This is a genomic window from Novosphingobium sp. AP12, from assembly GCF_000281975.1.
Lineage (GTDB): Bacteria > Pseudomonadota > Alphaproteobacteria > Sphingomonadales > Sphingomonadaceae > Novosphingobium.
Genome location: NZ_AKKE01000009.1, coordinates 115,343 through 173,013, shown reverse-complemented (window position 1 = coordinate 173,013; position 57,671 = coordinate 115,343). Strand labels below are relative to the sequence as shown.

Annotated in this window: 46 protein-coding genes (2 of these 46 running past the window's edge); 28 read left to right on the top strand and 18 right to left on the bottom strand. The window is 67.9% G+C overall.

The features are described 5' to 3' along the window. The 6 genes from PMI02_RS01735 to PMI02_RS27555 form a co-directional block, all read left to right on the top strand. Positions 1-1,459, top strand: partial view of a TonB-dependent receptor gene (locus tag PMI02_RS01735; RefSeq protein ID WP_007677812.1) — the 3' portion only. It extends 968 nt beyond the left edge of the window; only the last 1,459 of its 2,427 coding nucleotides appear in the window; its start codon lies beyond the left edge, outside the window; its stop codon occupies positions 1,457-1,459. Between the two features lie 28 nt (positions 1,460-1,487). Continuing rightward, the gene (locus PMI02_RS01730) at positions 1,488-3,155 is read left to right on the top strand and encodes an arylsulfatase (protein WP_007677809.1); all 1,668 of its coding nucleotides are present in this window, start codon (positions 1,488-1,490) and stop codon (positions 3,153-3,155) included. Positions 3,156-3,293: 138 nt separating this feature from the next. After that, entirely contained in the window at positions 3,294-4,034 is a 741-nt protein-coding gene (aqpZ, locus tag PMI02_RS01725; protein WP_007677807.1) for an aquaporin Z, read from the top strand. Positions 4,035-4,053: 19 nt separating this feature from the next. Next, a complete protein-coding gene (locus PMI02_RS01720) occupies positions 4,054-4,404 on the top strand; it encodes a hypothetical protein (RefSeq protein WP_007677802.1) in 351 nt (116 codons plus the stop codon). Between the two features lie 199 nt (positions 4,405-4,603). After that, the gene (gene rsgA, locus PMI02_RS01715) at positions 4,604-5,659 is read left to right on the top strand and encodes a ribosome small subunit-dependent GTPase A (RefSeq protein ID WP_007677799.1); all 1,056 of its coding nucleotides are present in this window, start codon (positions 4,604-4,606) and stop codon (positions 5,657-5,659) included. A gap of 3 nt (positions 5,660-5,662) precedes the next feature. Next, on the top strand, positions 5,663-5,818 hold the full coding sequence (locus PMI02_RS27555) for a hypothetical protein (RefSeq protein ID WP_007677795.1): 156 nt from the start codon (positions 5,663-5,665) through the stop codon (positions 5,816-5,818). An 89-nt stretch (positions 5,819-5,907) separates the two neighbouring features. On the opposite strand, the gene PMI02_RS01710 is transcribed toward PMI02_RS27555, so the two are convergent. From PMI02_RS01710 to PMI02_RS01690, 5 genes are all read right to left on the bottom strand, one after another. Beyond that, complete coding sequence (locus tag PMI02_RS01710) at positions 5,908-7,539, bottom strand: Na+/H+ antiporter (RefSeq protein ID WP_007677793.1); 1,632 nt, start codon at positions 7,537-7,539, stop codon at positions 5,908-5,910. A gap of 86 nt (positions 7,540-7,625) precedes the next feature. Beyond that, positions 7,626-8,777 (bottom strand): glycosyltransferase, encoded by a 1,152-nt coding sequence (locus PMI02_RS01705; RefSeq protein WP_007677790.1) that lies wholly within the window; start codon positions 8,775-8,777, stop codon positions 7,626-7,628. A gap of 7 nt (positions 8,778-8,784) precedes the next feature. Further along, on the bottom strand, positions 8,785-9,318 hold the full coding sequence (locus tag PMI02_RS01700; protein ID WP_007677787.1) for a DUF2141 domain-containing protein: 534 nt from the start codon (positions 9,316-9,318) through the stop codon (positions 8,785-8,787). Then, positions 9,315-10,253: a hypothetical protein gene (locus PMI02_RS01695; protein ID WP_007677785.1), complete on the bottom strand. Its 939-nt coding sequence runs from the start codon at positions 10,251-10,253 to the stop codon at positions 9,315-9,317. The genes PMI02_RS01700 and PMI02_RS01695 overlap by 4 nt, the downstream gene beginning before the upstream one ends. Before the next feature lie 12 nt (positions 10,254-10,265). Next, entirely contained in the window at positions 10,266-11,456 is a 1,191-nt protein-coding gene (locus PMI02_RS01690) for a glycosyltransferase (RefSeq protein WP_007677781.1), read from the bottom strand. Between the two features lie 273 nt (positions 11,457-11,729). Here PMI02_RS01690 and PMI02_RS01685 point away from each other — a divergent pair, with 273 nt between their 5' ends. The 13 genes from PMI02_RS01685 to PMI02_RS01625 all read left to right on the top strand — a co-directional run bounded on the left by PMI02_RS01685 (position 11,730) and on the right by PMI02_RS01625 (position 31,475). Continuing rightward, positions 11,730-14,063, top strand: coding sequence for a TonB-dependent receptor (locus tag PMI02_RS01685; protein WP_007677778.1), 2,334 nt, complete (start codon positions 11,730-11,732; stop codon positions 14,061-14,063). A gap of 92 nt (positions 14,064-14,155) precedes the next feature. Beyond that, positions 14,156-15,886, top strand: coding sequence for an alkaline phosphatase (locus PMI02_RS01680; protein ID WP_007677775.1), 1,731 nt, complete (start codon positions 14,156-14,158; stop codon positions 15,884-15,886). Between the two features lie 161 nt (positions 15,887-16,047). After that, positions 16,048-16,572, top strand: coding sequence for a 2Fe-2S iron-sulfur cluster-binding protein (locus PMI02_RS01675; protein ID WP_007677773.1), 525 nt, complete (start codon positions 16,048-16,050; stop codon positions 16,570-16,572). Further along, positions 16,569-17,555, top strand: coding sequence for a xanthine dehydrogenase family protein subunit M (locus tag PMI02_RS01670; protein WP_007677770.1), 987 nt, complete (start codon positions 16,569-16,571; stop codon positions 17,553-17,555). Before PMI02_RS01675 ends, PMI02_RS01670 begins: the two co-directional genes overlap by 4 nt. Further along, positions 17,552-19,885 carry a xanthine dehydrogenase family protein molybdopterin-binding subunit gene (locus PMI02_RS01665; protein WP_007677767.1) on the top strand — a complete coding sequence of 778 codons (2,334 nt, stop codon included), beginning with the start codon at positions 17,552-17,554 and terminating at the stop codon, positions 19,883-19,885. The genes PMI02_RS01670 and PMI02_RS01665 overlap by 4 nt, the downstream gene beginning before the upstream one ends. A 40-nt stretch (positions 19,886-19,925) precedes the next feature. Beyond that, positions 19,926-20,360, top strand: a complete 435-nt coding sequence (locus tag PMI02_RS01660; RefSeq protein ID WP_007677764.1) for an EF-hand domain-containing protein — start codon at positions 19,926-19,928, stop codon at positions 20,358-20,360. Positions 20,361-20,491: 131 nt separating this feature from the next. Next, entirely contained in the window at positions 20,492-21,463 is a 972-nt protein-coding gene (locus PMI02_RS01655; protein ID WP_007677756.1) for a DUF6607 family protein, read from the top strand. A 15-nt stretch (positions 21,464-21,478) separates the two neighbouring features. Next, on the top strand, positions 21,479-21,922 hold the full coding sequence (locus tag PMI02_RS01650) for a hypothetical protein (protein WP_007677748.1): 444 nt from the start codon (positions 21,479-21,481) through the stop codon (positions 21,920-21,922). Between the two features lie 6 nt (positions 21,923-21,928). Beyond that, positions 21,929-22,744: a ferredoxin--NADP reductase gene (locus PMI02_RS01645; protein ID WP_007677746.1), complete on the top strand. Its 816-nt coding sequence runs from the start codon at positions 21,929-21,931 to the stop codon at positions 22,742-22,744. A 192-nt stretch (positions 22,745-22,936) separates the two neighbouring features. Beyond that, positions 22,937-25,048 (top strand): glycogen debranching protein GlgX, encoded by a 2,112-nt coding sequence (glgX, locus tag PMI02_RS01640; RefSeq protein WP_007677743.1) that lies wholly within the window; start codon positions 22,937-22,939, stop codon positions 25,046-25,048. Positions 25,049-25,050: 2 nt separating this feature from the next. Continuing rightward, positions 25,051-26,769 (top strand): malto-oligosyltrehalose trehalohydrolase, encoded by a 1,719-nt coding sequence (treZ, locus tag PMI02_RS01635; protein WP_007677740.1) that lies wholly within the window; start codon positions 25,051-25,053, stop codon positions 26,767-26,769. Positions 26,770-26,774: 5 nt separating this feature from the next. After that, the gene (treY, locus tag PMI02_RS01630) at positions 26,775-28,976 is read left to right on the top strand and encodes a malto-oligosyltrehalose synthase (RefSeq protein WP_007677738.1); all 2,202 of its coding nucleotides are present in this window, start codon (positions 26,775-26,777) and stop codon (positions 28,974-28,976) included. Between the two features lie 198 nt (positions 28,977-29,174). Continuing rightward, the gene (locus tag PMI02_RS01625) at positions 29,175-31,475 is read left to right on the top strand and encodes an NADP-dependent malic enzyme (protein ID WP_007677735.1); all 2,301 of its coding nucleotides are present in this window, start codon (positions 29,175-29,177) and stop codon (positions 31,473-31,475) included. Between the two features lie 3 nt (positions 31,476-31,478). Here the strand turns inward: PMI02_RS01625 and PMI02_RS01620 are convergent, their stop codons facing one another. The 5 genes from PMI02_RS01620 to PMI02_RS01600 are packed head-to-tail and all read right to left on the bottom strand — an operon-like array spanning position 31,479 to position 37,348. Continuing rightward, complete coding sequence (locus tag PMI02_RS01620) at positions 31,479-32,342, bottom strand: BadF/BadG/BcrA/BcrD ATPase family protein (RefSeq protein ID WP_007677733.1); 864 nt, start codon at positions 32,340-32,342, stop codon at positions 31,479-31,481. Beyond that, positions 32,339-34,051, bottom strand: a complete 1,713-nt coding sequence (dld, locus tag PMI02_RS01615) for a D-lactate dehydrogenase (protein WP_007677731.1) — start codon at positions 34,049-34,051, stop codon at positions 32,339-32,341. Before dld ends, PMI02_RS01620 begins: the two co-directional genes overlap by 4 nt. Positions 34,052-34,056: 5 nt before the next feature. Then, complete coding sequence (locus tag PMI02_RS01610; protein WP_007677729.1) at positions 34,057-35,121, bottom strand: beta-N-acetylglucosaminidase domain-containing protein; 1,065 nt, start codon at positions 35,119-35,121, stop codon at positions 34,057-34,059. Then, on the bottom strand, positions 35,118-36,272 hold the full coding sequence (gene nagA / locus PMI02_RS01605; protein WP_007677726.1) for an N-acetylglucosamine-6-phosphate deacetylase: 1,155 nt from the start codon (positions 36,270-36,272) through the stop codon (positions 35,118-35,120). The genes PMI02_RS01610 and nagA overlap by 4 nt, the downstream gene beginning before the upstream one ends. Next, a complete protein-coding gene (locus tag PMI02_RS01600; RefSeq protein WP_007677724.1) occupies positions 36,269-37,348 on the bottom strand; it encodes an SIS domain-containing protein in 1,080 nt (359 codons plus the stop codon). The genes nagA and PMI02_RS01600 overlap by 4 nt, the downstream gene beginning before the upstream one ends. A gap of 114 nt (positions 37,349-37,462) precedes the next feature. Between PMI02_RS01600 and PMI02_RS01595 the strand changes: the two genes are divergently transcribed. The 7 genes from PMI02_RS01595 to PMI02_RS01565 all read left to right on the top strand — a co-directional run bounded on the left by PMI02_RS01595 (position 37,463) and on the right by PMI02_RS01565 (position 46,439). Beyond that, on the top strand, positions 37,463-38,320 hold the full coding sequence (locus tag PMI02_RS01595) for a protein phosphatase 2C domain-containing protein (RefSeq protein WP_007677722.1): 858 nt from the start codon (positions 37,463-37,465) through the stop codon (positions 38,318-38,320). Further along, positions 38,320-39,423, top strand: coding sequence for an anhydro-N-acetylmuramic acid kinase (locus PMI02_RS01590; protein WP_007677720.1), 1,104 nt, complete (start codon positions 38,320-38,322; stop codon positions 39,421-39,423). Before PMI02_RS01595 ends, PMI02_RS01590 begins: the two co-directional genes overlap by 1 nt. Positions 39,424-39,557: 134 nt before the next feature. Continuing rightward, complete coding sequence (locus PMI02_RS01585; RefSeq protein WP_007677719.1) at positions 39,558-42,290, top strand: TonB-dependent receptor domain-containing protein; 2,733 nt, start codon at positions 39,558-39,560, stop codon at positions 42,288-42,290. Positions 42,291-42,435: 145 nt separating this feature from the next. Then, the gene (locus PMI02_RS01580; RefSeq protein WP_238538943.1) at positions 42,436-44,025 is read left to right on the top strand and encodes a sodium:solute symporter; all 1,590 of its coding nucleotides are present in this window, start codon (positions 42,436-42,438) and stop codon (positions 44,023-44,025) included. A gap of 16 nt (positions 44,026-44,041) precedes the next feature. Next, positions 44,042-44,932 (top strand): N-acetylmuramic acid 6-phosphate etherase, encoded by an 891-nt coding sequence (locus PMI02_RS01575; RefSeq protein ID WP_007677717.1) that lies wholly within the window; start codon positions 44,042-44,044, stop codon positions 44,930-44,932. A gap of 6 nt (positions 44,933-44,938) precedes the next feature. Next, entirely contained in the window at positions 44,939-45,667 is a 729-nt protein-coding gene (locus PMI02_RS01570; protein WP_007677716.1) for a GntR family transcriptional regulator, read from the top strand. 94 nt (positions 45,668-45,761) lie between these two features. Then, entirely contained in the window at positions 45,762-46,439 is a 678-nt protein-coding gene (locus tag PMI02_RS01565) for a hypothetical protein (RefSeq protein WP_007677714.1), read from the top strand. A 34-nt stretch (positions 46,440-46,473) separates the two neighbouring features. Here the strand turns inward: PMI02_RS01565 and PMI02_RS01560 are convergent, their stop codons facing one another. From PMI02_RS01560 to PMI02_RS01535, 6 genes are all read right to left on the bottom strand, one after another. Next, positions 46,474-49,788 (bottom strand): glycosyltransferase, encoded by a 3,315-nt coding sequence (locus PMI02_RS01560; RefSeq protein ID WP_007677713.1) that lies wholly within the window; start codon positions 49,786-49,788, stop codon positions 46,474-46,476. A 78-nt stretch (positions 49,789-49,866) separates the two neighbouring features. Continuing rightward, complete coding sequence (locus PMI02_RS01555) at positions 49,867-50,064, bottom strand: hypothetical protein (RefSeq protein ID WP_007677712.1); 198 nt, start codon at positions 50,062-50,064, stop codon at positions 49,867-49,869. A gap of 2 nt (positions 50,065-50,066) precedes the next feature. Then, a complete protein-coding gene (locus PMI02_RS01550) occupies positions 50,067-50,822 on the bottom strand; it encodes an AcvB/VirJ family lysyl-phosphatidylglycerol hydrolase (RefSeq protein WP_007677711.1) in 756 nt (251 codons plus the stop codon). Further along, positions 50,819-53,440 carry a bifunctional lysylphosphatidylglycerol flippase/synthetase MprF gene (mprF, locus tag PMI02_RS01545; RefSeq protein WP_007677710.1) on the bottom strand — a complete coding sequence of 874 codons (2,622 nt, stop codon included), beginning with the start codon at positions 53,438-53,440 and terminating at the stop codon, positions 50,819-50,821. The genes PMI02_RS01550 and mprF overlap by 4 nt, the downstream gene beginning before the upstream one ends. Continuing rightward, positions 53,437-53,862: a DUF2147 domain-containing protein gene (locus PMI02_RS01540; protein ID WP_007677709.1), complete on the bottom strand. Its 426-nt coding sequence runs from the start codon at positions 53,860-53,862 to the stop codon at positions 53,437-53,439. Before PMI02_RS01540 ends, mprF begins: the two co-directional genes overlap by 4 nt. A 92-nt stretch (positions 53,863-53,954) precedes the next feature. Continuing rightward, complete coding sequence (locus PMI02_RS01535) at positions 53,955-54,308, bottom strand: hypothetical protein (protein ID WP_007677708.1); 354 nt, start codon at positions 54,306-54,308, stop codon at positions 53,955-53,957. Positions 54,309-54,460: 152 nt separating this feature from the next. On the opposite strand from PMI02_RS01535, the gene PMI02_RS01530 reads away from it, so the two are divergent. Together PMI02_RS01530 and PMI02_RS01525 are read left to right on the top strand one after the other, a co-directional pair. Beyond that, a complete protein-coding gene (locus PMI02_RS01530; RefSeq protein ID WP_007677707.1) occupies positions 54,461-55,150 on the top strand; it encodes a response regulator transcription factor in 690 nt (229 codons plus the stop codon). Further along, positions 55,147-56,517 (top strand): HAMP domain-containing sensor histidine kinase, encoded by a 1,371-nt coding sequence (locus PMI02_RS01525; protein ID WP_007677706.1) that lies wholly within the window; start codon positions 55,147-55,149, stop codon positions 56,515-56,517. The genes PMI02_RS01530 and PMI02_RS01525 overlap by 4 nt, the downstream gene beginning before the upstream one ends. Positions 56,518-56,530: 13 nt before the next feature. Here PMI02_RS01525 and PMI02_RS01520 read toward each other — a convergent pair whose 3' ends face one another. Continuing rightward, positions 56,531-57,238, bottom strand: a complete 708-nt coding sequence (locus PMI02_RS01520) for an SDR family NAD(P)-dependent oxidoreductase (protein ID WP_007677705.1) — start codon at positions 57,236-57,238, stop codon at positions 56,531-56,533. Then, a protein-coding gene (gene yaaA, locus PMI02_RS01515) for a peroxide stress protein YaaA (RefSeq protein ID WP_007677704.1) crosses the window boundary here: on the bottom strand, positions 57,235-57,671 show its 3' portion. 316 nt of this gene lie beyond the right edge of the window; 437 of the gene's 753 nt are visible here — the last part of the coding sequence; its start codon lies off the right edge, out of view — the gene reads right to left on this strand; the stop codon is at positions 57,235-57,237. The genes PMI02_RS01520 and yaaA overlap by 4 nt, the downstream gene beginning before the upstream one ends.

Here is a 57,671-nt window from a genome sequence, read left to right as displayed (position 1 = left end):
TTTCCAGGCCAACATGGAGAGCTACGGCGTCTCCGGCCAGGTCGACTGGGACCTGGGGCCGGCCACGCTGACCTCGGTCACGGCCTATCGCTGGTGGGACTGGTATCCGGCGAACGATGGCGACGGCACCTCGCTTGCCGTCAACCTCAAGGCGCAGCAGCAGAACTTCCAGCGCCAGTTCAGCGAGGAACTGCGGATCGCCTCCAACGGCGACAACAAGATCGATTACGTCGCGGGCCTGTTCTACTTCTGGCAGGTCATCCGCGGCTACGGCGCGACCCAGTACGGCGCGGACTTTGCCGCCTGGAACCTTAATCCGGCCACGGTTCCGGCTGCCACGATCGCCAACACCGCGCTGGCGCTCACTGGCTTCGAGGCCGACAGCTATTCGGACCCCCGGACCAAGAGCTACGCCGCCTTCGGCCAGCTCGACTGGCACATCACCGACGAGCTGACGCTGACCGGCGGCCTGCGCTACACCCACGAGGACAAGGACGGCTCGTTCACGCGCTACCAGGTCGCCAGCAGCGGTGTTGACCTCGCCACCCTGACGCCCGCGCAGCGGGTAGCGGTCACCGCGATCCGGAACGCGCCCGCCAACCAACTGAGCAACCTGTCCTTCGAGGCCGCTCTCAAGGATGATGCGGTCTCTGGCCTGCTGACGCTGGGCTACAAGGTCACACCGGACGCGCTGGTCTACGCCAGCTATTCGCGCGGCAGCAAATCGGGCGGCCTCAACGTCACCGCCGGCGGTGCGAGCCGCCCGACGGTCGATCCCGAAACCGTCGACGCTTACGAAATCGGGCTGAAGTCGCAGCTCTTCGACCGCAAGTTGACCTTCAATGCCGCCGCCTTCCTGACCGAAATCAGGGACTACCAGGCCAACGTCTCGGAACAGATCCCGGGCTCCACGGCGACCAACCAGTACATCGCCAACATCCCCAAGGTCCGATCGAAGGGCATCGAAACCGATCTATCCTTCTCTCCGAGCCGCTGGATCAACCTGACCGCGTCGGCCGCATACACCGATGCCAAGTATGTCAGCTACGAGAACGCGCCGCAGCGGCCCGAACTGTCGATCCCCGGCACGGTCCAGAACCAGAACCTGTCGGGCGTGCGCCTGCCCGGCGTCTCGAAATTCGCCTATTCGCTCGGCGCCGACGTGGCGCAGCCGCTAAACCAGACCTTCGAGGTCTACGCGCATGCAGACTACCTGCACCGCTCCTCGTTCAATGCGACGCCCACCAACAGCATCTACGGCAACGTGCCGGGCTACGGCCTGCTCAACGCGCGGATCGGGCTGCGCACGGCGGACGGCGTCTACGACTTCGCGTTCTGGGCCCGCAACCTGACCAACGAGGACTACTACATCTCGCGCTCGCCCGGCACATTCGGCGTGATCAACGGCTCCGTCGGCGATCCCCGGACGGTGGGTGCAACGCTGCGGGTCAAGTGGTGATCATCGACGATACAAAGGGGAGAACGATATGAAACGGAAATTCGCCTTGCTGGCGGCGGGCGTCACGCTCGCATCCAGCCTGCCGGTGGCGGCGCAGGAACACCAAAAGCGTCCCAACTTCCTCGTCATCGTCGCCGACGATCTCGGCTATTCGGACATCGGCGCGTTCGGGGGCGAGATCGACACGCCCAACCTCGACGCGCTGGCCGCGCGCGGGCTCAAGCTAACGGGATTCCACACGGCGCCGACCTGCTCACCCACGCGGTCGATGCTGCTGACGGGGTTGGACCATCACGAGGCAGGGCTCGGCAACATGGCCGAAGTCATCGCGCCCAACCAGGTCGGCAAGCCGGGGCACGAAGGCTACCTGCGCGCCGACACCGCGTCGATCGCCGAACTGCTGGAGGCTGGCGGTTATCGCACGCACTATTCCGGCAAGTGGCACCTTGGCCTGACCCCGGCGCAGGACCCACACGCGCGAGGCTTCCAGACGAGCTTCGCGCTGCTGCAGGGCGGCCACAATCACTTCGGGCGCGATGTCGCCCAGAAGCCGGGCGACAAGGGTTGGTCCTATACGCAGAACGGCCAGCAGCTCACCAGCCTGCCGCCGGGGTTCTACTCGTCCGATTACTTTGCGTCCCAGCTCGTCGGCCAGCTGAAGGCGGGCAAGAAGGGGGCGGACGGCGGCAAGCCTTTCTTCGCCTACCTCGCCTTCACAGCGCCGCACTTCCCGCTTCAGGCGCCGCCAGAGGTCATCGCCAAGTACAAGGGCCGCTATGACTCCGGTTACGACGTATTGCGAGAACAGCGCCTCAAGCGGCAGCAGCAACTCGGCCTCCTGAAGCCCGGCGTCGTCCCGCACGTCACCGACCTGTCCGCCCGCTGGGACACACTCACGCCTGACGAGAAGGCGCGCGAGACGCGGCGCATGGAGGTCTACGCCGCCATGGTCGATGGGCTGGACAAAGGCGTCGGGCAGGTGATCCAGGCGCTCAAGGACACCGGGGAATACGATAACACCGTCATCCTTTTCCTCGCCGACAACGGCGCCGAAGGCTCCGTCCTGTCCGAACCCAGCATGGGCATGCTCAACGCCGTCTACGCCAGGGCAGACAACCGCATCGAGAACATCGGCGCCGCCACTTCCTACGAGTACCTCGGTCCGGGCTGGGCCTCCGCCGCCACCGCGCCCTCGTGGCGGGTCAAGGCGTTCGAGAGCGAGGGCGGTACCCGCGTCGTCTCGTTCGTGACCGGACCGGACGTCAGGCAAGGGGTGGGCACCGCCTATACCAACGTCATGGACGTGGTGCCGACCGTCCTCGACCTTGCCCATGTAGACAATCCGGGCAGCAGATTCGCGGGCAGGGCAGTGACGCCGATCCGGGGACTGAGCTGGGCCGGATGGCTGGGTGGCAAGTCGGACCGCGTCTACCCCGCCGACAAGCCGGTGGGCGACGAACTGTTCGGCGGCCGCTCGCTGCGGCAGGGCGACTGGAAGCTCGTCGATCTCGGCGACGGCAGGGCCTGGCGGCTGTTCGACCTCGCCGCAGACCCCGGCGAAACGACCGACCTCTCCGACAAGGAGCCCGCGCGCAAGGCGCAGCTCGTCGCGGCCTGGGACGCCTATGCGAAACAGGTGGGCGTGGTGTTGCCCGATCCACGCCAGACCATCGTCGACCGCCCCGTCAGGCGGTAAGGACAGCCAGGGCCGGGGAGTTCCTTTCCGGCTCCCCGGCCCCGTGCTCCGGGTTATCCCCGATACCTTGGCTCTCTGAGCGTCATACTCTTCCCAGCTGCACGTAAACCGCCGTGCTAACCTAGGAAGGAAGCCGCAGTGATTGTGACCCCCACCATTGGCCGAAGGGCGGCCGCGGAAACGATCGGTACATTCTGGCTGGTGCTGGGCGGGTGCGGCAGCGCCGTGCTCGCGGCCGGGCCACCGGCTTCGATTGGTGCGCTGGGCGTGGCGCTGGCATTCGGCCTGACGGTCCTGACGATGGCCTATGCCATCGGCCATATCTCCGGTTGCCACCTCAACCCCGCCGTGACCGTGGGCCTGTGGGCGGGGGGACGCTTTCCCTCGCGTGACATCCTGCCCTACATCATCGCGCAGGTGATTGGCGCCTTGATCGCCAGCGTGGTGATCTATCTCATTGCGGCCGGCATCCCGTCCTTCGATCTGGCGTCCAGCGGCCTCGCCCAGAACGGTTATGGCGAGGGCTCGCCGGGCGGCTACTCGCTCACCTCCGCCGTGATCGCGGAAGTCGTGCTGACGGCCGGGTTCCTGCTGGTCATCCTGGGCGCGACCGATGGACGCGCACCGGCAGGCTTCGCACCGATCGCCATCGGTCTCGCGCTGACGCTGATCCACCTCATCAGTATCCCGGTCACCAACACGTCGGTCAATCCGGCGAGGAGCACGGGTCCGGCGCTGCTCGTCGGCGGGCTGGCGCTTCAGCAGCTATGGCTGTTCTGGGTCGCGCCGCTGTTGGGCGGACTTGCGGCAGGTGCAATCTACCGTACGATCTTCGCCGAAATGCCCCGACCCGACGTCTCGGGAATGGAAAAGGTCTAGCCGCGAGGAATACCAGATCATGCTGTTGGCCGCCCTCATGCTCCTCGCCGGTACACCGCAAGCCGCGCCGCTGCCCCATCGTCAGGTGCAGGACCTGCCGAGGGGGCAGCGGCATATGTCCGATTTTTGCGATACCGGCGTGGATGGATGGACGTTGTCACCGGTCTCCCTGCAAAAGAACGTCGGCGATGATCCGGAATCCTATGGAGAAGGCGACGACGGACGGTTGGACCAGACGCTCCCCGACGACGGCTACGCGCCCGACGATGGCCCCAAGGCAGAGCAGTGCCCGATGATCTTCGTAGTCCCGTTCGATTTCTGGGACGGGCAGCTCTGGTTCGATGCATCCGCCTACGGACCGCAGGTCTGATACCCGGTCATAATTTAACATAAGATATATTATCGATGCAAGATGGGTCTCGGTGCGTTGGCGACGTCACTTGCAACGAGCGAGCGCGGTATCCAAGTGGCGAGTTGATCTGTATGGCGGACCGCCCGCCCAGCCCTCCCGGCCGTGCGTTACCATTCCTCTCCCGGAATGCGGTCATGAAAGTCGCCTGCTGAAACTTATGGAAGCACCTTCACCGCAACTTGCCGACCACACGCTTGCCGATCTGGGCTGGACTCCCTTCTTCAGCCAGCAGGTCGCTTCCGAGGAAGAACGGGATTATCAGCCCGTGCGCGTCATGGCGGTGCATCGCGGGATGGTCGCGGTTGCGGGTGAAGGCCTTGAGAGCCTGATCTCGTCGCGCCTTCCCAACCCGCGCGGCGGTCCCGATGCCCGCGGCGAGGAGGACCGGCCGACCGTCGGCGACTGGCTGCTGATCGAGCGCGAGAACCTCGAGGCGGTGCGCATCCTCGACCGCGCGAACCTGTTCAAACGGCCGGCGCCAGGCGACGATCGCCGCGTCCAGCTGATCGCCGCGAATGTTGATACGCTGTTCATCGTCACGTCGTGCAACCAGGATTTCAGCGTCCCGCGCCTTGAACGCTACCTCGTCCTGGCGCGCGAGGTGGGTGTTACCCCGGTGATCGTGCTGACCAAGATTGATCTGACCGACACGCTCGAAAAGTTTCACGAAACGGCGCTGGCACTGCAGCCCGGCCTCGAAGTCGAACTGGTGAATGCGCGCGATCCCGCCAGCGTCGCCAAGCTCACGGCGCGCTGCGGCCGGGGCGAGACGGTCGCCCTGCTCGGCTCGTCGGGCGTCGGCAAGTCCACGCTGGTCAATACGTTGCGCGGCTCGGACAGCATCGCCACGCAGGCGGTCCGCGAGAACGACGGCAAGGGCCGGCACACCACCACCGTGCGCGAGATGCACCGCCTAGAGGGCGGCGGCTGGCTGATGGATACGCCCGGCATGCGCGAATTCAAGATTTCGGATGCGGACACCGGGCTTGCCGAAGTTTTCGACGACATCGCGGCCCTCGTCCTCCAATGCCGGTTCACCAACTGCACCCATGAGGCGGAGCCCAGCTGCGCCATCCGGCCCGCGATCGCGCGCGGGGACCTCGACACCGCCCGGCTCGAACGCTGGCGCAAGCTGACGGCGGAAGATATCATCAATACCGGCACCTTGGCGGAGCGACGCACCCGCGCCCGCAAGTCCGGCAAGAGGAAATGACGAATGGCTGACCTTTACCTGAAAGCGCTGGAATCCGAGCGGAAGAGCCTTTGGGCCGCCTGCCGCCTCAAGGGCCTCGCCAAAGGCACGCCCGAACGGCTGAGGATCGCCGAGTTGGACAAGCTCCTGGCCGAGCACAAGGCCAAGAAGGCGGGCTGAGTTCCTGGCGCCTAAATCCATCTATCTCAAAAACTTATGGACGATAGCGCAAGTGATTTCGGGATTGTGCAGGCCGGCCCTCAGCCTGCTCACCCCAGATAGCGGGCTTCCGACAGGTCCAACTCGCGGGTCAGCTTGCGAGCCGTCTCGCTGCTGATGTCGCGCCCTCGGACGAGGCGGGCAAGCGCCTTGCGCTCGGCCCTTACCCCGACGAGACGGAATTCGCGCAGGAGCTTGTCGCCGGCGCGCGTTTCGGCGGACTGGCGGCCGCTGAGGCCCTCGACCCGCTCGCGGTAGAGGTTCATCACCTGCCCGCCCGCCTCGGCGTAGATGTCCGCCTCCACCCGGTCGGCGGCGAGTGCGTGCTGGTGGCGCTCGATTGCCTGGATCGCGGCTTCGGCGGTGACGACCCGGGCGCCTGCTTCCTCGGCATGCTTGACCGGTTCGGGAGGCAAGGTCAGCCCCTTGAGCAGTATGGGCAAGGCGATGCTCGCCAGCACCAGCGAGACCACGATGACCCCTGCCGCGAGGAAGATCGCTAGGTCCCGCGCGGGAAACGGGGTGCCGTCGTTCAGCACCAGTGGCAGCGTCAGCACACCCGCCAACGTGATGGCACCGCGCACCCCCGCGACGGAGGTCGCCGCGATCAGGCGCCAGTCCGGGCTCTGCACGCCCTCCCCGCGCTTGGTGTTGCGCAGGATCGTCAGCTTGAGGGAAGCCCAGACCCAGGCGAAGCGGAGGCCCGCCAGCCCGGCCACGATGGCGAGGACGTAGAGAGCCAGCCACCCCGGCCCGGTGTGGCCGGTCAGCGCCACCGTCTGCCGCGCACTGGTGAGGATTCCTGGTAGCTGCTCGCCCAGCAGCACGAAGATGATGCCGTTGAGCGTGAATTGGATCGTGTCCCACACCGAATTGCGGCGCATTCGGGTGACCGCCATCGCCTGCCGCGAGATTTCCGCATAAGTCATCGTCACGCCCGCGCTCACCGCCGCGAGGATGCCCGAGGCGTGCAGGTGTTCGGCCATGAGGTACGAGCCGAAGGGAATCAGCAGGCTGACGAGGATCTGCGAGCCGGTATCCTCGCCCCAGCGCTTCGTGACCCAGGCTTTGGCACGGGTGGCGGCGATGGTGACCGCTACGCCGATCGCCAGTCCGCCGAGCGCGACCCAGGCAAAGTTCAGGGCAGCATCTCCGGCCGAGAACGTCCCGGTGAGTGCGGCGGCGACGGCGAAGCGCAGGCAGACCAGGCCTGACGCGTCGTTGAGAAGCGACTCCCCCTCCAGAATGTGCATCATGCGCTTGGGGATCGGCACGCGCGCGGCGATGGCCGAAACCGCGATCGGGTCGGTCGGCGAGACCACGGCCGCCAGCGCGAAGGCGACCGCCAGAGGCATGGCCGGGATCATCCAGTGGATGAAGAAGCCCATTCCAACGACCGTGATGAGCACCAGCCCCAGCGCCAGTTCCACCACGGTGGAAGCGTCCTTGAGCAGTTCGTCCTTGGGAATGCGCCAGCCGTCGAGGAATAGCAGCGGCGGAAGGAAGAGGAAGAGGAACAGTTCGGGATCAAGTTCGACCCGGTGCGAGGTGGACAGGCCGATACCGGCGCCCAGCAGGATCTGCACCAACGGCGTAGGTATCGAGAAAGGCAGCATCCTGGCAACGGCTCCGCTGACGACGACGGCCAGCAGGAGGAAAAGAACGATCGAGACTGTTTCCAAAACGTCACTCCATGGGTGGGACCAAGGAACCCTAGGGGACGGGCGGCGGCAGGCGCAACCCCCGGAACCGCCCTTTTGGAGCTAATTCAGGCTGCGCGCCGCCTCTTGGCATGGCTGCACTCGTAAAGGGCGAAGAGTTCGGCGAAATGCTCGGTGCTGGTGCGGGCGTGGCAAGCCTGGTGTGCAGGGCGGCCCAGAACAGTGAGGATCGCGCGCGCGGCGGCGGCGGGATCGCGGGCGGCGTAAGTGGTCCCTGCCCCGCCCGAGGCATGGTCGGCCGCGCCGCCTTCGTCGGGCACGATCACCGGGATGCCGCTGGCGCGCGCCTCGGCGGCGGCCATGCAGAAAGTCTCGGCCTCGCTGCCGTGGATCAGGGCGTCGGCGCTGGCAAGGATGCGGGCGAACATGTCGCCGTTGCGCTCCGGCGTGAACAGGCGGACGTGCGGATTGCCCGCGATGTGCTTGACGACCACGCGCCGCTCTCGGCCTTCGCCGAAGACGACGAGGCCGATGGGTCGCTCCTGCGAGGCGGCGTTCACCGCGTCGATCACCAGCGGCCAGCGCTTCTCGGCGGCGAGGCGCCCGACGCCCAGCAGCAGGCTGGCGCTCTCGGGCAGGTCGCAGTCGGCGAGAAGCTGGGCGCGCAAGGCCCGGTCGCGGTTCTGCGGCGAGAAGCGGCCGGGCTGGACGCCCATCGGGATCGAAACGGTACGCGGCACCCCGCCCTCCGCCAGTCGTCGCGAGAGGTCGGGGTTGGCGCAGACGACATGGTCGAAGCGGGCGGCGTGGCGGCGCAGGTGGTCCCAGTAGACCGAGAACTGCCAGTCGATCGTGCGCTGCGAGAAGACGTTGCCGAACCAGCGGTAGGCATAGGCGGAAAGCGGGTCGGCGTGCATGATGAGGCTGCGCGGCGCGCTGCCCTGCCAGTCCGCGACGAGGCCCGCGCTGCGCCAGGGCGAGGTTGCCTCGACATAGTCGGGCGCCAGTGCGTCGAGCGTGTCGTGAAGCTGCGCGGCCGAGGCGAAGTACCAGTACTTGCGGTCGAGCGGGAAGCGCGGGTTCTTCAAGGTGATGATGCGCGCGGCCGGTCCGCGCTCGATCACGGCGTCCTCGTCGCCGGGCGCGACGATGACGATCTCGTGGCCCAGCGCCGCGCCGATGCGCAGCTTCTGCTCGACATAGGTACGCACGCCGCCGCCGTAGGGCGTGTAGAAGGCGCAGACATCGACGATCTTCATGACGTCATCACCTCGATGCGAGCGGGGCCACGCCGAGGCCCCTGCGGTAGTTGAGCACGATCGAAAGCGGTGTCGGGCGACTTTGCGCCGTCGCGGCGGCGCGATCGGCGCGCGGCTTGTTGAAACCTAGTCTGGGGTTGCCCGCGAAGCCGATGCCGTCGATCTTCCACCCGAACTTGCGGTTCTCGTCGCGGTCGTGGAGCAGGCTGACGGCGTACCTGCCGGGCTCGGGCACGCGAACGCAAAGGCGAACGGGGCCGCTGGCCGGGACGTCCACCTCGACGCGGCGGAAGGTCTTATCCTCGCTGATGAGCACGTTGTCGTCGGCGAGGAAGTCCTTGTCGTTCGCCGGGTAGACTTCAAGCTTGAGCTTGCCGGCGCGGTCCTTGAGACCTTTGACCTCGAGCGCGAAGGACGGGCCGCTCTCGGCCGGGCGACAGCGGGCTTCCGCCTTGCCGAGGTCGGGCGTGGAGGCGGGCGTCGTGCTTGCGGCGACAGGCAGGACAGTGACGAGTGAAAGAACAGGAACCAGGGAGATCACGTGCGTCGATCCAGGTTGTTGGCGAGATCGTGGAGGGCGATGAGGGCGCCGAGCACCAGATGCGTGGCGAGGATTAGGCCCGCCATCAGCGCCATGAGCGTCCCGATGTCGTGTTCCTCGCCCAGCACGACCACGGTGATGCCGGCAAAGAGGAGGTCCTTGTTGGGGATCAAAGGCAGGCGCGAAACCAGGAGACGCAGCGTCGCGAGGTAGAACCACCACGACAGCGCGACGTCGGGCAGCACGAAGTTCCAGAGCACCGCCGACAGCACCGTCGAGATGACGATGCGCGCCAGATGCATCCGCCCGATCATCCAGAGCTGCTCGCGCGGGAGACTGAAGACGCGGCGGCGGAAGGCCATGGCACCGATCGAGATCGCCAGGATGACGCCGAGCGATAGCAGCAGCACCGGCCCCTCGATCCCCAGCGCATGGCTGCCCATCAGCGGCAGGACGATTGCCAGCAGCAGCACCGTCACCGCGTTGCCGGTCATCGCCGAAAGGATAGCGGTGTCCTTGACCGCGCCAAACGGGGCAGCGACCAGCGCCACGCGGCGGCGCGCCCAGGTGTAGAAATAGGCATCGCCGAGGTAGCCCAGCAGCAGTTCGTTATACAGTTTCTTGCGGATCAGCGCGAAGAAGCCCGCCGCCGGGATGCCCCAGAGATTGCGGAAGATCAGCCACTCGCTGAACGGGGTGACGAGGTAGGACGCCGCGAACACCAGCCAGAAGGCAGGCGACCTGGGGATCATCGCGGGAAGCCGGCGCAGCTCGATGCTGCTGGTCTCGTGGACCACGGCGGCGATGACGGCGAGCGAAAGCAGGATCGAGAACACCGCGTTGCGTCCGCGATGCGAACGGTCCTGCGGGTGCAGCTGGATCGCTACCCGTTCGAGGCCGCTGAGTGCCGCAGATGATGGCAAGGAGGTCTCCATGAATGATCCGGATTACTGGAACCGCCGCAGCGAACCGCTGGGCCCGAAAGTGCTGAGGGCGAGGCCTGCCCTGCGGTTGCTGTCGCGCCGGCGGGTGAGGTCGCGCATGAGGTCGATGTAGCGGTCGGCGGCGCTCTCGACCTCGTAGATCGCTGCCACGGCGCGGGCGCGCGCCGGATCGCCGCGCATCTGGCGCAGGTCGGCGAGCCCTTTCGCGAAGCTGTCGGTGCAGCCCGGCGGGACGACGATGCCCGTGCGGCCCTGGTCGATGAGGCCGGCCATGCTGACGCAGCAGTCGGTGGCGAGGATCGGCAGCCCCGCCGCCAGCGCCTCGACGACGACACCGGGCAAGCCCTCGTAGTCGGAGCTGAGCACCAGCGCGTCGCTATGCGCAAGCAGCGTGTCGATGCTGGCGACGTGGCCGGCAAAGCGGACTTGCCCCGCGATGCCCAGCCCCTGCCCCAGCGCTTCGAGGCGGGCACGGTCGGGGCCTTCGCCGGCGATGGTCAGCCTGTCCTCGCCCCGCGCCGAACCTGCGAAGGCTTTGAGCAGCATCGGGAAATTCTTCTGGGGCACGAGCCGCCCCGCCGCCAGGTAGCGCATCCCCCAGGCCGAGGGCGGGCGCCGCTCGATCCGGCCGAGCTGGATCAGCCGCTGGCGCGTGAGTATCGGATTGGCGATGACGCTCACCTGCCGGGGCTCGGCCCGCATCCGCTCGCGGACTTCGCGGCGCATGGGCTCGGAAAGTGCGACGATCGAATCGAACAGGCGCCCCTGCACGCGCAGCCAAGCGCCGTAGCCCGTGCGCATCGGCTGCCCCATGTCGGGCCGGTGAAGCGCATTGCTGACCTTGAGCACCATGGGCGGCGCATGCTGGCCCAGCAGCGCCTTCATAGCCGCCGCCACGATCGCGTAAGTATTGCCGGGAAAGAAGACCACGTCGGGCCGGCGCTCGACGAGGTAGCTGTAGAGACTGTGGATCATCCACGGCGTCCGCCAGCCCTTGGTAGAGAGACGGCTCGGGATACTCCAGTAGTCGAGCGCTGGTGCGCTGCACAAATTGGAGCCACCCGACCGTCCGAGGACGATCGTCACCTCATGGCTGGCGTTGCGCCAACGCGCCGCGAGGCCTAGCGCCACGCGCTCGACTCCGCCCGGCTCCAGGCTGTGTATCGGAATGGCAATCCTGAGAGGTCCGTGCATTTCAGTCCGACTGATCGGTGGTCACGGCCCGCGATCTATGCACGGATGATTTCGCGTTTGTGACGTTGCCCCGGCGGTCTTTTGCCGGACACGCAACTGCCTTTGAAACGCAACGGATCAATGCGTTGGAACGGACTGCTCAGAGTTCGTCGCAATACCGTCGATACCCTGTCAATAAACTGTCCTCGAGCTGTCCCGGAACCGTCTCCACCGCGTCAGAATACACGCCCAAATGCTGCGTCGCACAACGAACTGGCACAGGGGGTTTCAGCCATGCGCACCATTTCCATCCGTAGCTTCTGCATCCTCGGCGCAAGCCTTGCCGCCATCGCAGCGAGCACACCCGCCTTTGCCGACGAGGCGGCGGACGCCGCTGATGCGGCAGGCGAGGCCGACGCTATCGTCGTCACCGGCCAGCGTACGACTTACAACAACGCCGCCCTCGACGTGACGCTCCTCGACGACAAGTCGCCGATCGCCAGCGCCATCGACCTCATCGGCACCCTGCCCGGCGTGCAGGTCAACGAGGGCGACGCCTACGGCTTCGACGACTGGTCGACGACCTATTCGATCCGCGGCTACCAGACCAACCTCGACACCCAGCAGGTCGGCCTGACCATCGACGGCCTGCCCAACGGCGGCTCGGGCTACGGCGGCGGTTCGAAGGCCGGCCGCTTCGTCGACAGCGCCAACATCGCCACGGTCGAGGTGTTCCAGGGCACCGCCGACATCGCCTCGCGCTCGAACGAGGCGCTGGGCGGTACGATCAACTTCGTGACCTCGGACCCCAGGGACGAGTTGAACGTCCGCGTCCAGGGTTCGGTCGGCGATTACGAGGCTCGGCGCTACTATGGCCGGGTCGACACCGGCCTGATCGGCGGCGTCGCCAAGGCCTGGGTCTCCTACGCGCACCAGGAAGCCACCGACTGGATGGAAGGTTCGGCGAAGAACTACCGTGACACCTTCTCGGCCAAGTTCGTCATCGACACGCCCGTCAAGATAAGCGGCTACGCCAGCTACGACGACGCGTTCGAGAGCAACTACGACCAGATGTATTCGCCCGAGCAGTACGCCGCGAGCCCCCATTCCGACGCGCTGGTCGGCGTGTGGACCGGCGTGCCGGCGGCCGACCAGAACTACCGCCAGGTGTGGAACACCAAGCGCAAGAACTTCTTCGGCTACGTGAAGGCGGAGACCACGATCGCCGACCAGATCGACCTCAAGGGCTCGATCTACTACCACGACATGGCCGGCCGCGGTGACTGGGCGCCGCCCTACATCGTCGACGTGATCCAGGACGGCACCGGCGCACAGAGCGAGATCTCGGGCGGTTCGGTGAAGGGCACGCCCGCCTGGTGGGCCACCCTGCCCGCCGGCTCGGGCACGCCGGTCTACTACGCCACCAACGCTGCCGGCCAGGCGGTCAATCCGGCCACCACCGCCAACTTCCTGTGGCAGCAGTCCTATCGTCACACCCACTACCGGAAGGACCGTCTTGGCGGCACCGCCGATGCGGCGTGGAACGCGCAGTTCGGTTCGATCGAGAACACCCTGCGCGGCGGCCTGTGGTACGAGGACGCGCACCGCCGCGAATGGCGCGACTGGCACCACATCACCGACACCCGCGTCGGCCCCGCCTACGACGCCGATCCCTACTGGACGCAGTACGACCGCAAGTATCCGCAGAGCACCTTCAAGTGGTACGTCGAGGAGCAGATCGTCGTCGGCCCGGTGACGGCCAACATCGGCGGCAAGCAGTTCATCAACCACATCGACCGCGAGGACCTGTTCGGCGAGACCGACAACCTCAAGACTAAGTCGAAGTCGAAGGTGCTGTGGTCGGGCGGCGTCAAGGTTGAGCCGCTGGCCGGTCTCGACGTGTTCGGCGGCTATTCCGAGAACTTCAAGGCGCTCACCGACAACCTGCTCGAGTACAGTGCCGACGCCATCGCCGACATCAAGCCCGAGACCGCCGAGAACTGGGAAGCGGGCGTGCGCTACGCCAGCCCGATCTTCAATGCCTCGGCGACCTGGTTCAAGAGCAAGTTCTCCAACCAGGTGATCTTCGTGCCGAGTTCCACCTCGGCCGGCCCGGACTACCTCAGCGAAGGCGACGGCCGCTTCTTCAACGCCGGCGGCATCGATAGCGAGGGCTTCGAAATCCTCGCCAACGTCCGCCCGGTCGACGGCCTGAGCCTCTACGGCGCCTACACCTACATCGACGCGACCTATCGCGGCACGGGCAATGCCGAACTCGACGCGGAACAGGGAGTGACCGAAGGCAACCGTGTTTCGGGTATCCCCAAGCACATGTGGGTGCTCTCGGGCACCTACAACTACGGCCCCGTCACCCTCGGCGTCACTGGCAAGTACACCGGCAACCGCTTCGTCGATGCCGACAACTCGTGGGTGTCGAAGAACTACTTCCTGACCGACCTCTCGGTCGCGGTGAAGGGCGAGGCGCTCAGCGACCACTTCAAGTCGCTGCAGTTCGCGCTCAACATCACCAACCTGACCGACGAGGACTACCTCGGCGGCATCTCGGGCAACTATGCCTGGATCGGCACGCCGCGCACCGCTGTGTTCAGCGTCACCGCCGACTTCTGATAACTATCGTCTGCACGCCTGCCGGGCGGGTCGGAGCCGTAAAGGCCCGGTCCGCCCGTCTATCTTCCCGACACGAACAAGGGCCGCCAACCATGACCAGCATCCTTCGCCAGACCCAGGTTTCCCGCCGCGCCATGCTTGCCGGTATCGCAGGAACCGCGGCGATGCTGGCCATGCCGGCCGCCCTGCTCGCGGCGGCGGCGGTGAACCCGGTGTTCCGCCACGGCGTTGCCGCCGGTGATCCGGATGCGTCGAGCGTGGTGCTGTGGACCCGCGTCGAGGCCGAGGACGCGCAGGAGGTCCGCTGGGAACTGGCCGCCTCGCCCGACTTCAGGAAGGTGCTGAAGTCGGGAACCGTGACCACCGATGCGATGCGTGACCATACGGTCAAGGTCCTCGCCACCGGCCTGCCCGCCGGCGGCACGTTCTACTACCGCTTCCTGCTCGGCAAGGCGGTGTCCCAGATCGGCCGCGCGCGGACGCTGCCGGAAGGCAAGCTCGACACGCTGGGCATCGCGCTGGCCTCGTGCTCGAACTACGCCTTCGGCTTCTTCAACGCCTACGATGCTATCGCCAAGGACCCGGCGATCGACTTCGTGCTCCACACCGGCGACTACATCTACGAATACGGGGGCAAGGACGGTTGGGGCGAGACCGTGGCGGCGAAGATCGGCCGCGCCCATTCTCCCGCGCACGAGATCGTCACCCTCTCGGACTACCGCACCCGTCACGCCCAGTACAAGACCGACGCCGGCTCGCAGGCGATGCACGCGCAGCACACCCTGCTCGCCTGCTGGGACGACCACGAGAGCGCCAATAACCCCTGGACCGGCGGCGGGCAGAACCACCAGCCCGATACCGAAGGCGACTGGGCTACCCGCCGCGCCGCCTCGATCCGCGCCTACTACGAGTGGATGCCGGTGCGCGAGCCCGAGTGGCTGGCGGTCAAGGGCCGCACCCGGATGCAGTTCTGGCGCGCCTACAGCTTCGGCGACCTCGCCCTGCTGCACACGCTGGAAACGCGCCACACCGCCCGCGCCGAGCAGATCGACTACATGCAGTACGCGGCACAGATCGTCGACGACGCCTCGGCCGAACGCTTCCGCAAGGACGTGCTCGGCGCGCCCAACCGGCCGATCATCTCGCCCGAGCTGGAGGCCGACCTGAGCGCCGCGCTGACGAAGTCGGTGAAGGACGGCCAGCCGTGGCGCGTGATCGGTTGCCCGATGGTGATCGGCCGCCTCGATGTCCCCGACCTGGCCAGGCTCGGCATCCTGCCCGATCCCCTCCCCCGGCTCGCCGCTGCGAAGAGCAAGGAGGAGATGTTCAAGCTCGCCATGGACCCGGACGTTTCGCTCGCATGGCGCGGCCGCTGGGCACTGCCCGACTACACCGACGCCTGGGGCGGCTACCCCTGGGCCCGCGAGCAATTCTACGATCTCTCCCGCCGCGCCGGTGCGGGGGACCTCGTGTTTCTCTCGGGCGACAGCCACAGCTTCTGGACCAACGATCTTGCCGACGCGAAGGGCCGTCCGGCCGGCATCGAGTTCGGCACGGCTGGCATTTCCTCGCCCGGCGACTTCATGGACAGCGGCTTCGGCCCGGAAATGTCGGTCCGGCTCGACAAGGCCTATGCCGACCACATGGCCGAGGTCGTCTGGACCGACAACATGCACCAGGGCTACGTCCGCGTGGAGTTCGGCCGGACCAGCGGCACCGCCAGCTTCGTCGCGGTCAGTACCGTTCTCTCGCGCGACTACACGGTCAAGGGCCTTCGCGAAGACAAGTTCGAGCGGGCAGGCAAGCAGGTCCGCCTGGCCTGAGGGTACTGGGAAGGAGTTTCCCTCCGACACGAAGCGGCGCACCTTCCCATCGCTTCGGTGTGCAACTGCACACGTTACGCGGCACCAAATCGATGGTATCGCGTTTCTATCTCGTGCGGGCCAAGCCGCGTCGGAAAGCCCGCCGACTGCGAGGCTGACCCATGACCATCACTGTGAACGGCGCAGCCGTTTCCCTTCCCAACGATCCGCGCGTGTCCCTGCTCGACCTGCTGCGCGAGGACCTGCATCTTCCCGGTACGAAGAAAGGCTGTAACCAAGGCGCCTGTGGAGCCTGCACCGTGCTCGTCGACGGCGAGCGCATCCTTTCGTGCCTCGCTCTTGCCGTACAGTTCGAAGGACGCTCGGTCACAACGATCGAGGGGCTCGGTATGCCGGGCGCGCTGCATCCGCTGCAGGCTGCCTTCGTCGAGCACGACGGCTTCCAGTGCGGCTACTGCACGCCAGGCCAGATCTGCTCGGCGATCGGCATGGCGGAGGAAATCCGGCGCGGCGTGCCCAGCCACGTCACGAGTGACCTTTCGTCCGAGACGATAGCATTAAGCCGCGACGAACTGCGCGAACGAATGAGCGGCAACCTCTGCCGCTGCGGCGCTCACAACGGCATCATCGACGCCATCGCCGAAACCTTCGCTCCCAAAACGGCGCTGGCGGAGGCCGCTGAATGACCCCTTTCCGTTATTCCCGCGCCACCGACGTCGCGGACGCGATCCGACAGAGCGGAGACTGTAACACCCGCTACCTCGGCGGAGGCACCAACCTGGTCGACCTGATGCGCGAAACCGTCGAGCGGCCCGAGGCGCTGGTCGACGTCAGCGGCCTGTCGCGTGACATCGAGGAACTCCCGGACGGCGGGCTGCTGATCGGAGCGGGCGTGCGCAACACCGCGCTGGCCGAGCATCGTTCGGTGCGCACGCGCTATCCGGCCCTGTCGCGCGCGATCCTCGCCGGAGCCAGCGCGCAGATCCGCAACATGGCGACGGTGGGCGGCAACCTGCTCCAGCGCACGCGATGCGCCTATTTCTACGATGACGACGGATCGCGCTGCAACAAGCGCCTCCCCGGCCAGGGCTGCGACGCGCTGGAGGGGTTCAACCGCAACCATGCGATCCTGGGCGCATCGCCGTCATGCGTCGCCGTGCATCCCTCTGACATGGCCGTCGCCCTTGCCGCGCTCGACGGCGTGGTTCACCTGCACGGCGCACGGGGCGAGCGCAGCTTCCCCGTAGCGGACCTTCACCGCCTCCCGGGCGACCGCCCGGACGTGGATACTCTGCTGGAACCCGGCGAACTGATCACCGCGATCGAGCTGCCGCCGTTGCCCTTCGCCGCGCGCTCGACCTACCGCAAGGTCCGCGACCGTTCGAGCTACGCCTTCGCGCTCGTCTCGGTGGCGGCGCTGCTGGATGTCGAGGACGGCCGGATCCGCGACGTGCGCATCGCGCTCGGCGGCGTGGCGCACAAGCCCTGGCGTGCGTTCAAGGCGGAGGAAGTCCTGCGGGGCGGACCGCCCCGCGCCGCGGCCTTCACGGCTGCCGCAGATGCGGAACTGGCGGATGCCAAACCGCTTGCCGGCAACGGCTTCAAGATCGAACTCGCGCGCAGGACGATTGCGGCGGTGCTTGGCGAACTGGCGGGAGAAACGGCATGAGCATCCTCAAGGACGCCAAGGATCTGCTCCAGGGCGCCGTCCAGGGCGCGATGGGCAAGGCCGTGGCCATCGCGCCGGACAGCTGGATGCCGGGAGGCGAGCCCGACCCGCTGATCGCCATGCGGCATGGCCACGTCGGCCGTCCTCACTCGCGCATCGACGGACCACTCAAGGTTTCCGGCAGCGCCCCGTTCGCCGCCGAATTCCCAATGGAGGGAATGGCCTACGCCAGCCTCGTGTTCAGTCCGATCGCGAAGGGCCGGATCCTCGAGATCGACACCACCTCGGCGGAGGCGGCGCCCGGCGTCCTGGCGGTGATGACCTACGTCAATGCCCCGCGCATCTCACCGCCGCCGGTCTTCCTGTCCGGAGCCAAGGCCGCGGGTGGCGACGATCTTCCGGTAATGCAGGAGGACGTGGTTCGCTGGAACGGTGAGCCCGTGGCGGTGGTCCTCGCTGAAACGCAGGAGCAGGCGGACCACGCGCGGTCGCTCGTGCACATCGTCTACGAAGCCCGGCGCGCGCTGATCGATTTCGCCGAAGCCAAGGCGGCCGGAAGTCGCACGGCGGTATTCATGGGGGAGCCGCTCCACCTCGAGATCGGCGATGCCGATAAGGCCCTCGCCGATGCGCCGGTGCGTATCGATTCCAGCTACAGCACCCCGCGCCACAACCACAACGCCATCGAACTCCACGCGGTCACCGCCGCATGGGAGGGCGATACCCTGCGCATCCACGACGCGTCGCAGCTGGTGGCCCATACCGCGTGGTCGATCGCCCAGATGTTCGGCATCGACGAGAAGCAGGTGGTGATCACTTCGCCCTTCGTGGGCGGCGGTTTCGGCGGCAAATGCCTGTGGCAGCACCAGGTCCTCGCCTCGATGGCCGCGAAGCTGGCCGGACGCCCGGTGCGCCTCGTCCTGTCGCGCGAAGGCGTCTACCGCATCGTCGGTGGCCGATCGCCGACGGAGCAGCGCGTGGCGCTCGGCGCCGACCGCGAGGGCAGGCTGAAGGCGCTGGTCCACTCGGGCACGACGGCTAAGACGGCAAGCAACATGATGGCCGAACCGTTCATCGTCGCGACCAAGAGCGCCTATGCGTCCGAGACCTTCAAGCTGGACGTGCGGGCGGTCGAGCTGGACATGCTGGCCAACACGTTCATGCGCGCGCCGGGGGAAGCGGTCGGGACCTTCGCCCTCGAATCCGCGATGGACGAGCTGGCAGAGGCGCTCGGCATCGACCCCATCGAGCTGCGCATGCGCAACGAGCCCGAGAAGGACCCCACCTCCGGCCTGCCGTTCTCCTCGCGCAACGTGACCGAGGCTTGGCGCGCCGGTGCGCAGCGCTTCGGCTGGGACCGGCGCGATCTGGTCCCCCGCATGGTCCGTGACGGCGAGTGGCTGGTCGGGATGGGCTGCGCGACGGGCACTTATCCGTACTACCGCATGCCCGGCGGCGCCGCCCGCATCACGATCACCTCGGGCGGCCATGCCACCGTGGATATCGCGGCGCACGAGATGGGCATGGGCACTGCCACCGCCCAGACCCAGGTCGCCGCCGACCGTCTGGGGCTGGCGATGGATGAGGTGACGTTCCGCTACGGCGATTCCACCCTACCCGGCGTCGTGCTGGCCGGCGGCTCGCAGCAGACCGCCTCGATCGGCGCGGCCGTCAGCGCCGCGCATGGCGCGCTGGTGAAGGAATTGCTCAAGATCGCCGGCAACGATTCGCCCCTCGCCGGCCTCAAGCCCGACGAAGTGGCGAGCCGCGACGGCGGCCTGTGCAAGCGCGACGAGCCCGAGCGGCACGAAACCTACGTCTCCATCCTCGGCCGCGCCCGGCAGGCATCCGTCAGCGTCGAGGCGGAAGCGCCGATGCCGCTGGAGACGCAGCACTGGTCGATGCACAGCCACGCCGCGATGTTCTGCGAGGTGCGCGTCAACACCGTGACCGGAGAGCCCCGCGTCAGCCGCTTCCTCGGCTCGTTCGACTGCGGGCGCATTCTCAACCCCAAGACAGCGACAAGCCAGTTCCGGGGCGGCATCATCATGGGGCTCGGCCTCGCGCTGATGGAGGAGACCCAGTTCGACGAGCGCAAGGGCCGGGTGATGAACCCCAGCCTCTCGGAGTACCACGTCCCCGTCCACATGGACGTGCCCGAGATCGACGTGATCTGGACCGACATCCCCGACCCTCACACCCCCATGGGCGCGCGCGGCATCGGCGAGATCGGCATCACCGGCACGGCGGCGGCCGTCGCCAACGCCATCTACAACGCGACCGGCAGGCGCGTGCGCGATCTGCCGATCACGCTGGACAAGCTCTTGTAGAACGGGGCCGACCAACGGCCCTCAATTTGGGAGAATGGCAATGTACAGGATCATCCTGGGCGCGCTCGCCCTCAGCGTGGCGCCCACGGCCCATGCGCAGATGGGGAGCGGAGGCGGCGGCGAACGCGGTATCATGGCCACCGCCGACGCCAACAAGGACGGGCTCGTCAGCCGCGACGAGTACCGCGCCTCGCGCAGCGCGAAATTCGGCCGGCTAGACCGCAACGGCGACGGCGCGGTGAGCAAGGAGGACTACGCCCGTCTTGCCAAGGTCCGCCCCGAAGCGGCGCAGAAGCTCGACACGCTCATCACCGAACCCGATAAAAACAAGGATGGCAAGGTCACCCGCGCCGAGTACGACGCCATGCCGATGCCGATGTTCGAACGCGCCGATACCGACGGCGACGGCAGCGTCGACAAGGTCGAGATGGCCGCCGCCCAGGCACAGACGAAGGCGATGATGGACGCGCGCTGACAGACGCCCGTCTTCGCAATGCCCGCAAATCCCTGCCCGCGCGCCGACAAGGGTTGACGCGCGGGTCCGGGCCATGCAGATAACTGCTTCTGCGAATTATTCGCAATAGCGATCTCTGGCCACCGGAACCCATGACCCGCATCTCCAAGCTCCTCGCCGCCAGTCTCCTTGCCCTGGCAATGACCGCCAGCCCGGCGCTCGCCCATCCGCCGATCGCGGCGCCTGTCTCCGCCTCCTTCGAACAGGACCGCGCGGACATCCTCGCCATGGCCGGCACCTACAAAGTGCGCTTCGACATGCAGGAAGCGACGCCGTGGGTTTCCGACTACACCGCGCTCGAACGCAAGATTTCCGGCGGCAATGAAGTCGTCCGCGTAGTCGAGGACAGCGGCCGCAAGATCGTCCTCCAGCACCTGCTGGTCGTCGAGCAAGAGGGCCAAACGATGGTCATCAAGCACTGGCGCCAGGACTGGGACTACGAGCCCGCCCGCGTCCTCGTCTACGCCGACCGCAATAGCTGGAAGTTCGAGGACGTGCCCGAGAAGCTGCGCGCCGGCCGCTGGTCGCAGACGGTGTATCAAGTCGACGATTCCCCGCGCTACGGAGGCTGGGGCCAGTTTGAGACGCAGGGCGGCGTGCGCCGCTGGCGCTCCAACTGGACCTGGCGCCCGCTCGCCCGCCGCGACGCCGTGAGGAACCCGGTCTACGACCGCTACCTCTCGATCAACCGCCACCAGCCCACGCCCGAGGGCTGGGTGCATTGGCAGGACAACACCAAGCTGGGGCTGAAGGACGGCAAGCTGGTCCCCATCGTCCAGGAATACGTGCTCAACACTTATACCCGCTTCGACGGCTACGACGTGAAGGCCGCCGACGATTACTGGGCCGCCACCAGGGACTACTGGGCGCAGGTCCGCGCCGAATGGGCGCGCGTGGCCGAGGCGAACGGCGGCATTGCCGTGACCGAGCAGGCGGACACCGGCACCGTCATCAGCGCCCGCCTCATGGAGCTCGCCGAGGCAATCCAGGCCGGCAAGACCACCACCGCCAAGGCGGCGTCGGCCGCCCGCAAGCTGATCGCCGAGAATACCCGCAAGCTGTAAGCGAAGGAGCGCCCCGTGTACGACTTCATCGACCGCCCCGTCACCGAACTCGACAACGACGGGCGCTTTATCCTGTGGGGCATGCGCGGGTGGGCCCATTCCGCCGCCAAGGGCAATTGCCCCGCCCAGTCGCTCGCCCGTGCCTTCGCCGGTTTCAACGCCGCGGCGGTGCTTCCCGACTTCCACATGGCCATGGCCCTGCTGAGCCGCCGGGCGGGCGAGCGCCTGATGCTCGCCCCCATGGGATGCGGCCGGATATCCGAGCACGAAGCCATGCTGCTTGCACTTTGGCGCGACGTCGGTATAGGGCGCCGCGAGAACGTACGTGCGACTCTGGCGCATATCGTGCCCGAGGACACCGTCGCGGCGGTCGCCCAGGCCATGTCCCGCGCCAGTGCCGCGATGACAATAGTCGGTTTCGGCATCGCCCTGATCGCCCCGCATAATATCGAGGACTAGACTTTGATGAGCGACCTGAAGGCCGAGGCGGCCACCCTTGAGCCCACCGGCGCCTTGACCGTTGAAACCGTCCTTTCGGTCCAGCACTGGAACGAGCACCTCTTCAGCTTCAAGATCACCCGTCCGGCCTCGTTCCGTTTCCGCTCGGGCGAGTTCATCATGATCGGCCTCCAGGGCGACAACGGCAAGCCGCTGCTGCGCGCCTACTCGATCGCCAGCCCATCGTGGGCCGAGGAGATCGAATTTCTTTCGATCAAGGTGGAGGACGGCCCGCTCACCTCGAAGCTGCAGCTGATCCAGCCCGGCGACCAGATCTACCTCGGCCGCAAGCCGGTCGGCACGCTGGTGACCGACGCGCTCTCGCCCGGCAAGCGCCTGTTCCTGTTCGGTTCGGGCACCGGCCTCGCCCCCTTCCTCTCGCTGATCCGCGACCCCGATGTCTACGAGATGTTCGAGCAGGTCGTGGTGGTCCACTCGGTCCGCCGCGTCTCCGACCTCGCCTTCCGCGAAGAGCTGGAAAGCCAGCTCGCCGGCGATCCGCTGGTCGAGGACCAGGCGCTCCTGCAGTTCCACTATGTGCCGACCGTGACCCGCGAGGAGTTCCACACCACCGGCCGCATCAACACCCTGATCGAGAACGGCCGCCTGTTCGAAGGCATCCCTGGCGAGGCCCGCCTCGACCCGGCGATCGACCGCGTCATGCTCTGCGGCTCGATGGCGATGAACAAGGACATCGCCGCGATGCTCGAAGGCATGGGCTTCCATGAAGGCTCGAACAACAAGCCCGCCGACTTCGTGATCGAGCGCGCCTTCGTCGGCTGATTTCGACTAGGCTTGCAATCAAGGGCCAGGCCTCGGTGCGACAGCGCACCGGGGCCTGCTTCCGTTTGGAGCACCTCGTCGTTGCGATCGGGAACGCCCCCGCCCCATGCGAGTTAGCGCATGCAGCATCACGGAAAACTGCAGGCGGCTCGAGGCCTCCGCTGCCTGCTCCGTGGCATGGGGAGCATCGCAATGTCGCAGGAATCCGCCGAATTTTCCTTCACCCGCCCCGAGCGGATGATCCACGAACTCGGCGCCGAGTACACGGGCGAGGGAACGCATTTCGGCGTCTTCTCCGAAAACGCCGAGGCCATCGAACTCTGCCTGTTCTCGGCCGACGGCGAGGAGGAAACCCGGCTCGAACTACCCTCCCGCGAAGGCTCGATCTTCTCGGGGTATCTGCCCGGCATCAAGCCCGGCCAGCTGTACGGCTTCCGCGCCCACGGCCCTTACGAGCCCGAGCGCGGCCACCGCTTCAACCCCAACAAGCTGCTGCTCGACCCCTATGCCCGCGAAGTCTCTGGCGCGGTGAAGTGGGACGATGCGCTCTGGGGCTATGACCTGACCACCGGCGACGACACCACGTTCGACGAGCGCGATTCCGCCGCCTTCATGGTAAAGAGCGTGGTGCAGGACCCCGACTTCGACTGGGAAGGCGACCAGACCCTCTCGCGCCCGTGGACCGAGACGGTCATCTACGAGGCCCACGTGCGCGGCCTCACCATGACCCACCCCGACGTACCCGAGGCCCTTCGCGGCACTTACGAGGGCATGGCGAGCGAACCGATCCTCGACCACCTGCGCAAGCTCGGCGTCAGCGCGATCGAGCTGCTGCCCTGCCAGTTCTTCCTCGACGACCGCATGCTGCTCGACAAGGGCCTGTCGAACTACTGGGGCTACCAGAGCCTCGGCTTCTTCGCGCCCGAGCCGCGCTTCCTGCGCAGCGGCGATACCGCCCCGCGCGCGATCCGCCAGTTCAAGGACATGGTGAAGCGGTTCCACAAGGCGGGGATCGAGGTCATCATGGACGTGGTCTACAACCACACCGCCGAGGGCTCCGAAAAAGGCCCGACGCTGTGCTTCCGCGGGCTCGACAACGCCAGTTACTACACGCTCAGCCCCGACAACCCGCGCCACAGCTTCGACCACACCGGCACCGGCAACACCCTGGCCGTGGCGCATCCGATGGTCATGCGCATGGTGCTCGATTCCCTGCGTTATTGGGTCCAGGTCATGCACGTCGACGGCTTTCGCTTCGACCTCGCCTCCACCTTGGGCCGCGAGGAGCAGGGCTTCGACCGCGAGGGCGGGTTCTTCGACGCGATCCGGCAGGACCCGATCCTGGGCGGCGTCAAGCTCATCGCCGAGCCCTGGGACGTGGGCATGGGCGGCTATCAGGTCGGCGGCTTCCCCCATCCCTTCCGCGAGTGGAACGACAAGTTCCGCGACGACGTGCGCGGCTTCTGGCGCGGCGACGAGGGCTTGGTCGGCGACATCGCCCAGCGCCTGATCGGCTCGCCGGTCCAGTTCAACCACTCCGACCGGGGCGCCACCAGCTCGATCAACTTCCTCGCCGCACATGACGGCTTCACGCTGATGGACACCGTCTCGTACAACGAGCGCCACAACGAGGCGAACGGCGAGAACGGCGCCGACGGGCACGACAACAACCTGTCCGACGACATGGGAGTCGAAGGCGAGACGGACGATGCAGACATCAACGCCGCCCGCGCCCGCCGCCGCCGCGCGATGATGGCGACGCTGCTGGTCAGCCAGGGCGTGCCGATGCTGCTCTCCGGCGACGAGATCGGCAACAGCCAGCAGGGCAACAACAACGTCTACTGTCAGGACAACGAACTGGGCTGGATCGACTGGCCCGGCCGCGACGACGATTTCCTCGAATTCTGCACGAAGATGATCGCGCTGCGCCACCAGTTCCCGGTACTCTGTCAGGAGAATTTCCTGCACGGCGACGCCAGCGACAACGAGCGCGTCGAGATCGCATGGTTCCAGCCCGATGGCCGGGCCATGGACGAGGAGCTGTGGACCCAGGCCGGCCTCAAGGTGCTGGGCATGATGATCGACTATTCGGCGCGCGAGGTGTTCCTCGACGGCGGGCGCCCGCTGTTCGCAGTGGTCAACGCGGGTGACGGCCTCGACTTTACCCTCCCGAGCGGCAACGGCGCCGACCGCTGGGAGCGCGTGCTCGACACCGCCCGCGACGATCCGTTCACCGTCGAGCCGATCGGCACGGAGGCGGCCGCCATCTCGCCCGGCAGTGTCTGCCTGTTCCGTCCCGTTTGACCATGGCGACGCAAGTGGAATGGGGCGCCCGTCCTATCGGCGCCGACCGCTGGCGCTTCGGCCTCTGGGCACCGGACGCGAAGGACGTGGGCGTGGAACTGGGTCGCGTGGTACAGGCTGCGCAGCCCGTTGGCGATGGCTGGTGGAGCCTCGAGGCCGACGCTGCGGCGGGCGATGCCTATCGCTGGGTGGTCGGCGGCACCGCCTACCCGGACCCCGCCGCCCGCGCGCAGGTCGGCGATGTCCACGGACCCTCGAAACTGGTTGATCCTGCGTTTGAGTGGCGCTCCACATGGGGCGGCCGGCCGTGGCTCGAGGCGGTGATCTATGAACTGCACCTTGGCACCTTCACCGACGAGGGTACTCTGGCCGCGGCGCAGGGCCAGCTGGTACGGCTCTGCGAACTTGGCGTCACGGTGATCGAGCTAATGCCCGTGGCCCAGTTCGACGGTCACCACGGCTGGGGTTACGACGGCGTGCTCCCCTACGCCCCGCATCCGGCCTACGGCTCTCCCGAGGACCTGCGCGCCTTCGTCGATGCCGCGCACGACCTTGGCATGAGTGTCCTGCTCGACGTGGTCTACAACCACTTCGGTCCCGCTGGTAACTACCTCGGCGCATGGTGCCCGGCTTTCTTCCACGCCGAGCGATCCTCTCCGTGGGGTGACGGCATCGCCTTCGAAACGCCGGCGGTTCGCGAGTTCTTCATCGCCAACGCTCTCCACTGGCTCGAGGAGTATCGTTTCGACGGGCTACGCCTCGACGCCGTTCACGCGATCGAGGATCACTCGCAGACCCACTTCCTCGACGAACTGGGCGCCCGCATCCGCGCCCGCGACTGGGACCGTCCGGTCCACCTCGTCACCGAGGACGAACGCAACCTCGCCCGGTATTTCACGCCCGAGGCCCCCTTCGACGCCACCTGGAACGACGACTGGCATCATGCCGTCCATTGCCTGCTGACCGGGGAGGACGAAAGCTATTACGCCCCCTTCGCCGTCGATCCGATAGCCGACATCGCGATCGCCCTTGCCGATGGCTACATCGAACAGGGCCAGTCCCGCACCAACGGAGAACCGCGCGGCGAACCTTCGTCGGACCTGCCCAACACCGCCTTCATCAACTTCCTCTGCAACCATGACCAGGTGGGCAACCGCGCGCAGGGTGAGCGCCTCCACCAGCTGACTTCCGACCCCCATGCCTTGCGTGTCGCGACCGCTCTGACGCTGCTGTCGCCCTTCGTGCCAATGCTGTTCATGGGCGACGAATTCCTCACCGATGCCCCGTTCCTGTTCTTCGCCGACTTCTCGGGCGACCTCGCCGAAGCGGTGCGCAAGGGCCGTGCGCAGGAGTTCGCGCGATTTAGCAGCTTTGGTGGTAAAGTTCCTGATCCTATTACCGAATCTACCTTCCTCACGTCCAAGATAGGCGCGCCTTTGCGCCCCGATCAGAACGAGCACGAACAGTTCGTCCATGGCCTTCTGGCCCTGCGCAGCCGGCATGTCGTGCCGCTCTTGGCCCGCAACCGGAACCCGATCTCGAAAGTGTCGAGGAACGGCAGTGATATCTCCGCGCAGTGGTCGTTCGCGTCCGGCACGCTCAGCGTGCGTGTAAGGCTTGGGAAGACTTCAGACGATTTCGAGCATCTACCCAACGCCTTCTTCAAGCTGACCGACGCATCGAGCCCCTTCGCGTTCTCGGCCACCGTTTCCCCGGAGTGACCCCGATGCCCCCAGCCCTCGTCGCAACCTACCGCCTCCAGCTGCGCTGCGGTGTAGATCTCGACCGCGCTCGGGACCTGCTGCCATGGCTGGGCGAGCTGGGCGTCAGCCACCTCTACCTCGCTCCGCCGTTCCATGCGGCCAGCGGTTCGACCCACGGCTACGACGTGATCGATCCGACCCGCATCGATCCCGCGATCGGCGGGGACGCGGCGTTCGAGCGGCTCAGCGAGGCGGCTCAGTCAGCCGGCATCGGTATCGTCCTCGACATCGTGCCCAACCACATGGCCTTCACGCCCGAGAACCCCTGGCTCGCCGATGTTCTGCGCCATGGCCGCGAGAGCCAGTATGCCCCAGTGTTCGACATTGACTGGGACCGCATCAAGGCAGGCGAGCGCATTCACTTCCTGGTGCTCGACGGCACCCCGGCGCAGCTGCTCGCGGACGGTCAGATCACCATCGCGGGCACCGCCGACGCTCCCAAACTCAATGTATACGATCGACAATATCCTTTACGGCATAGTGAGTTATCTGACTATCTTTCCGGTGTTTCGAGAACACTGGATGTCGCAACCCTCGACACCCTTCTGGACGAACAGCACTGGTCGCTCGGCGACTGGCGCGGCGATGCGGCGCTCGTCACCCACCGCCGGTTCTTCAACATCACCGACCTTATCGGCGTGCGCCAGGAAGAGCCGGAAGTCTTCGCCCTCACCCACAGCTGGATTTTAGCGCAGGTCGCCGCCGGGCGAATCCAGGGCTTGCGGGTGGACCATGTCGACGGCCTTGCGCGGCCAGGCGGCTACATGCGCTGGCTTCGCGAGGCGGTGGGCGATTTGCCCGTGTGGATCGAAAAGATCGTCAAGCCGGGCGAGGCGATGCCAGCTTCGTGGCCGGTCGACGGCATGAGCGGGTACGAGTTCATGGGCCCCGTCATCCGCCTGCTGACCGCACCGACGGGGCTTGCCGCGATGCGTGAGGCAGCAAAGGGCGCGGTCCCGCCGTCTACCGCGCAGGAGGTCCGCAAGGTACGCCACGAACTGCTGGAACAGGTGTTCGTGCCCGAACTGGCGCGCGTGACCGACGCGGCGATGGCGGCTCTAGCGGCCACGGAAGATACGCGCCCCGCCCTGTCCGAAACGGTCGCCCGGCTGGCGACGGTGTGGCCGGTCTACCGCTCCTACGCCGCCGACCTCGCGCCGCTTACGCCGCTGGTCGCAGACGCCGTGGCGGGTTCGGAAGCCCCGGCGGGCGCCCTGCTCGACCTGCTGCGCTCGCCTGACGACCCGCTTGCCCGCGCTTTCGCCGCACGTTTCGAGCAGCTGACCGGCGCCCTCACCGCCAAGTCGGAGGAGGACACCGTGTTCTTCCGCAGCGTGGCATACCTGCCGTTCTGCGAAGTCGGCTCTGAACCCGATCTCGAACCGCTCGACGCAGCCGGGTTCGCGGCGATCCTGTCGGCGCGCGCCGCGCAGTCCCCGCTCGCGCTCGACGCGCTTTCCACCCATGACACCAAGCGCTCGGCCGATGCGCGCGCGGTGCTCGTCGCGCTCAGCCATTTCCCCGAGGTCGCCGAGGCGCTCTACCGCGATGCGCGCGAGCAGGCGCGCTCCGCCGGGCTGCCCGAGCGGTGGGGCCTCTACGCCCTCCAGACGGCGCTGATGATGCGCGGGCAGGACGAGGCGAACGTGCGCATCGCAGCCCACATCGCCAAGGCCATGCGCGAGGCCAAGGACCTCTCCCGCCACGAAGCGCCGGACGAGGAGGCGGAGGGTGCCGTCACAGCCCTCGCCCAGACGCTTCACAGTCAGGTTTCGGGTCAGGTCGCGCCGCAGTTCGACGAGGCGGTGGAGACGATCGTGCTCGCGCAGGTGGCCCTGCAGCTCACCGCGCCGGGCATCCCGGACATCTACCAGGGCACCGAAGGCCTTGCCGTCGCCCTTACCGACCCCGATAACCGCCGCCCGGTGCCGTGGGACGATTTCCCGCAGATCGGCGGCAGAAAGCTGGCGCTCACCCGTGACCTCCTCGCCCGCCGCCGCGCCGCGCCGGACCTTTTCGCGCGGGGCAGCTACCGGCTGACGGACCGGGGCGACGCCCTGCTGGTCGAGCGCGAATGGCAGGGCGAGACGTTCGCCTTCGAGATTCCCCTCGTGCCGAGCCAGGACGTGCTCGCCGGCCGCGACGACAGGTTCATGCTTCAGTAGACTTCTCCAGCACGTCCGCTTCGTTTCTGTTCCTGCCGTGTTCCGGTTGCGCGCGTGCCAAGTTGCTCCAGATCGGCGATTTGATCGCCTCGCGTCTCGACAAGCGCGGCGTAACCGTGTTTGGGGGCACGGCGCTGGCCGATCGCCTAGGCGATGCGCGGCCCACCGAGCACTGGCCATTGGAAGACAGGACTGGACATGGACGAGAACCTCCGCCGCGCGGCACTGGACTATCACCTTCTCCCGCGCCCCGGGAAGCTGGCCATCGAGCCGACCAAGCGCATGGTCAACCAGCGCGACCTCGCGCTGGCCTACTCGCCGGGCGTCGCCGCGCCGTGCCTCGAGATCGCGGCTGATCCTTCGAAGGCGCTGGACTACACCGCGCGCGGCAACCTCGTCGCGGTGATCTCGAACGGCACCGCCGTGCTCGGCCTTGGCGCGATCGGCGCGCTGGCCTCGAAGCCGGTGATGGAAGGCAAGGCCGTCCTGTTCAAGAAATTCGCCGACATCGACGTGTTCGATATAGAGGTCGACACCACCGACCCGCAGAAGTTCATCGACGCGGTCGCCCTGCTCGAGCCGACCTTCGGCGGCATCAACCTCGAGGACATCAAAGCACCCGAGTGCTTCCACATCGAGGCCGCGCTGAAAGAGCGCATGAACATCCCGGTGTTCCATGACGACCAGCACGGCACCGCCATCGTCGTGGCCGCCGCCGTGCGCAACGCGCTGGTGCTGCAGGGCATTCCGCTGTCCGAGGCGCGCCTCGTTACCTCGGGCGCGGGCGCTGCGGCGCTGGCCTGCGTCGACCTGCTGGTGACGATGGGCCTGCCGGTCGAGCATGTGACGATGACCGACAAGGACGGCGTCATCCATTCCGGCCGCGAGGGCATGCTGCCGAACATGGCCCGCTATGCGCGGACCACCGATGCGCGCTCGCTGCCCGAAGTGCTACCCGGCGCCAACGTGTTCCTCGGCCTTTCGGCGCCCGGCGTGCTCAAGCCCGAGTGGCTGCCGCTGCTGGCGCCCAACCCGCTGATCTTCGCGCTCGCCAATCCCGAGCCGGAAATCCGCCCCGAGATCGCCCGCGAGGTCCGCCCCGACGCGATCATCGCCACGGGCCGCTCGGACTACCCGAACCAGGTCAACAACGTCCTGTGCTTCCCCTACATCTTCCGCGGCGCGCTGGACGTGGGCGCGACGCAGATCAACGAGGCGATGAAAGCCGCCGCCGCCGAGGCGATCGCCGGGCTTGCCCGCGTCCCCGCGCATGACAGCGTGGCCCAGGCCTATGGCGGCCGCCGCCTGGTGTTCGGTCCCGAGTACATCATCCCCACCCCGTTCGACCCGCGCCTGATCGCCGAGATCGCCACCGCCGTCGCCAAGGCGGCGATGGACAGCGGCGTCGCCACGCGCACCGTCGATCTGGAGGAATACAAGCGCTCGCTCGCCAACGTGAACGCGCGCTCGGCGCAGGTCATGCTACCGGTGTTCCAGGCCGCGCGCGGCGCCCACAAGCGCGTCGCCTACGGTGAGGGCGAAGACGACCGCGTGCTGCGCGCCGTTCAGGACGCGCTGACCGAAGGCATGGTCCGCCCGACCCTGATCGCGCGTCGCCGCATTCTCGAACAGAAGCTGCCCGAACTGGGCCTCCAGTTCGAACTCGACCGCGACGTCGACGTGGTGGACCCTGAAACCGACCACGAGCTGATCGGCGAGCTGGTCGAAGCCTACCGCGCCATCGCCGCGCGCAAGGGCGTGCCCGCCGCCGAAGTGCTGCGCCACACGCACCGCCGCCCGACCGTGACCGCCGCGATGCTGCTGCGCACCGGCCATGTCGATGCTGCGCTGGTCGGCGGCAATTCGGAATACTGGGGCCAGGTCGAGCATGTCCTGCGCATCATCGAGCGCACGAAGCCGCACGGCCGGGTCTACGCGCTTTCGGGCCTGATCCTCGATGCGGGCGCGCTGTTCATCACCGACACGCACATGGTCCCTGACCCCACAGCCGAGCAGATCGCGGAAATGACCGTGCTGGCGGCCGAAGCCGTGGGCCGCTTCGGGCTGGAGCCGCGCGTGGCGCTGCTCTCGCACTCGAACTTCGGATCGTCGCATAGCCCGAGCGCGCGCAAGATGCGCGCTGCCGCCGCCATGGTGCGGGCTTCGGCACCGCATCTGCTGGTCGATGGCGAAATGCACGCCGACGCCGCGCTCAGCCAGGCGCTGCGCGACAAGCTGGTGCCCGATTCGCGCTTCGAGGGCGCGGCCAACCTGCTGGTCATGCCGAACCTGGATGCGGCGAACATCACGCTGACGGCGCTTTCGGCCTCGTCCAGCTCGCCCACCATCGGGCCGATGCTGCTGGGTCTGTCGCAACCCATCCACGTGCTGACGCCGGGCGTCACCGCGCGCGGCATCCTCAACCTGACGAGCATCGCCGTCAGCGGGGTCGAGGATGAAGCGGCGGTGCGGGCGGCGCAGCTCTCCGCCGGCCGATAAGCCTCAGCCCGCCGCGAAGCCAGCCAGCCTCAGCGCGCCGTCGAGGGAATCGCCCAGCGGCGCGCTCAGGCGCTCGACCGTGCGTGAGCGCAGCCATGGGCTCATGCGAGGGGCCAGCCCGCCGACGAGCGTGCAGCGGGTGGCGCCGCGCTCGAAGATGGTTTCGATGAAACGTTCGATGTGCCCGGCCGCATTCTCGACGATGGAGCGGGCGATCACGTCGTCGGCCTCGGCGTAGTCCATCACCAGCGGCGCGAAGGTCCCGTAGTCGCGGGGGCTCGCGGTATCCATCCAGGCGATGGCCTGCGCGGTGTCGTGGCCGAAGCGCTCGGTCACGGCGACGCTCAGCGGGGTCTTGCGGGTCCGCCCGTCGAGCGCGCGCAGGGCATGGCGCATGGCCGAAAGGCCGAGCGCGGCTCCGCTGCCCTCGTCCGAGATCGGGAAGCCGTAACCGCCGATGGTGAACTCCTCGCCATCGATGCGAAGGAACGCGGCGCTGCCGGTGCCGATGATGAGGATCGCCCCGTCCTGCCCGCCATGCGCGCCGAGGTTGGCGATAGCGGCGTCGGTCGAGTAGGCGACCGAGGCGAAGCCGAAGTCCAGCTCCGCCAGCGCCTCGCGCACGCCGGGGCGGGTGATCCCGGCGATGCCCATGCCGGCGTGGATCGTCCCGCGCTGTTCCACCGAAAGCCCCGCCTCGGCCACCGCTTGGTCGACGGTTTCGAGCAGCGTCTCGTATAGCGCCTCGATGCCGATGCGCGCGTTGGCGGTGCCCGACTTGCCGTGGCCGATGACCGCGCCGGCGGCGTCGACCAGTCGGGCCCGGCAGTTGCTGCCGCCTGCGTCGATGCCGAGGTAGTAGGTCATGGGTGGTCTCCGGAGGCCTCGGCGCCGGCCCAGTCGCGTTCGCGCGAGGTGTGCCCGATGCCGGGATTCAGCTGGTTGCGCGGGTCGATGCTGCGGTAGAACTGCGCCAGCGAGGGCTTCGCGATATAGAGGTGGCCGACGTTGTGCTCGGCGGGATACTGCGCCCCGCGCGCGTCAAGCAGGGCCCAGAGCGCGTGTTCGAAGGCGAGCGGGCCGGTGCCCTTACGGACGATGTAGTCCTGGTGGAACACCTGGCAGAAGAAGTGCCCGTAGTAGAGCGCGTGGATGGTCTGCGCCGCAAGCTCGGGCGGCAGCGTCTCCTGCCATTCGCGGGTATTGCGCGGCAGCGCCACGTCGAGGGCGACGATGTCTTCGACCTCGTCCCGGTGGACGGCGCGGTAGCGGACCGCCGCGCCCGCCGCGACGAAGCGGTGGAGGAATGCCTTGGCCGCTTCCGTGGGCGTGCATTCGAAGTGGTCGGCAATTTCGCCGCCGGGGAACAGCATGGCGAGCAGCACGCGCGCCGCCGCGACCTGCTCGCGCGGGACCTTGAGGATCAGGTGGTGCACGAAGCGGCGGCGGTATTCGCGCATCCGGGGCGGCAGGTGGTCGGGGATGAACCGGCCAGCCCACTGCATCAGCCGGTCGCTGAGGCCGCTGCCCAGCACGCCGTCGAATCGCGACTTGGCGGCGAACAGCGCCGGGAGCCGGTCGGTGCCGAGCCGCTCGATGGCGAAGAACATGTCGCGCCCGTAGCGGTCGGCCACGTCGAAGGCGACCTCGTGCATGTACTCGCCCGCGATCGGCAGGGTATCGAAGTCGCGCAGCATGGTGCGGCGCAGGTCGGTCAGGCGGTTCGGCTCGCTGGTGCCGATGTAGAAGGTGGTCGTCTCGTCCTCGCGCGCGAACGTGTCGAGGCGGACGGCGAAGACGATCAGCTTGCCCGCGCTCCCGGCGGCTTCGAACAGGCAGCGCGGGTCGGCGTTGAAGCGGGCGGGCGCGTCGCTGTCGATGTCGCGGACATGCGCGGCGTAGCTGTGGTCGTGCGCCCACCTGTCGTCCGCCGGGTCGATGTCGGCGGCGGTGTACCGTTCAAGGTCGAGGCGCGAAAGCATCGTTTCTGGATCGTCGCCAAGGTCGATGCCGAGGTGGTTGTGGAGCGTCAGCGAGCCGTCCGGCTGGACCTGCGCATAGAGCGCGAGCTGGGTATAGGCCGGACCGCGCCGGATCAGCGAGCCGCCCGAGTTGTTACACACCCCGCCCACCACCGACGCGCCGAGGCAGGAGGAGCCGATCACCGAATGCGGCTCGCGGCCGAACGGACGCAGCGCCTGTTCGAGGCCATAAAGCGTGGTGCCCGGCAGGCAGAGCACCTGCTCACCGCCCCGGATCACCTTAAGCGCATCGAGGCGCGTAGTGCTGATGATGACGAGGCCGCCGGGATAGTCCGCGCCGTCGGGCGTCGATCCGCCGGTCAGCCCGGTGTTCGACGCCTGCATGATGATCGAGACGTCCGCCGCCACGCAGGCCTGCGCGGCGCGCCACAGCTCGACCAGGCTGCCGGGCCGTACAACCGCGATCGCCGGGCCCTCGCCCGTGCGGTAGCCCTTGCGGAAGCGGGCCGTGGCGCGCGGGCTCGTCAGCACGTGCCGCTTGCCGACGGCGGCGGTCAGGGAGGCCAGGAGCTGGGTGTCGCGGACTGGTGCCATGGTGCCTACTGGGTCTGGACCTCGTCGTCGGTCATCAGGTCGTCGCCGTCGAGCCAGCGCACGATCTCGCGCGCGGCAGGGTGGTCGAGGACGGCATAGCGTGAACGCAGGCGCTCCGTCCGGGTGCCCAGACGCTCGTACCCCACGTCCTGCAGCGCCGGAAGGTCCTGCTGCAACATTACCGCGAATTCATCTCCGAGCAGGCGGCGCGCGGCCTCGCCGATGGCTGCGCCGTAGGCGTAGTCCTCGCCCTCGGCGTAGAGCATCGGCAACGTCAGCGCCGGTATGCAGCCGAGGTGGGCCTGGATCGCCGGGTTGATCGCATGACCCGAGACATGCGCGCCGATGGCCGAGGGCCTGCCCGTGAAAGCGCGCAGGTGCAGGAAGCGCGACATGCGGGCGCCGTCGTTGACCGGATAGTTGTCCCATAGGCACACCGGGCGGCCGAGTTCGCCGGCCACGCGCGCCAGATGCGCAGGGCCGATCTCGCGCGAGCAGACTTCCTCGCCGGTCCAGTAGACCTGCACTTCCGGGTCGAGCAGGCGACCGAGTTCGCCGAGGTAGTCCGACGGTCGGTCGCCGAACACGAGGTCGAGCACCGGGTCGTCGGAGTAGTACGTCGGGCAGGTGTAGACGCGCGTGGCCTTGGTGAGCCCGGCGCAGAGGTTCACCACTTCCGCCTGCCGCGCGGCGAGCTGCGGCATGTCGCCGCGCAGGTCGTCGAACAGCACGGCGAGGTCGTCGATGCCGATGGCGTCGAGGTCGGCGATCCGGCGCGTGAGGTCCGCGCGGGCCTCGGCATCGAAGGGGTGGGTCGAACCCACCGGCGTGATCGCCATGCCGAAACGCATGCCCAGCCCCCGGCACTCGGCGGAGAGGCGCCTGAGCTGCGCCGTCCGCGCCGCGTCGTGCCCCGTGCGCCACTCGCGCCGCATCGGGCGGTCGGCCTTGGGGCCATAGTGGTAGAACCCGTAGTCCGCGGCGGCCAGCGTGCGCACCACGTAGAGCCGCTCCTCCTCGCTCCACACGCGGCCGAAGCGGCCTTCGATGAGACCCAGTTCCGGCGTCATTCGCGGGTATCCTCGCGTGCGCCGCCGATCCAGGTCGCCGTCACGCACCGTTCGTCATCGAGGTGGACAAGGTCGGCGCGCAGACCGGGCGCGATCGCGCCGGTCTCGCCGTCGAGCCGCAGGAACCGCGCCGGGTTGCCGCTCGCCATGCGCGAGGCCGCGACGATATCGCAGCCGAGCATGTCCATCGCATTGCGCAGCGACTGCGACATGGTGAGCGCCGAGCCCGCCAGCGTCCCGTCCGGCCCGCGGCAGGTGCCGTCCACCACGGCGATGTCCTGGTCCATCAGCGTGAAGCGGCCCGACTGGCCGCCCACCGGGGGCATCGCGTCGGTCACCAGCATCGCGCCGTCGATCCCGCGCGCCAGCAGGGCGACGCGAAGGGCGGCGGGGTGGACGTGGAGGCCGTCGACGATCAGGCCGAAGTGGCTGGCGCGGTCCTCCAGCGCGGCGCCGACCATGCCGGGCTCGCGGCTGAGGAACTGCGTCATCGCGTTGAACAGATGGGTGAAGCCGACCAGCCCCTCGGCCAGCGCGGCGCGGGTCTGGTCGTAGTCGGCGAGGCTGTGCCCGGCGCAGACCAGCACGCCCGCCTCGGCCAGCGCTCGCACGGTGCCCTCGGGCGCCAGTTCGGGAGCGAGCGTGACGATCCGGCGCCCGGTGGTCGGCACGGTCAGCCGCGCGACCACGGCCTCGTCGATCCCCGAGAAGCGCGTCTGGTCGTGGATGCCCTTCTTCACCGGGTTGAGGTGCGGGCCTTCGATGTGGACGCCCAGCACGCCGGGAACGGCCGCCGCCAGCGCCGCCTCACCCGCCTCGATCGCCGCTTCGACCACGGCCGGGTAGTCGCTGATGAGCGTGGGCAGGATGCCGGTGGTGCCGTAGCGCCGATGCGCTGCCGCGATGGCGCGGATGCCCTCGATGTTGGGCATGTCGTTGAACAGCACGTCGCCGCCGCCGTTCACCTGCGTGTCGATGAACCCCGGCAGCAGCCAGCCACCACCCAAGTCCCGGACCTCGCAGCCTTCCGGCAGCGCGTCCGCCGCGACGAGCCCGGCGATGCGGCCAGACTCGATGAGCAGCGCCTGCCCCTCGACCACCCGGTCCGCCAGAACGACGCGCGCGCCGACAAGAGCCTGAACCGTCGTCATAGCGTGCGCGTGACCTTGTTGAGATGCGGCGGCGCATCGGGGTTGCGGCCGCGCGCCAGCGAGAGCGCGTTGGCGAGGCCGTAGAAGCTCTGGATCTGGGCGATCGCGCCGATCACCGGGTGGACCTCGGTGCGCGAGGGCAGCACCAGCCCGGCGGGCGCGACGTCCTCGGCCATGCCGGCGGCGATCACGCGGGCCCCGCGCGCGGCGAAGTCCTCGAGCCGTTCGCGAAGGCCCGTGCGCGCGACGTCGAGCGGCGCCAGCGCCAGCACCGGGTCGCCCTCGCCCACCAGAGTCATCGGCCCGTGCGCCACTTCGGCGCTGCTGAAGGCTTCCGCGTGCAGGCTCGAGGTCTCCTTCAGCTTGAGCGCGGCCTCTCCGGCGATCGGCAGCGTGGGCCCGCGCCCGAGCACCAGCATCTCGCTGGCATCCTTGAGCAGTTCGACCGCGCCCGTCCAGTCCGCATTCGCCGCATCTTCCAGCACGTCGCCGACGGTTTCCAGCGCCGCGAGCAAGGCCGCGTCCTGGCTCCACTCGGCGACGAGATGGGTCAGCGCGACGAGGGTGCAGACGAAGCTCTTGGTCGCCGCAACGCTCGTTTCCGCCCCGGCGTGAACCGGGATCACGATCTGCGCCAGCTCTGCCAGCGGCGAGGCGGCATCGTTCACGATCGCGATCACCACCGCGCCCTGAGCACGCGCGTCCTCGGCGGCGGCGAGCAGGTCGGGGCTGCGGCCCGACTGCGAGATCGCGATGAGCGGCACGCCCCGGAAGTTGGGCGAAGTCGCATGATAAAGCGAACCGACCGAAGGCGCATGGCTCAGCGCCGGGACCCGGGCATGGGTCTCAAGCAGGAACTTGCCGAAGGCCGCAGCCTGGTCCGAACTGCCGCGCGCCAGAGTCGCGGCGAAGGGCGGCGCAAGCTCGCGAAGGCGGCGCCCGGCATCGCGGACGAGCTCGGCGTTCAGGCGCAACTGCTCCGCGCAGCGCGCGGGTGCTCCGCGGGCTTCGCGCGCCATCTGGGTTTCGGTCACGCTCGGTGACGCCAAGGGCGGCTTAGGTGTCGTCAATGTCATGTTCGGGACGCATACCAGTTTCGATTTTTGGAGCAAGTGGCATTCAATTGGTTTTGTCTATCGGTCATGTGATGATACCGGTTCGGCCAACAGGGTAGCACAAGGGAGAGTCCCATGCTCAAGATCGACATTGCCGCCTCCGATGGGCAGGGAGATGTCAACGAGGACGCGGTGGGCCATCATGGCAACGCGGCCTGGGTGATCGACGGCGCCACCGGCATCGGCGGCGCCCTGCTGGAAGAGCCCAGCGACGCGGCCTGGCTGGCGCGAACCGCGAACCGCCTGATGGCCGAGGTGCTGGCTCAAAGCCCGGTACTGGCTACGATCGAGGTCCTGCGCACCGTCATGACGCGCTGCGCCGAGGCGCTCGGGCGCGAGGCGGTCCGACCCGCTCAGGGTCCGCACGAGCTGCCCTCGGCCGCCTTCGCGATGGTCCGTATCCTGGACGGCACGGCCGAGTTCACCACCCTCGCCGACTGCCGCGTCGCCGCCGTCGATGACGCCGGAGAAGCCCGGATTTACGGTGTTTCCTCGCACGAGGCTATCGAAGCCGGCACGCTTCAGGCGGCCAGGGCGCTGCTCGACGCCGACCCCGCGATCACGCCCGAGGCGCTGAAAGCCCAGCTCCTGCCGCGCCTTCGCGCCAACCGGCAGATGATGAACCGCGAGGGCGGTTACTGGGTGCTCGGCACCGATCCGGCGGCGGCCGACCATGTCTGGCAGACGACCATCCCGGTCGTGCCGGGCCAGCGCTTTGCTGTGGCAAGTGACGGATTCCTGCGCCTCATCGAGCTTTTCGGCGCCGCGCACCCGCAGGACCTGCTCACCCTTTCGGATGATGCGGACCGGTTGCGCTGGCTCGAACGGCTGCGCGCACTGGAGACGGAGCCCGATTCGCTGCACCGTTTCACCCGCGTGAAGCGCCACGACGATGCCAGCCTGGTGGTCTGCACCTGGGACGGTGAGCGTTGATGCTGGTCATGGGTTTCATGAGCGGAACCTCGCTCGACGGCGTTGACGTCGCATTGGTCGAGACCGACGGCGAGAGGATCGATGCGTTCGGCCCCTCGGCGATGATCGCGTTTTGCGCCGCCGAACGCGCGGCAATGGAGCGCGCCACCGAGGACGCGCTAGAGTGGAACGGCTTCGGCGACGAGCCCGCCTCCTTCGCGGTTGCCGCCGATGTGATCGAGCGCGCACACGTTCGCGCCGGGCGGGACGTGATCGCTCAGGCCGGGCGCGCACCAGACCTGGTCGGCTTCCACGGCCAGACGCTGCTGCACCGGCCGGAACGGCGGCTTTCCGTGCAGATCGGCGATCCGCAGGTGCTTGCCGATGCCCTTGATGCGCCCATCGTGGCGCAGATGCGGCAGGACGATCTCATGGCCGGCGGGCAAGGCGCCCCGCTGGTTCCGGCCTATCACGCGGCACTTGCAGAGCGGCTCGGTCTCGAAGGTCCGGTGGCGTTTCTAAACTTGGGCGGAGTGGCCAACCTGACGTGGATCGGCGCGGACGGGGCGCTCGTCGCCTTCGATACTGGGCCGGGCAACGGGCTCATCGATCGGGTGGTGCAGGCTCGCAGCGGCGCGCGCTATGACGACGGTGGGCGGATCGCCGCAGCCGGCACGGTCGATCCGCAGGTCCTTGCGGAACTGCTGTCGCACCCGCATTTCCGGGGAGAAGGCCCGAAGTCGCTTGACCGCTACGACTTTCCGCTCGAATGGGCCGACGCGCGTTCGCTGGAGGATGCGGCGGCGACGCTGACCGCCTTCACCGCGGCGGCCGTGGCGCTGACGGCGCGGGCCTTGCCCGCTCCGCCGAAGGTCTGGATCGTCTGCGGCGGCGGGAGCCACAATCCCACGCTGATGCAGGCGCTGCGCGACCTGCTCGGCGATTGCCGGACGGCGGACGAAGCGGGCCTGCGCGGCGATTTCGTCGAGGCAGAGGCCATGGCCTTCCTCGCCGCCCGCAGCCTTCGCGGGCTGCCGCTGACCTTCCCTGGCACCACCGGGGCCCCTCGCCCGCTCACCGGCGGGACGATCTGGACACCCACCAGAATTCCCGAATTGGTCTGATACCACCCCTTTACAATCCCATGACAGGTATGCATACGGCAACCAGTCCAAAAGGTCACGCCGTCGAGTCTTCGGGTCGCACCGGAACGACAGAGGATCCGGGCTCAGGGAAATGGAAAAGTGAGGAATTCCTAATGGTTAAGTCACATCGACAGGTGGCCCTGGCGGCTCTCGCCATAGCTCTGGCACAGGCGCCGATCGCGGCCTACGCCCAGACCAATCCTGACTCGGCGACCACGGACGATACCGCCCAGGGCGGCGACATCGTCGTCACCGGCACCCGCATCGCGTTGCCCGGCATCACCTCCAGCAGCCCTGTCGCCTCCACCGGCGAGGAGCAGATCAAGCTCCAGTCCGCGCTGACCATCGAGGACTTCTCGACCAAGATTCCCCAGCTTTCCGGCGGCGTTCGCCAGGGTTCGCAGGGTAGCGACGCGTTCGGCGCCCAGGTGCTCGAACTGCGCAACTTCGGCCAAAGCCGCTCGCTCGTCCTTATCGACGGCACCCGCGCCGCGCCGTTCAGCTTCCGCAACTCGGTCGACGTGAACTCGATCCCCGCCTCGCTCATCAAGCGCGTCGACGTCCTGACCGGCGGCGCAGCGGCGGTCTACGGCGCCGACGCGGTCGCCGGCGTGGTCAACTTCATGCTCAACGACGAGTTCGTCGGCATTCGCGGCACCGCCACGAGCCGCCTATCCGAGCACGGCGGCGCGCAGTACGGCGGCTCGCTGATGATGGGCACGGGCCTTGGCGACCGCGGCAACATCGTGATCGCCGCGGACTACACCCAGCGCGACCTCATCCGCGCGGGCCAGCGTGACTGGGCGGCCACCCCGAACCAGACCATACCCAGCATCGGCGGCGTCTTCACCGACGTGGCGAGCGGTCGCAAGTTCGGCTTCACCGACAGCGGCGCGTTCACTACCAACCCGTCGGCCACCTCAAACATCTCGGACAGCTACCCGCTGGTCTCGCCGCTCAAGCGCATCAACGTCGCAGCGCTCTACAAGTACGAGATCACCCCGCAGGTCGAAATCTACGGCCGCGCCATGTATACCAATTCGCGTACCGAAGAGACCGGCACCCCCGGCGCCACCCCGGCTTCGGTCAACCGCACCGTATCGATCAGCGAGAGCAATCCGTTCCTCACCGACGCGATCCGCAATCAGCTGACCTTCGTCAACGGCGCAGCGCAGGTCAACGTCTCGCGCTCGCTCGCCGAATTGGGCCTCATCAACTACGAGACCGAGCGCAACACGCTGCAGCTGCAGACCGGCCTGCGCGGTCCGCTGACCAGTGCGGTCAAGTGGAACGTCTATGCCCAGTACGGCCGTTCGACCGAGAACACGCTCATCACCGGTGACGGCCTCGTCACCAGCCCGACCGGCGCGAACAACTTCGCCTCGATCGTCAACACGGTAAACATCTTCGGCCCGAACCAGGATGGCCTGGCCAACGCGCTTGGCAGCAACATCAACGGCTTCAACCGCAAGCGCGACCAGTTCGTCACGGCGGCGACCCTGAGCGGCACACTGGAAGAGCTGTTCTCGTTTCCCGCCGGCCCGATCGGTTTCGCCATCGGCGCCGAGTACCGCCGCGAGACCGCCAGCATCGACCAGGACACCGCGCTGCTCACCGGCAACACCTACCGCCAGGGCGTGCAGGGGGCCTACAGCGGCTCGTTCGACGTCAAGGAAATCTATGGCGAAATCCTGATCCCGGTGCTCGCCGACCTGCCGCTGATCCGCAAGCTGGATGTCGGCGGCGCCTACCGCCTGTCGGACTACAACATGTTCGGCACGCACGGCACTTGGAAGCTCGAGGGCAACTGGGAAGTCGACCGCAACCTGCGCGTGCGCGGCACCTACCAGCGCGTGCTGCGTACCCCGAACTTCGGTGAGTTCGCCGCCAGCACCTCTTCGCTGCCTTTCAGCAACCTCGTTACGGTCGATCGCCTGAAGCCGCGCTACGGCGGCGATCCGTGCGTGCTGGGGACCGGCGACGCCGCGCAGTGCGCCCGCTTCGGGGCGCCGGCGGTGGGTTCGGCGAACTCCAACGCCGCCAGCTACCTGACCGGCAACTACTATTACGGCGGCAATGCCGAGATCAAGCCGGAGACCGGCTACACGACGACTGCCGGCGTGGTCATCACCCCCACCTTCCTGCCGGGCCTCAACGTCACGGTCGACTGGTACGAGCTCGACCTGCGCGGCGCGGTCGGCGTGATCCAGCCCATCGCGGCGATCACCAGCTGCTACATCACCAATCCCACCGCCGGTAACCCGCTCTGCGGCCTGGTGACGCGCAACGCGGACGGCACCTTCAAAGACGCCTACGTCAACAACCAGAACCTGGGCCGCCTGCTGCAGCGCGGCCTGGACATCTCGGCCAGCTACACGCTGCGCCAGGACTGGCTGCCGGGCGCGGGCCTGCGCCTGAGTTACCAGGGCAACATCGTGACCTCGTACAAGATCCAGGCGAACTCCACCGTCGCCGCGATCCAGTGCAAGGGCACCTTCGGCGCCACCTGCTCGAGCGACGGCACCACTCTGGTGCAGCCCGACTACCGCCACACCGTCGGCATGGGCTGGCTGTTCGACAAGGGCGTGATCCAGTTCGACTGGCAGCGCATCGGCAAGGTCAAGTCCAGCACGGTCGGTTCTACCGAGACGATCTCGGCGCAGAACACCTTCGACCTGTCGGCGTCCTACGACTTCACCGATACCGTCACGATGACCGCCGGCGTCTACAACCTGTTCGACAAGAATCCCCCCCGCGTGTCGACCGGAGGCGTGTTCAACACCTTCCCCGACACGTACGATATCCTCGGACGCACGTTCGGCTTCTCGCTGACCGCGCACATCTGAGGACGTCACCCCTGCGCAGCGCCCGGCCGTCATCCTCCTCCGACGGCCGGGCGCTCGCTTCTTATTTTGAGGCATGAGCACGACGAGAACCTGTCCCGATCACGGACGATTTGATCGGATGGACCTTGGCCGTGACTGACCGGAGATGAGTTCGATGATGCTGCCGTTCTCGATGGCGGACTGGCTGGTTATCGCCGCCTATCTCCTGCTGCTCCTTGCCGGGGGCTGGATCTTCACGCCGCGCAAGACCGAAACCGCGAACGACTACTTCCTGGCGGGCGGCAACGTCCCGGCCTGGCTGGCGGCGATCTCGGTACTTTCGGCAACACAGTCGGCGGCGACTTTCCTCGGCGGGCCGGACTACGGCTACCACGGCGACCTCACGTACCTCAGCGGCAACATCGGCGGGCTGATGGGCGCGATCTTCGTTGCCCACGTCATGATCCCGCGCTTCTACGCCATCAAGGCGACGACCGCCTACGAGCTGCTGACCCTGCGCTTCAGCGAGAAGGCGACGCGCTGGGCGGGCGGCATGTTCCTCGTCGGCCGCGTCTTCGCGGGCGGCGCGCGTGTTTATCTGGCCGCCATCGCGCTCGCCATGGTCATCACCGGCACTGTCGAGGCGCAGGGCATCATGATCGCGGCGGCCGTGCTGGTGGTGGCGAGCGTGATGTTCACGTTCGTCGGCGGCCTCAAGTCGGTTCTCTGGAACGACCTCATCCAGTTCGTCGTCTATCTCGGCTCGGCGATCGCGGTCCTGGTGTTCCTGCGCATGTCGATCCCGGCCTCGACCGACCAGATCATCGCCGGCCTCTCGAACACGCCCGAGGGCATCGACAAGCTTAAGGTGTTCGACTTCTCGTTCGACCTGTCGCGCCCGTTCTCGATGCTGGCAATCGTCACCGGCCTCGCCCTGCTCTACATCGCTAACGCCGGCATGGATCAGGACACCACGCAGCGCCTGCTCTCGTGCAAGGACGCCAAGACCGGCGCGCGCAGCCTCTACCTCTCTGTGCTGGCGACGGTGCCGGTGGTGGGCATGTTCATCGTCATCGGCCTGCTGCTCTACGTCTTCTATGACCGGCCCGACCTCATGGGCGGCACCACCGCCGCCGCGGGCAACCAGTTCGGCGGCGAGAAGATCAGCATCTTCATGCACTACATCCTCACCCAGCTGCCCGGCGGGCTGCGCGGCCTCGTGACCGTGGGCATCTGCGCGGCGGCGGTGGCGACCACCAACTCGGCGCTGAACGCGATGTCCTCGGTGCTGGTCCAGGACTTTTACCGCCCCTGGCGCGAGAAGCGCGGCGCGATGGCACGCGAAACCGTGCCCGAGCACCACTATGTTCAGGCCGGGCGCGCCGGCATGGGCGTGATCGGTTTCGCGATGTTCCTGATGGCGATCGTCTCGTTCTACTGGCAGCGCTATTCGAGCATGGGCCTGCTGGAGTTCGCGTTGCAGGTGATGGTGTTCACTTACGCCGGCCTGCTGGGTGTCTACTTCACCGCGCTGTTCACCGGGCGCGGAACGACCGGTTCGGTCATCGCATCGCTGCTGATCGGCTTCGCGACCATCCTGCTGCTGCAGCCGGGGATCGCCCACGCCATCGGCCTGCCGACGTTCCTCAACGGACTGTCCTTCCCCTTCCAGCTTTGCATCGGCACCGTGGTGGCCTTCGTGGTCTGCGCCGCGCCGGCCGGTTCGGGTAAGCTGATGGTCTCGGCCAAAAATTGAGTGACCGGAAAATATCATGAATACTGAAGCACTCGACGCCCGCTACCTCGACCTCGACCTCTGGCCGACCGAATTGGCCGTGGAAGCGATGCTCGAGGGTCAGATGGCCGCCATCGCCGCGATCCAGTCGCAGACGAAGGCGATCGCCCGCGCGGCCGAGGCCGCCGCCGCGCACCTCGGCGAGACCGGCCGCCTCGTCTTCGTCGGTGCGGGCACCTCGGGCCGCCTCGCCGTTCAGGACGGGACCGAACTGTACCCGACCTTCGGTTGGCCGATGGACCGCATGGTCTTCCTGATGGCCGGTGGCATCGGCGCCCTGACCGAAGCCTACGAAGGCGCGGAGGACGACGTCGAGGCCGGCCGCACCGAGATCATCGGTCATGGCATCAGCCCCTCGGACGTGGTCATCGGCGTCGCCGCCAGCGGCCGCACGCCTTACACGCTCGCCGCGATCGAGCAGGCTCGCGCGGCGGGCGCGCTGACCATCGGTATCGCCAACAATCCCGGCTCGCCGCTGGCCGAGAAGGCCGAGCACGCCGTCGTCGCCGTGACGGGCAGCGAAGTCGTCGCCGGATCGACCCGCATGAAGGCGGGCACCGCGCAGAAGGCGGCGCTCAACCTGCTGTCCACCGCGATCATGATCCGCCGGGGGCTGGTCTACGAGGGCCGGATGGTCGCCATGCGCATATCCAATGCGAAGCTCTTGCAACGCGGGCGCAGCATGGTTCAGGATATCGCCGGGGTAGACGCCGAGGTGGCGGCCCGGGCGCTCGAGGCGGCGGACAGCGAAATCCGGCTTGGCGTGATCGTCGCCATGGGCGTCCCGGCCGAGGAAGGCCGAGCGCTCCTGGAGGCAAACGGGGGCAGTCTGCGCGAAGTCATGCAGGTTCTGAAAAGACGGGATTGAGCTAGGATGCGCGACATTGCCTGGACGCGAAGCGACGAGGGGACGCCGCTCTACCTGCAGCTCGCCCGATCCTTGCGCGAACACATCAGCAGCGGCGGCATCGATCCGGGCAGCGCGCTTCCTTCCGAGCGCGATCTCAGCGAGATGGCGGGCCTGTCGCGCGTCACCGTGCGCAAGGGCATCGAGCAACTGATCGAGGAAGGCGTACTGATCCGCCGGCAGGGTTCCGGCACGTTCGTCGCCCGGCGGATCGAGGCGCCCGGCGCCAAGCTCAGCAGCTTCAGCGACGACACCCGCTCGCGTGGGGAGGACCCGGGGGTAGTGTGGATCTACAAGTCCTACGCGCAGCCGACCGAGGAGGAAGCCACCGCGCTGGACGTCTCCCCCACTGCAAAGGTTGCGCGCCTTGGGCGCGTCCGCCTGGCCGGCGGCGAACCGCTGGCGATAGAGCATGCGGTGATCCCCGCCATCTTCATGCCGGACCTCGAAAGCCTGGGAGATTCGCTCTATCAAGCGTTGGAAAAGCACGGGTTTCGCCCAACCTCGGGCACCCAGCGCGTCCGAGCCTCGCTGGCAACTCCGACCGAGGCGGGAATTCTGAGCGTGGCGCAGAACTCCGAAGTCCTGAGGATCGATCGCCGCACCCGCGTGCCGGACGGCCGCATCGTTGAATTCACGCGCTCGGTCTATCGGGGCGACCGTTATGAATTCGTCACGGAGCTCAACGAAGTCTGACAGTGGCCGCCAGCACGCAGGACTGGAGCCTGCGCCGGCAATCCGCTAGTCCCTGTCACTTGACGGCGAGGGGTGCGGATGATGAAACACCTGCATGAGTGAGAGTCTCGACCAACCCGACGCAAAGGCGCAGGCGAAAGCAGACGCGCGCGCCGACGCGCAAGCGGCGGAAATCGCGGCGGTTCGGCGCCGATGGGTCACGCTCGGCGAAGTGCTGGCTGTGGTTGCCGTCGTCATCTCCGGACTGACCCTGTGGAACAACTGGAGCGAGCGCAGCGACAGCGAGGCAGTAAAGCAGGCCGATGCGCAGGAGGCTTCGGCCCGCGCAGCGACACTGGTCCTCGTCGCAACCGGTTCCGGGGAACGACAGCTGGTGCTGAAGCCGGCCTCGGAAGAACAGTCGGTGCAGAGCCAGACGGTGAGGTTCCCGACGGCGCTGGGCGTCGCGCCGGCGGAGACTACCGGCGAGCCCCGGATCGAAGCCGCTTGGTTCGAGGGTCCGCTGAAAAAGGCGCGCAATGCTGCCAGGCTGCCCGACGACAGCCGCGGTGACGAGCGGCTGCCCGTCGTGGTCACGACTCGCTTCCTGGTCGATGGCCGGGGCCATGAGGACATCGCGCTTTACGATATCGGCTACAGCATCTCCGGCCGATGGCTCGCAGGCCACAGCGTTGCTTTGCGCGGCGTCTCGCTGGTGTCCCGGGCGAGCAGCGCAGGCGCCCAGGCCAAGCTGGATGCAAGGTGGAAGACTCTGTTTGCCAGGAAACAGTAGGCGTTCAGAGTAAAGTCCTTGCTGCGAGCCGGCGTCACGGCGCCATCGCAGGAGAAGCTACGCTGCCGGTCCGCTCCAGCTTGCCCCAGCCAACGACCCATCCAGCAACCGCGGAAGCGATCGCGCGCACGACTACCCAGTACATGATCTGGCGGTAGACGAGCCGCTGTGCGACCAGCAGGTGCGCCGGATAGCGGACCCGGTGGCCGTCAAGCCGGTAGGCTACCCAGCCGCAGGCCACATCGATGGCGGTAAAAGCGATCCAGTAGGCTGCCATCATGCCGACGTCGCCGCGCGTCTGGGCCCAGCCATGCGCCGAGACCCGCACCGCAGTGCCGAGGATCGAGAGCACCAGCGCCAGGTCGATCAGCGGCGAGATCGCGGCAAAGGCGATCTGGAACAGCCACGCCTGCGGCAGGCCGACGAGGCCGAGCCCGGAAGGCTGGCGGCGGGCGATCACCGCGCGATGCTTCCACAGGCACTGCAATGTGCCGAAGGCCCACCGGTAGCGCTGCTTGGCGAGCGCGGCGAAGCTCTCGGGCGCCTCGGTCCAGGCCACCGCGCGCGGATCGTAAGTGACGCGCCAGCCGTGCCGCTGGATCGCGATCGTCAGGTCCTGGTCCTCGGCCAGCGTGTCCTCGGGATAGCCGCCAACCGAATCGAGCGCGGCGCGGCGCCATGCGCCCACGGCGCCGGGCACCACGGTGATCGCATCGAAACCGGCGAGCGCGCGCCGCTCCAGGTTCTGCGCGGTGATGTATTCCACCGCCTGCCAGCGCGTGACGAGATTGACCCGGTTGCCGACGCGCGCGTCGCCAGCGACCGCGCCGAGTGCCGGATCGGCGAACCAGCGGGTCAGGCGGCGGATCGTCTCGGGCTCGAACTGGGTGTCGGCGTCGAGCGCGATGACGACCTCGCCGGTGGCCTCCTTCAGCGCGCGGTTGAGGGCAGCCGCCTTGCCGCCGTTGCGCAGGGTCAGCAGCGTGACGCGCGGGTCGTTGCCGAAGATCTCGCGCACGATGGTGCTGGTGGCGTCCTTCGATCCGTCGTCGGCAACGATGACCTGAAGCGCCGGGTAGTCGCTCGCCAGCACTCGCGCCACCGAGCCGGCGATCACGCGCTCCTCGTTGAACGCCGGGATGATGACCGAGACGGTCGGTTCGAAATGCGGCGGCTCGGCGCGCTTGCGGCGGCTCTGGAACCAGGCGAGGGCGGCCATGATGACGGCGCGCGCCATGCCCAGCGAGATGGCGACGTAGAAAAGCCAGGTCAGGATCGTGGCAAGCACCATCATCACGATGAAGGCGGTCACGTCGACGCGCACGGCGGCGAGGTCCGGAGTGGAGATCGCCGGCATCGCCCGTGCCTGCGGGATGCCCACCAGCTGCGAGGCGGTGACGAAGCTGTATCCCTCGCCCTTCAGCGCCGAGATGATGCGCGGCAGCGCCGCCACCGTCTCCGACCGCTCGCCGCCGCCGTCGTGCAGCAGAACCACATTGGTCGCGTTGGTCGGGGACGCGCCGTGGACCTGGTCGAGCACCTGCTGGACGATCGCGTCGGTGCCGGGCCGCTGCCAGTCGTTGGGATCGACGTGGAGGCCGACCACCGTGTAGCCAGCCTTCTGCGCCTCCAGCGCCGGGCCGAGTTCATCGGGCGTGGTCGGCTCGGCATCCCCGAAATAGGGTGCGCGAAACAGCGTCATGCTCCGCCCTGTATAGGCTTCGACGAGGCGCTGGGTGGCGTTCAGCTCGAGCCGGGTCTGCTTGGGACCGGCGTTGGCGAGGTTGGGGTGGGTGTAGGTGTGATTGCCCAGTTCGTCCCCGTCGGCGACGATGCGCTTGAGCAGGCCGGGGCTGCCGAGCGCGTTCTCGCCGATCACGAAGAACGTGGCGGGCACGTGCGCGGCTTCCAGTTCGGCGAGGATCTTCGGCGTCCAGGTGGGATCGGGGCCGTCATCGAAGGTCAGCGCCAGGACCTTGGGATTGGAACCCCCTGCCCGCTGGACGACGTAGGGCGTGGGGAGCGACTGGTACTGCTCGTCACGGATCATGCCTTCGGCGTCGAAGCGGATGTTGCGATGCCCGTCGCGCGGGGTGGCGGTGATGCGCAGGATTTCGCCCGAACCCTCGACGTCGGCGCTGCCCGCCGTCTTGGGCGTGGAGAGGTCGGGCGTGCCGCCCTTGCGGAAGGCGTCGAGGTCGGCCCAGAAGCCCGAGTCCTCGGTGCCGAGGCGCCACATCGCCATGTCCTGGATGCCCAGGCGCCGCAGAGCGGCCAGCTCGTTCCAGTTGGCGGCGGCATCGAGCATCCAGATCGTGTGGTGCTGGCTGTCCTTGCCGTCGCCGTCGTCGTAGGCGAACCCTGCGTTGCCGCTGGCGGCGTCGAACGACACCGGCGCGCTGCTGTCGTGCGCGGCAAGCCAGGCATCCTCGATCGAGAGCGCGTCGGTCTCATCGCCGTGCCAGTCGTAAGCGTAGCTGCCCAGCGCGACGACGATGCGGTCCGGTCCGATGCGCTTCAGAGCGCCCTGCACTTCGCGCAGGAACCAGTCCTGAGCGGCGATCGGGCCGGGCGTGCCGCCTTCCCAATGCTGGTCGTAGGCCATGAAGATGATCTTGTCGGAGACCTTCGACAGCGCCTCCAGCGGCCAGCCCGAGGTGTCGGCCGGCACCGTCAGCGCAAGGCGGGAGCCCTGCGGCAGCGCGGCCCGCAGCTCGCGCAGGAAGAGCACGTAGTCGGGCATGGCGCTGGCGGGCAGCGCCTCGAAGTCCATGACGAGGCCGGCTTCATGGCGCTGCACTACCATCGCGGCGAGCCGCTGCTCGAAGGCGCGGCGCTGGACCTTGTCGTGCAGCAGTGCGGCGGCGCCCGCGCCGTCCCATTCGGTGCCGTAGTTCTGCACCATCGGCAGCACCTTGAAGCGGTGCGCCTCGCCCGCGACGAGGTGGTCGAAGCGCGCGTCTGCCTCGACGGTGATGTCGTGGTGCGAGCCGGCGACGTTCACCACCGCCGGGACCACCCAGTCGAGGTCGTTGCCATGGTGGACCAGCGAGAGGAAGCTGGCGTCGTTGTTGGGCAGGTAGAACCCGATGGTAAGCGGCTTCTGCTGGCCTGCGGGGTGCAGCTTGGGCAGCCACGAGGTCAGCCGGTGCTTGAGCGGCGATCCGTGCAGGGTGGAGGCGTGAAGGCGCTGCAGGGGTAGTTCCAGTTCGCGCTGCGGCGGCACCGCCACCAGTGTCGTCGCGAAGGCAACCGCACCGATGATGACCGCCAGCAGCTGCGCCGACAGGACACCTCGTGCCCAGCGGCTGCGGCGGCCGGTGGGATCGTAGAAGATGGGCTTGTTCATGGCCGCGCGATACGCCGTACCGGATGATGGCGACCTGATCGGCCCCTTAACTTTTCGTCATGTTGGCGGCGCTGCGGATCAGCCCATCATGCCCGAGCGGAACCAGCGGCGAAGCGACGGAATTCGGCGCAGTTCACATCCACAGATCCGGCAGCGGCAGCTTTGGATGCCCGACGCGGTCACCGTGATCTTGGCGGAAGCGACGTGCCGTTCCTCGCGGCAATCGGCGCGAGTGCCGAACATGCGCTTGGCGGGACGCCCCGGTTCGCTCGCCATCGTCAGACCCCCGCCTCGGGCGCAACGGCGCGCAGCGCCGCCAGCGTCGTCGCCTCTACCCGGGCCCTGTCGTGGTTGAGGTGATGGTTACCCGGCAGGCCCACGATGCGCGCGGCCGCACCCGTCAACGTGGGGCACAGGCTGTCCCGTTCCTCGCGCCCGTAGACGCAGACCACGGGAGCCCAGCGCAGGGCGCGCAGGGCCTCCATCGGCCGCGCATCCGGCCTCCCGAGATAGGCGAGCGTGCTGGGGTCGGCGCGGAAGTAGACAGTCTGGGCGGGCACCGTCAGGTCGATCGCCAGAATGCGCGAGCGCAGGTCGGGCGGCAGGTCGGGCGCGACCGTCGCGACGATGTCGGCGCCATAGGACTGGCCCATCAGCAGAATCTTCTCCGCGCCGGTCCGGGCGAGGGCGAAGCGAATGGCGCCTTCGACCACCGCGTCGGCCTCTGCGCGCGTACGATGGCGGGCGAAGACGACCGGCGAGCTGATGCCGACGACCGGAATGCCCCGTGCCGCCATGGCCTCGGCGATATGTGCGCCCATCCCGAAGTTGAACCCCATGTCGCCCGAGAGGAACACCGCCGCGACTTTGGGGCGGCCGCGCGAATGCCGGTTTTCGGCCGGGAACAGCCGCATTGGATCGGACCCCAGCAGATGCAGCGCCGGGGCATTGATCGCAGCCAATGCCAACAGGAGGATCGGCAGCAACCAGAGCAGCAGCTTGGACCGAGGCGAGCGGGCTCGTGAGATCGTCATGCCGTCAATATCCTTTCCGAAAGCCGTTTGCGGGGCGCGGCGGCACGGGGAAGGCGAACCGCAGCGGGCGGGATGGCGGGACCGGCCGCGATCAGGCGGGAGACGTCGTGCAGTCCCTGGATCAACCCGATGCCATGCGGCCCGGCGACATAGCGCGGCTCCCAGTGCGGCCCGAACTTCTCCTTGTAGCCGCGCAGGCCGCGAAAGCCGTAGAAGCTCTCGCCGTGCCGGAACACCAGCGCAGCGGCCTTGGCCCAGGCGGGAGCAAGGTGGCGTCCCTCGATCCCGGAGAGCGGCACCTGCCCCAGCGTGAAGCGCCGGTAGCCGCGCGCCTTGGCCCAGATCATCAGGTTGGCGAACAGGAAGTCCATCGTCCCGCGCGGCGCGTCGCCCCGGTGGCGCATGAGGTCGACCGAGGCCTCGGACTTGTCCTGCGTCAGCCACAGGTTCGCGAAGGCGACGATGCGCCCCTCGACCATGACCAGCGCCATGTCGAAGTTGAGCAAGTACATGCGATCGAAGCTGCCCAGGCTGAAGCCCTTTTCGCGGTGGCCCTTGGCCTCCATCCACTCCGCCGAGATCGCCTCGAGCTCGTCGAGGATGATCGGCACGGCGGCGGCGGGGACCACGCGCAGGGTCGCTCCCGCCTTGGCCGCCACGCGCTCGGACTTGCGGACGCTGCGCAGCTGCGGTGTGCCAAGCTCGAAAGTTTCGAGGTCGACGACCGCCTCCTCGCCGTACTTCACGATCTGCAGGCCCATGCCGATCGCGAGGTCGAGCACGGCGGGCGATACCTCGTAGAGCATCAGCCGACCTTGCCGGCGGTGCGACAGGTCGCGCATCGCCCAGAGCAGTTCGCCCCAGGACCGCTCCGCGCCCACCGGATCGCCCATGACCACCCAGCTCGAGCCCTTGACCTGGTACATGACGAAGGCGTCGCGCGCCTCGGAGACCAGGAAGCGCTTGTCGCCGGTCAGCGCCAGCATCGCCTCGGTGCGGCCGCTGGAGGCCAGGATCGCGCGGATCGCGGGGCTGACATCCTCCACGTCCTGCCGCCGGGTGGACGGCGCGAAAAGGCGCGAGAGGGCGAACCCCGCAACGAACACGGCAGAGGCGAGCGCGGCGCGCAGATAGCGCGGGGCGTCGGCGCGCAAGGCGAACTTCCACCACAGGTCGTCGTCGTAGGGAACGTGGCGATAGGCGAAGAGCCCCGCCCATAGCGCCAGCGCGGCGACCATCGCGATCCCCGCCAGCCACCCGGCGGTCAGCGGCGTTTCAGTCAGCGCGGTGCGGCGGTAGAAGGCGCCGCGCGTCAGGTGGAGCAGCGCGGCGAGCCCGAGGCAGGCGACCGCCTCCTCGTAATCGATGCCCTTGGTCAGCGAGAAGAAGGCGCCGGCCACCAGCAGCAGCCGTGTCGCCAGGCAGGCCCCGTCGAGCCGGCGGTAGAGACCGGGCGCCAGCAGCAGCAGCGCGGTGCCGACGAGGCTGGCGGCGATGTGGCTTGCCTCGATGAAGGGCAGAGGCAGCACGTCGGCCAGCAGGCCCATGCGGGCATGGATCGCGGGCAGCGAGCCCGACAGCAGCAACATCCCGCCGCCGAGGAAGACCGCCCCGCTCAGCAGCAGCGGCGAGACGCTGGTGGCGAGCGTCTGCATCCCGTCCACCAGCATCGCCATCCTGCGGCTTCGCGCCCCTTCGTGCCACGCCAGCAGCAGCGCGGCGATCACCAGAGGCAGCAGGTAATAGACGAGGCGGTAGGCGATGAGCGCGGCGAACAGCGTCGCCCGGTCGATCGGCAGGACGGCGAGGACGACGGCCTCGAACACGCCGAGGCCGCCCGGAACATGGCTCACCAGTGCGATGACGATACCGAGCGCATAGGCCAGCACGAAGGCGGGAAGCTGAGCGGGGTCGGCCGCCGGGATCAGGACGAAGAGCGCACCGGCCGCGCAGGACAGGTCGATGAAGCCGATGCCGGTCTGCGCCGCGATGTCGCGGGGGCGCGGCAGGGGCAGACGCATGCCCAGGATCGAGAGCGGACCTTCCACACGCCCTGCGACGAGAACCAGCGCCGCCATGAAGGCCAGCGTCGCCGCCCCCGCCAGATGCGTCGCGACCGGACCGAGCGATACCGGGCCGAAGTCGTGGTGGCTGCGGTGGAACAGCATCGCGGCGCCTCCGATCGTCAACACCCCGGCCCAGAAGTTGCCCGCGGCCAGCGCCACCACGCGAGCCACGTCCGGCCCGTCCAGCCCCGCCGCGACGTAGATGCGGTAGCGCGCAGACCCACCGGTCAACAGCGAGAGGCCGAGATTGTGGCTCAGCGTGTAGCTCGTGAACGAGGCCAGCGCGGCGGTGCGCCAGGGCAGCGGCCGCCCGATGATGCGCAGCGCGAGGTAGTCGTAGAAGGTCAGCGCGAGATAGCTCAGGGCAGTGAAGCCCAGCGCCAGCACGATCTGCCCCCAGGTCAGCGCATGGACGGCCGCGCGAACGTCCCTGTAGCGGATTTCCTTGGTCAGCGCGTCGAGCGCCGCGAAGCCCAGCGCGATCACCGCGAGGACCACGGCGAGCGTGATCGGCCGGCGATGGCGTTCAAACAGGCCGAGCAAGGTCTTCACGCGGGCACCTCCCCGATCCGGGTCCAGACCTGCGACTTGCAGAGCAGTCCGCCCAGGATGCAGCCCTTCACCTTCAGCCGGTCGGGCGAAAGCTCGTCGATCTCGGATGCGAAACGCCGGCCCATGTCGGGCACGAAGACCGTGCCCTGCCACACGCCGCGCCCGCGCAGGCGATAGTTCTCGAGCAGCTCGGTACCGACGAGGCGCGGAACGCTGGCATCGGCGGCGTCGGCCTGCGCCTGCTTGCTGGCCCAGACGATCCGGCCGCAGAGCGTGCGGGCGCCGCCCTGTCCGCACGTATCCGTGTGTACCGCCAGTGTATGCTTCGGGTTCATCCAAAGTCCCTCGCCGCCGCCCTCGCCGGCGAAGGCTGGTGTCGCCGCCAGGAGGGCGATGAACGGGATCAGGAAGACGTGACGCATGGCAGGCTCCGGGCTTTGAGCGCCCGATTAGTCTCGCCCGGATTGCGGGATGCTCGCCGCGGCATGAAATATCGGCAATCTGGGCTCCGGGCTCAGCCGCCCAGTGAATAGGTGATGACGAAGCAGGCCAGGGTCAGCATCAGCATCGCCGCGATGAAAGCGGCATCGGCGATCCGTTCCAGCCAGTGCAGGCGTGTCACCGACTGGACGCGCAGCGCGAAGTACGAGCACAGCGTCGCCAGCAGGAACGCCAGCGCATCGACCGAGAGCAGGTCGTCCGCGATCGTCTCCCCGCCGCGAACCACGACGGCGACACGCAGCAGGCCGATCCCGGTCATGCACACCCCGACCATGGCCGATGCGATCGGGCAGATCAGGCGGCAGGTCCCCTCGTCGAGCTTGGCGCGGCGCTGGTGCGGGCTTTCGGTCGTCAGGTCGGGTTCCATCGTCGGATCTTGCTGGTGGGACGGGCGATGGATACGGTGAAGAGCGGCTCCTCCCGCTGGAGGAAAGATGATCGAAAGTTAATGTGCTCCCCACGGCGTGTGATATCCGGCAGAAGTAGAGCACGAATTCCACTCACGGGGACGCCGGCGGAATGAGCCAGAAAATCCTGCTTGTCGAAGATGATGCCGCAACCGCCGAATTCGTCGCCAATGGCCTCGGGGAGGCGGGCTTCCTGGTCGACCGTGCCGGGAACGGCCGCGACGGACTGTTTCTGGCGACCGACGGCGGCTATCACTGCATCGTGCTCGATCGCATGCTGCCGGGGCTCGACGGCATGGCGGCGCTGGCCGCGATGCGCGGGGCGGGTGTGGAAACGCCGGTCATCATCCTCTCCGCTCTCGGCTCGCCAGAGGACCGGATCAAGGGCCTGACCAGCGGCTGCGACGACTATCTCGTCAAGCCTTTCACCTTCGCCGAACTGCTGGCCCGCATCCGCCTGCTGATCCGCCGGGGCGCGTCTTCCTCGCCGGGGCCTGAAACCGTCCTGCGCTGCGACGACCTGGAGATGGACCTGCTCTCCCGCCGCGTCCGCCGGGGCGAACGCACGATCGACCTGCAGCCACGCGAGTTCCGTCTTCTCGAGTTCCTGCTGCGCCACGTCGACCAGGTGGTGACCCGCACCATGCTGCTCGAGGGCGTGTGGGACTATCACTTCGATCCCGGCACCAATGTCGTCGACGTCCACCTCAGCCGCCTGCGCAAGAAGATCGACGAGGGCGAGGCGCGGCGCCTGCTGCACACGGTGCGCGGCGCGGGCTACCGGATCGGCGCGGAGCCGTGAGCTTCAGGTCGGCGATCTGGCGTTCGACGACGTTCCGCTTCGCCGCGCTGGTCTTCCTGTTCCAGCTGATCGCCGCGGCCGTCCTGCTGTTCGGCCCCACCGCGCTGCTGCGCAACCAGAGCCGGGCCGACGCGGTGGCGGTCGCCCAGACCATGCGCGACGACCTTCTGGAAACCTACGATAACGGCGGCCTGCCCGCCCTCACCCGCGCGGTGGCCATGCGAACCTCGCGGCAGGTCGAGCGGTCTGCCGTGCTGCTCGTCACCTCACCCACGGGCAGGCCGATCGGCGGCAACCTCGACGCGCTCCCCGCTGACCTGCCCTTCGCCGCGCCCTATGCGCTGGTGAAGCAGAAACGCTCGGGCCATACCGCGCCCGAGGCGATGCTGGTGCAGTCCGTCCGCCTGCCCGACGGCGGCGTGCTGCTGACGGGCACGGTGGTGGAGAGCGAACGCCAGGTCCTCGCCCTGCTCGAACGCACCAGCATGATCGCGCTGGGCCTGTCGGTGGTCTTCGCGGTGGCAGCGGCGTTCCTCTCCACCCGCTTCATCCTCGGCCGTCTGCAGGCGAGCATCGCGACGCTGGGCGACGTCCGTTCCGGCAACCTGTCCCGCCGCGTCCCGCGCGACGACACGGGCGACGCCTTCGCCCTTCTCGGCAGCGAAGTGAACCAGGCGCTCGACCGCGTGGCGGCGCTCAACGACGAACTCAAGATCGCCACCGACACGCTCGCCCACGACCTGAAGTCCCCCCTCACCCGCATGCGCGCCGCGCTCGACCGGGCGGCGCAGAACGTCGACGACCCGCAGGCACAGCCCTTCATCGACCAGGCTCTGGCCGAAAGCGAACGCCTCCTCGCCATCATCGAAACCGCGCTCAGCATTACCCGCGCCGAGGCCGGGCTGGGCCGCGAGAGCTTCGTCCCCGCCGACCTCTCGGAACTCCTCGAAACCGTCGCCGAAATCTACGCCCCGACGGTGGAGGATCAGGGCCGCGCGATCGAGGTCCGCGCCCCTGCCCGGTTCGACATGCCCGTCCACCGCCAGCTGCTGGACCAGGCGATCGGCAATCTCGTCGATAACGCGCTGAAATACGGGAAAGGCACCGTGACCCTCTCGCTCGCCCCCGACGAGACCGGCGCCGCGATCACCGTCACCGACGAGGGACCCGGCATCCCGCCCAAACAGCGCGAGCAGGCGCTGCGCCGGTTCGCCCGCCTCGACGAAGCGCGCGGCGGTTGGGGCGCGGGTCTTGGCCTTTCGCTCGTTCAGGCGGTTGCCCATCTCCACGGCGGCACGGTGGAGCTGGGCGATGCCGGTCCAGGCCTTGCAGTGGCGATCCGGTTGCGGGGCGCCGCCGGTCACTGACCGATACTGCTGGTCAGAACGGGATTTCGGCGCCTTCGTAGTCGAACAGCTTCCCGCTGTCGGGAACCTTCAACTCCTCGATCACGTCGAGCAGCTGCAGCGCCGCGCGTTCCGCATCGAACAGCCGTCCGGGCTGGACGCTGCCCTGGAACGGCCGGGACAGGCCGGTGTCCACCGTACCGGGGTGGAGCGCGACGACGATCGCCCGGTCGTTGCGGCGGCGTTCCTCGATGGCGAGGTTGCGGACCAGCATGTTGAGCGCAGCCTTGGACGCCCGGTACCCGTGCCATCCGCCGAGGCGGTTGTCGCTGATCGATCCCACCCGCGCCGATAGCGCCGCGAACACCGATCGGCCGCCTTTGGGTAGGATCGGCAGGAAATGCTTCGCGACAAGGGCGGGGCCAATCGCGTTGACGGCATAGACCTGGGCCAGCCAATCCGGATCGAGATCGCGCAATGCCTTCTCGGGGCCGTGGTCACCTGCATGGAGCAAGCCGGTTGCGACGATCACCAGCGTCGGCGGCGGACCTTGCCCAACGTGGGCAGCAGCAGCGGCGATGCTCTTTTCGTCCAGCAGGTCGAGGTGCTGCGTACCGCTTCGCGACCGCGCGAAACCGTGAACGACATCGAAGGCACCTTCCTCGACCAGCGCCGCTTCGAACGCGCCGCCGATCCCGCCGGAAGCGCCGATGACAACCGCGGAGACGCTGGGCTTGCTCATGTGCGGGTGAAGCGCCAGCGATCCGCTTCGCTCTCGGCTGCGTCGAAGCGATAGCCGTCGCTGTCGAAGCCGCGCATCGCATCGACGTCGGTGACGTGATGCTCGCAGAGCCAGCGCGCCATCATGCCGCGTGCACGCTTGGCGTTGAAACTGACGAAGCGCGGGCCGTCCGGGCCGGGCTCGCGGAACTCCACCTCGATCACGCGCATCCCGTCCAGCTTGCCCTTGACCGCCGCGAAGTATTCCTGGCTGGCAAGATTGAGCACCGCGCCCGAACCCTCTTCCGCAACCTGATCGCGCAGCACTGCGGCGATGCGATCGCCCCACCAGTCGGTCAGGCTCTTGCGGCGCGGCGCCCAGCGCGTGCCCATCTCTAACCGGTAGGGCCGGATGGCGTCGAGCGGGCGGAGCAGGCCATAGAGACCCGAGAGCA

What these genes read in the sequence shown, in the direction of transcription:
- PMI02_RS01730 (WP_007677809.1), top strand. Translation starts at nt 1,488, where the DNA reads ATGAAACGGAAATTCGCCTTGCTGGCGGCGGGCGTCACGCTCGCATCC.
- PMI02_RS01720 (WP_007677802.1), top strand. Translation starts at nt 4,054, where the DNA reads ATGCTGTTGGCCGCCCTCATGCTCCTCGCCGGTACACCGCAAGCCGCG.
- rsgA (WP_007677799.1), top strand. Translation starts at nt 4,604, where the DNA reads ATGGAAGCACCTTCACCGCAACTTGCCGACCACACGCTTGCCGATCTG.
- PMI02_RS27555 (WP_007677795.1), top strand. Translation starts at nt 5,663, where the DNA reads ATGGCTGACCTTTACCTGAAAGCGCTGGAATCCGAGCGGAAGAGCCTT.
- PMI02_RS01705 (WP_007677790.1), bottom strand. Translation starts at nt 8,777, where the DNA reads ATGAAGATCGTCGATGTCTGCGCCTTCTACACGCCCTACGGCGGCGGC.
- PMI02_RS01695 (WP_007677785.1), bottom strand. Translation starts at nt 10,253, where the DNA reads ATGGAGACCTCCTTGCCATCATCTGCGGCACTCAGCGGCCTCGAACGG.
- PMI02_RS01690 (WP_007677781.1), bottom strand. Translation starts at nt 11,456, where the DNA reads ATGCACGGACCTCTCAGGATTGCCATTCCGATACACAGCCTGGAGCCG.
- PMI02_RS01685 (WP_007677778.1), top strand. Translation starts at nt 11,730, where the DNA reads ATGCGCACCATTTCCATCCGTAGCTTCTGCATCCTCGGCGCAAGCCTT.
- PMI02_RS01680 (WP_007677775.1), top strand. Translation starts at nt 14,156, where the DNA reads ATGACCAGCATCCTTCGCCAGACCCAGGTTTCCCGCCGCGCCATGCTT.
- PMI02_RS01675 (WP_007677773.1), top strand. Translation starts at nt 16,048, where the DNA reads ATGACCATCACTGTGAACGGCGCAGCCGTTTCCCTTCCCAACGATCCG.
- PMI02_RS01670 (WP_007677770.1), top strand. Translation starts at nt 16,569, where the DNA reads ATGACCCCTTTCCGTTATTCCCGCGCCACCGACGTCGCGGACGCGATC.
- PMI02_RS01665 (WP_007677767.1), top strand. Translation starts at nt 17,552, where the DNA reads ATGAGCATCCTCAAGGACGCCAAGGATCTGCTCCAGGGCGCCGTCCAG.
- PMI02_RS01660 (WP_007677764.1), top strand. Translation starts at nt 19,926, where the DNA reads ATGTACAGGATCATCCTGGGCGCGCTCGCCCTCAGCGTGGCGCCCACG.
- PMI02_RS01655 (WP_007677756.1), top strand. Translation starts at nt 20,492, where the DNA reads ATGACCCGCATCTCCAAGCTCCTCGCCGCCAGTCTCCTTGCCCTGGCA.
- PMI02_RS01645 (WP_007677746.1), top strand. Translation starts at nt 21,929, where the DNA reads ATGAGCGACCTGAAGGCCGAGGCGGCCACCCTTGAGCCCACCGGCGCC.
- glgX (WP_007677743.1), top strand. Translation starts at nt 22,937, where the DNA reads ATGTCGCAGGAATCCGCCGAATTTTCCTTCACCCGCCCCGAGCGGATG.
- treZ (WP_007677740.1), top strand. Translation starts at nt 25,051, where the DNA reads ATGGCGACGCAAGTGGAATGGGGCGCCCGTCCTATCGGCGCCGACCGC.
- treY (WP_007677738.1), top strand. Translation starts at nt 26,775, where the DNA reads ATGCCCCCAGCCCTCGTCGCAACCTACCGCCTCCAGCTGCGCTGCGGT.
- PMI02_RS01625 (WP_007677735.1), top strand. Translation starts at nt 29,175, where the DNA reads ATGGACGAGAACCTCCGCCGCGCGGCACTGGACTATCACCTTCTCCCG.
- PMI02_RS01620 (WP_007677733.1), bottom strand. Translation starts at nt 32,342, where the DNA reads ATGACCTACTACCTCGGCATCGACGCAGGCGGCAGCAACTGCCGGGCC.
- dld (WP_007677731.1), bottom strand. Translation starts at nt 34,051, where the DNA reads ATGGCACCAGTCCGCGACACCCAGCTCCTGGCCTCCCTGACCGCCGCC.
- PMI02_RS01610 (WP_007677729.1), bottom strand. Translation starts at nt 35,121, where the DNA reads ATGACGCCGGAACTGGGTCTCATCGAAGGCCGCTTCGGCCGCGTGTGG.
- nagA (WP_007677726.1), bottom strand. Translation starts at nt 36,272, where the DNA reads ATGACGACGGTTCAGGCTCTTGTCGGCGCGCGCGTCGTTCTGGCGGAC.
- PMI02_RS01600 (WP_007677724.1), bottom strand. Translation starts at nt 37,348, where the DNA reads ATGACATTGACGACACCTAAGCCGCCCTTGGCGTCACCGAGCGTGACC.
- PMI02_RS01595 (WP_007677722.1), top strand. Translation starts at nt 37,463, where the DNA reads ATGCTCAAGATCGACATTGCCGCCTCCGATGGGCAGGGAGATGTCAAC.
- PMI02_RS01590 (WP_007677720.1), top strand. Translation starts at nt 38,320, where the DNA reads ATGCTGGTCATGGGTTTCATGAGCGGAACCTCGCTCGACGGCGTTGAC.
- PMI02_RS01585 (WP_007677719.1), top strand. Translation starts at nt 39,558, where the DNA reads ATGGTTAAGTCACATCGACAGGTGGCCCTGGCGGCTCTCGCCATAGCT.
- PMI02_RS01580 (WP_238538943.1), top strand. Translation starts at nt 42,436, where the DNA reads ATGAGTTCGATGATGCTGCCGTTCTCGATGGCGGACTGGCTGGTTATC.
- PMI02_RS01575 (WP_007677717.1), top strand. Translation starts at nt 44,042, where the DNA reads ATGAATACTGAAGCACTCGACGCCCGCTACCTCGACCTCGACCTCTGG.
- PMI02_RS01570 (WP_007677716.1), top strand. Translation starts at nt 44,939, where the DNA reads ATGCGCGACATTGCCTGGACGCGAAGCGACGAGGGGACGCCGCTCTAC.
- PMI02_RS01565 (WP_007677714.1), top strand. Translation starts at nt 45,762, where the DNA reads ATGAGTGAGAGTCTCGACCAACCCGACGCAAAGGCGCAGGCGAAAGCA.
- PMI02_RS01560 (WP_007677713.1), bottom strand. Translation starts at nt 49,788, where the DNA reads ATGAACAAGCCCATCTTCTACGATCCCACCGGCCGCCGCAGCCGCTGG.
- PMI02_RS01555 (WP_007677712.1), bottom strand. Translation starts at nt 50,064, where the DNA reads ATGGCGAGCGAACCGGGGCGTCCCGCCAAGCGCATGTTCGGCACTCGC.
- PMI02_RS01550 (WP_007677711.1), bottom strand. Translation starts at nt 50,822, where the DNA reads ATGACGATCTCACGAGCCCGCTCGCCTCGGTCCAAGCTGCTGCTCTGG.
- PMI02_RS01540 (WP_007677709.1), bottom strand. Translation starts at nt 53,862, where the DNA reads ATGCGTCACGTCTTCCTGATCCCGTTCATCGCCCTCCTGGCGGCGACA.
- PMI02_RS01535 (WP_007677708.1), bottom strand. Translation starts at nt 54,308, where the DNA reads ATGGAACCCGACCTGACGACCGAAAGCCCGCACCAGCGCCGCGCCAAG.
- PMI02_RS01530 (WP_007677707.1), top strand. Translation starts at nt 54,461, where the DNA reads ATGAGCCAGAAAATCCTGCTTGTCGAAGATGATGCCGCAACCGCCGAA.
- PMI02_RS01520 (WP_007677705.1), bottom strand. Translation starts at nt 57,238, where the DNA reads ATGAGCAAGCCCAGCGTCTCCGCGGTTGTCATCGGCGCTTCCGGCGGG.